We start from the raw sequence: 57,671 nt of genomic DNA, 5'->3' as shown, positions 1-57,671 counted from the left end.
GAGCCTTTGTTAATAAGAACGGGAGACGTACAGGCAGAAGATTTTTTTACCCAGCACTATGGTACCCAGGAGCAGCCCCTTGAGGAGTTGTCCCACTGGTTGCAGAAAACCGGACTCACCGCCGATCAGACCGAAGCGCTACTGGCCTGCGGCAAGTATGTGCCGGTGCTGTCGAGCAATGTTCTGGCAAGCGCCCTGCCAACGCCGCCGGCCAAGCTGCGCCTGCACGACGGTGCCGCGTACGTGAACGGGCCGATCACCGAGGCTGGCGCGACCCAGTCGCCCCTGTCGATCACTACACAGGACAAGGGTGGTGCGCGCCTGCTCAATACCTCATGGGAACGTTATCAGCGCCTGCACCGAATGATCCGCCTGCAACGCTGGACGCAATTGCCCTTCGACGCACTCGACGCCCTGTCAACGAGCGTCGTGCGGCGTGAACACGAGGGCGACCCGGCGCGGCCCGCCAACGACAACACCCTGCGCGCACTGGGCGTCTATCGCTATCTGGAGCGCCGCTACAGCCTGTCATTGCAAGCCTTTGCCGCCGTGCTGGATGAGATACCGGTGTGGGCACCTGGCACTCGTCTGTCGCTGTACGACCAGCTGTTCAATCCCGCCCCGTTGCCAGGCCAGGCATTGACGCTGGACAGGCCGACACTGGCCTTGAGGGAGGAAATCTCGACAACCCTGCGCCACCAGCTCTGCGCCGGCCTGCACCTGAGCGACACCCCGGCCTCGTTGCACTGGCTGATCAAGCAGGCCCGCCTGCATCTACCCGCTGCTTGCCCGACGCTTACGTTTTATAGCGCGCTGTATCGCCAAACCCGGATCGCGCGGTTGTTCGGGCTGTCAGTGCTCGACAGCTACCATGTGGCAGCGCTGCTGGGCGGTAAGGATTACACCGCCCAACTGGTCAACCCGAGCCTGCGTCGCTCCGGCGTCAATGCCCCTGCCGACCTGCTCGATGTGCTGATGCAAATGGACTGGCTGGTCCGCTGGCTCAACGACACGGGTCAAACGGTTGATCAGCTTCGCCGCCAATTGCTATTGGATGCCCAATCTCCACCGCCCCACGTGCAGACGTACATCACCCAACTCGATGAGGTGGTCGAACTGACCCGGCATGGCCTGTTGGCGCAAGAGGACCTCGCTGACCTGTCATTGCCCCAGCCCGAGCCTGACACCAAAGCGGCGCCCATTGCCTGGCATGCCCTCATCGTACAAGGGCTGCTGCACAGCCAACCGCTGCTCAAGCCCGCGCCGCCCAAAGAACTGCCCAATGCGCTGGTGCAGCTTATCGAAGCCCAGACCCTGAGCCTCGACCCAAAAGGCAACACGGCTCTGCACAGCGATGCCAAACAGGCAGTGACCAAGAAGCTGGGCGCGTTCTACCAACAAATGCAGCCGCTGAAAGCAAAAATCGACACGCTGCTCAACGCTCCCTCACACCTTGCCGGTGACCCCGCCGCGTACCTGCAATGGCGCAAACTCGTGGTTCGACAAATTGCCCGAACCGCCACTGCCGAGTCCACCACGGAGCTGCACAAAAATGTACTGCTGAGCCTGCCGGATGCCGAAGTGTCCTTGGGGCTGGCAGTGAGCCGTGAGGCCTTGCAGGCCTTCGTGCTCCATCCGCACTGGCTGAGCCCGGACCACACCGCGGCCTCGCTGCTCAAGCTGACGCTGAGCACGCTGTACCTGCTGCAACGCTTTGCCCATTGCCTGAGCACCTACGGACTGGCCCAGGACAGCGTGCTCGCCTATTTGCAGTGTGCCAATTCATCCTCCGTCGAAGGCTCCGCCATAACTGACAATGAGGCTTGCACTTCGCAACTGGCCGCATTGCTCAAGTGGGATGTCGATGAAGTCAACCTGCTCGTTGAATCCCTGCCTGCCAAACAGGTGAAGACCCTGGCCGACCTGGACTGGCTCCTGCGTTGCCATGAAGCCGTCAGGCTCACCGGCCTCTCCGCCAGCGCCTTGCTCAAGGCTGCCGACCTGCATGCCACCTTGATGAATGAAGACTGGCAACACGTTGGCTCGGCATTGATCGCCACAGCCCCCTAACCCCGTTGTATTTCGCCTGGTTCAAGGAATGACCATGTCTGACACCCTCACCCAACACCTCAACGAACACCTGCGCGACGCAATGCTGGGGTTCTACCTCAACAGCGTGCTGCCTGAAGACACGGCAGTGGCCGATACCGTCAAGACCGTCGACGATGTCTATACCTATTGGCTGCTCGACCCCCAGGTCAGCCATACGGTACCCACCACCCGTGTCGCCAGCGCCATTGCCAGCCTGCAGCAGTACATCACAGGCATTTACCTGGGCCTGGAGCCCGGCTACGACGAACAGGGCATGAGCGCTGACGAGCAGACCGAGTGGCGAGACCAGTTGCTGTCCTATTCACTGTGGCGTGCCCACCAGCAACTTCAGCACTACCCGGCCACCTACCTGAGCCCTGCATTGCGCCATGACAAAAGCGACAACTTCAGGCAACTGGAGAACCAGCTCAACCAATTTCGCATCGAGCCTGCGCCGCTGCAGACAGCCGTCCACAGTTACCTCAGCCGCTTCGAAGCACTTGCCAACATCAAGACCCTCAATGGTTATATCGACGGTGATAAAGACAGCTTTGCCAGCAGCACTTATTACTTCACCGGCAAGTCCAGTCCGGAAAACACCTATTACTGGCGCACGCTGAAAATGGCCTCGGGCAACGCGGCCACTCCGCCAGCCTGGTCCTCCTGGCAAAAGATCCCGCTGTCGATTGACGATAACGTCCCCGAACAGACGATTCGCCCGGTGGTGTTCAACGGGCGCCTCTTCGTGGTGTGGGCCCAATGCATCAACCCGACGTCGTCGTCGAGGGACATCACCCCGATTGGACGAGGTGATGTCGAATCGGAGAAGGAATACCAACAACGGTTGGAAACCCGGATAAAGACCACCTATCTACAGTTGCGCTTGTACTTTTCCTATAAAAAACTGGATGACAGTTGGAGCGTGCCGCAGGCCTGCATTCAGGAATACAGCCTGGCACAGGGCCTTGACGAATTGAGTTCGGAAGACCTGATGAGTGCCACCGCGTCCATCGCCGTACTCGATTCACAAAGCCAACCGCCGTCACTGTTCCTGGGCCTGAGCGCACAGCCGAACCATCAAACGGCTTCCTCGCACAACGGCCTGCATCGGCATTTCTTTCAAGCGGTACGGCTGGATCAACACTTCAACGTCCATTGGCTGGAAACCCTGGGCAGCACTCGGCGGATGTTCTCCTGGCATAAAGAGTCTGAACTGGCCGGGCGGTACCAGGCCCTGTTCGGGCACCACAACAGGTCAAGATTTCAATTCAGGGCGCCCGAAACGGTCCAGGTCAAAGTTCACTCCCTGACCAACAATGCGCCCCATGGCACCACCCATGGCTGGAATTACGAAGACAATCAACAGCATATCGGCAGTCTTTCGGCTGAGAGCGATATCCGGTTCAACCGAACGACGTCAGTACTGGAGGTCACCACCCGCCTGGCGAAACGCTTCGAACCGCACCGCACTGTCAGGTTCAGCAAGGCAGACGCACTGGTCAATTTGACCATGACCCTCAGCAGCAGCGGTCCTGCCCAGAATGAGACGCTGGCGTTAGGCCCCACCGCCGAGATTTTTCTGGAGAGCGTCAAGCTGGCAACCTTCTCCAACGTGCGCATCGACTTCACCCTCAAGTGCAACGAGACCGGCGTCAGCTATGCCCAATTCATAAAAAATGCAGCGAATCAGCCGACGACCTTTACCCTGCCGCAGATTGAAAAAGATCAAGAAAACCCGACAAGCACGACATTCAATCTGCGCGACCAACGCATTAGCCAAGAAGCCTTCGATTATTTTTTCAATACGCCGGACGCCACCTATACCGTCATTCTCTCGTTCTACAACAATCAAGCGGAGTCCAGCAGCCATGCCTACGACTTAGTACTGGACAAGGTCCAGGTCCAGCAGAAACAACGCCTGTACAAACCCGTGTTGATGTATCCCAGACAGGGAGACAGCGCTTTACCGGAAAGCCCTCACCGCAATAACACGGTACTTGTCGGCCTGGCAGACGCCTCTCGGCGCACCCTGCGCGACACGTTCACTGAACTCTCCGAAACGCACACGCTTGAGGCGCAGATCGAACTCTCCCCCTCGACCTTGCACCCCTACGACGAGGACTCCACTGACACGACGGCTTCCACATTGACGCTGATTCACGGCGTGTTGCTGCTGGAAAGCGATGTGCATTACCCCGACCCCATCATCCTGGGCTACGCGCTGAAAACCGCGACTTTCACCCTGCCGCCCGATAACAGCACCCCCATCATTCCACTGGCTCCGTTTATCCGGCGACTCGCTACCCCGCCCTATGGCACGGCAGAGTTCATCGACTTCAACGGGTCCACTATCGAGTCTCTCGATAAGCCTGAAAACAAACGGGCGCCCATACGCACCAACACCTGCGTGGCCGGGCTGCTGGCAAAAACCGCGGGCGCAGGTTTGCATGAGCTGTTTGCGTTGGCGCCGGATGCCTGGCGCGAGCCGCCATTGCCAGGCAAGAAAGACCCGAGCCCACTGGACTTCCACGGCCCCCATGGCACCTACTACTGGGAGTTGTTTCTTTACCTGCCCTGGCTGTTGGCACAACGCCTGAACCAGGAGCAGCAATACGCCGAGGCCGAAACGTGGATACGCTACGTGTTCGATCCCGTACACCCATCCGGGTTCTGGCGCCTGCCTGCGCTGCTTACCAGTGCGCCACAACGCCACGACGTCTCGTCCGTGTCCCACCCATTGGCGACAAGCAGCGCGGTACATTTTCGTCAGGCGCTGTACCTGTTGTACGTCGACATCCTGCTCAATCGCGGGGATGCGGCCTACCGGCAAATGACCCGTGACGGCCTGGCCGACGCCAAGTTGTGGTACATCCGCGTCAAGGGCTTGCTCGGGCCAAGGCCGCCGCTCAACCCGGTCGATCCCTGGGCAGCCACGACCCTGGACAAACTGCAAAACCCTTCCACGCTCGATAGCACGACAGTACCTGCGGGCACCTCGCGGCTGTGTCGGTCCCTGAGCCCTGATCTGCTGCTGCGCTGGGACAAGATCGAATCTCGCCTGCACAACCTGCGCCATCACCTGGATCTGACCGGCAAACCCTTGAGTCTGCCGCTGTACGCCGCGACCCTGACGCCTCAAACGCTGCTTGCCGCGTACCAGCAAGGGGCGGTCGGCGCCAGCCTGCGCCCGTCGCTGCGCACCGCCCAGGCCGCGCACTATCGCTTCCAGGTGCTGCTGGGACACGCCTTGCAAGCGGTCGACAACCTGATCCAGTTGGGGACGACCTTACTGTCGTTGTTCGAACGCAAAGAGCAGGCCCAGTACCTGGAAACCCAGCAGCAGCAAGCCTGGGACTTGGCGAGGCTGGCCGTCGAGCAACAGGCCCAGGCCGTACAGTTCGATGCGAGGAACCAGGAGGCGCTGTTGGCAGGACGCCGCATGGTCGAAGCGCGGGTGGCGTTCTTCGAACAGCAGCTCAAGCGAGGCATCAGCCCGGCCGAGGCCCAGGCCACCCAGGAATACCAGGACAGTGCGCGCTGGGACACCGCTGCCGCCGTGGCACAAGCCGGCGCGGGGCTGGCGATGCTGATACCGAATATTTTTGGCACCTCCAACGGCGGTGTGCGCTACGAGGGCGCTTTTCACGCCCTGCACGCGGCGTCCCAAGGCATTGCCAATGAAAAGCGCGCCAACGCTGCCCACCTGGACCGCACCGACCTGTTTGCCCGACGCGCCGCCGAGTGGGCCCATTCGCTGGAACAGGCACGCCTTGAGCTGGCCCAGGTCGACGCCCAACTGCAGGCTTATACCGAACAGCAAGCCCATACCCGCTTGCAACTGGGCCTGGCCCAGACCAGCCTGACCCAGGCACGAAGCCTGTACGACCAGCTCGGCAAACGCTTTACCAACGCCCAACTGTATCAATGGCTCAATGGCCAACTTTCCACTTTCTACTACCAAGCCTATGACTCGACCCTGTCGCTGTGCCTGGCGGCCGAGGCCTGCTGGCAGGAAGAACGGGCTCAGTGGGACAAGCACTTCATTCAAACCCAGCATTGGACCCATCAATATCGCGGCTTCAGCGCCGGCGAAGCGCTCAAGCAAAATCTACTGAGCATGAGTAACGCCTACGTCACCCACAACGGACGTTTGCTGGAGATCACTAAAACCGTGTCGCTGCGCCATCTGCACAGCCAAGACCCGATGGCCACGCGCGACATGCCCTGGGCCGCGCTTAAAGCCGACCTGGTAAAAACCGGCACCTTGACCTTTGAACTGACCCTCAAGCTGTTTGACGACGACTACCCAGGCCATTACCTGCGGCGTATCAAGCACGTCAGTGTGTCCCTGCCCGCCACGCTGGGCCCCTATGAAGACATCAAGGCCATCCTGACCCAAACCGCCAATACCACGCACGTCACCCCCGCGACCAGACACACCGAAGCCGCGGTAAAAAAAGACCTGCGCGCCAAACAGCAAATCGCCCTGTCCAGCGGGCTCAACGACAGCGGATTATTCACCTTGAACTTCGACAGCGACGAGCGTTACCTGCCGTTCGAATACACAGGAGCGATCTCCACCTGGCAACTGACCTTTCCCAACCATGCCCGGCAAAACGCTCTACTCGAATCCCTCACCGATATCATCGTGCACCTGCGCTACACCGCTAAAAACACCGGAGGTCAACGATGAGCGTGCAGCCGCCCGAACTCTTGGAACCGAAGATTCCGGCGCTGCCCAAGGGCGGTGGCGCCATCCAGGGCCCCGGCGCGCAATGGGGCGCCGTGGGCACACGGGGTGAGGCGTGCCTGGAGGTGCCCTTGCCGATTTCGCCAGGCCGTGGCTTCACGCCGGCGCTGAGCCTGGGTTATCGCAGCGCCCTAGGCAACGGGCCCTTCGGCCTCGGCTGGGCGATGTCGGCAAGCGCCATCAGTCGTGATACCCGCAAAGGCGTACCGGCCTACGGTGATGACGACCGTTTCATCAGCCCCCAAGGCATCGACATGATCCCTGAGCGTGATGCCGACGGCGAAATTCAGGCCACGACCTGGGACCACTATAACGGCCTGGCCCTGGGTGAATCCCACCGAGTGGTGCGCTATTTTCCGGTGATAGAAGCGCGCTTCGACCGTATCGAGCATTGGTCTTGCGACAGCGACAAGCCCGGGTTCTGGCTGGTTCAGGGGGCTGACGGCTGCGTGCACCTGTTCGGCAAGACCCTGATCGCGCGCTGTGCAGACCCGAACGACGACCTACGTGTTGCCCAATGGCTGTTGCAGGAAAGCCTCAACCCGCTGGGTGAACAGATCTATTACCACTACAAACACGACGACCAGCCGCCAAGCGCCGCCAGGGACTATCGCGCCCAGCGTTATCTGGCGCGGGTGTGCTACGGCAACCTCAAGCCCCTTGAGCATCTGGCGCTGTGGCGCGCGGACGCCCTTGCTGACAAGCAATGGCACTTCGAACTGCTGCTGGATTATGGTGAACGCCACACCGGCCTGAGCCAAGTGCCGACCTACGCCGAACAACACGCTTGGCCGGTCCGCAATGACCCGATCAGCAGTTATGCCTATGGCTTTGAACTCGGCACCCTGCGGCGGTGCCAGCAAGTGCTGATGTTTCATTACTTCCCCGACGAGCCGAGCCTGGGCGCCGAGCCGGTGCTGACGCGGCGTCTGTTGCTGGAGTACACCCATCGCCACGCCATCGGCAGTTGCCTGAACGCCGTGCACAACCAGGCCTTTGACGCCCAGGGGAACGCCAGTGCCTGGCCGCCTCTGGAACTGGCCTACAGCGCCTTCGTGCCGACGCTGGACGCCGCGCGCTACCAAGCGTTCGACGCCATGGCGGGCATCAACGACGGGCAGCATTATCAACTGGTCGACCTGTACCGCGACGGTTTGCCGGGCATCCTGCACCGCACCGATAAAAGCTGGTACTACCGCGAGCCGCTCAGGGCCCCCAACCCAGCCAGCAGCAATGCGCTGATCTATGGTCCATGGCAGGCCCTGCCACGCATCCCCCTCGCCGATACCGCCCAAGCCACGCGCCAGGCACTGGCGGATCTTGACGGCGATGGGCATCTGGAATGGGTGGTGGCGCAACCGGGGCTGAGTGGTTTTTTCAGCCTCGACTCGCAGCGGCAATGGTCGGGTTTCGTGCCTTTTGCGGCGATGCCCCAGGAGTTTTTCCATCCCCACGGGCAACTGGCCGACCTGATGGGCAGCGGGAGGCTGGACCTGGCCTTGATCGGCAGCGGTAGCGTGCGCCTGTATGCTCAGCGCCAGGACGGCGGGTTTGATCCTGGCCAGGAGGTGCGCCATGCGCCCGACGATGAGGGGCTACCCACCCTCAGCCATTCGCCGGCCGAATTGATCGCCTTTTGCGACCCCCTGGGCAGCGGCCAACAACACCTGGTGCGTATCCGCCATAACGAAATCAAATGCTGGCCCAACCTCGGCCGTGGACGCTTCGGCAAAGGGTTTGTCTTCGCCACACTGGCGTTCGACCACGCCAGCTTCGATGCCGCCCATATTCGCCTCGCAGACCTGGATGGTTCAGGCGCGGTGGACCTGATTTACCTGGCGCCTGAACACGTACAGATCTATATGAACCGCGCCGGCAGCGGGCTGGCATCGGAGCCACTGACACTGCGTTGGCCCGAGGGCGTGCGCCATGACGCGACGTGCCAGGTCAGCTTTGCCGACCTTCAAGGCCTGGGCTGTTCCAGCCTGATCCTGAGCGTGCCGCACATGACCCCCCAGCACTGGCGGTATGACTTCGTCAGTCTCAAACCGTATTTGTTAACCGCCACGCTCAACAACCGAGGGGCCACCACCCAGCTGAGCTACCGCAGCAGCGCCCAGGAATGGCTCGACGAAAAACAGCACTGGCAAACCCTGGGAGTGCCCCAAGGCAGTAGCCTTGCGTTCCCAGTGCAGGTGGTCAAGCGGCAACAGCAAAAGGACCTGGTCAGCGGCAACCGCTCCACCCAGTATTTTCGTTACCGGCAAGCCTGCTATGACCGTGAGGAGCGCCAGTTCCTCGGCTTTGGCCTGGTGTTGCACACCGAGCAGCCCCCTACGGCCGATGCGCAGCCTGGGGTGTTGACCAAACGCTGGTTCCACACCTTTGAGCCCTCGCAGGAGGCTTTTTACCCGGGCGACCCACAGGCGCCCGCGCTGGGGCCAACCTTGCTGGGCCAGTTGGAGACCGGGCGCACAGGAGACACGCTGATCGCCACGCCCGTCGCAACCACCCGCCGCGCGATGCAGCGTGCATTGGCGGGGAGCCTGCTGCGTGAAGAGGTGTATGCCGCCGCCGATGCGCCACCCCAGGCAGTGCCCTATTCGGTGCAGCAACAGCGCTATCTCATACGGCAATTAAGCCCGTCGGCCAAGGCCGGCGAACCGGCGGTGCTGCTGCCACTGTTGCTGGAGTCGCTGACCTGTCGCTACGAGCGCCAACCGGACGACCCGTGCTGTCGGCACATACTCAATCTGCGCTGGGACCGCTACGCCGGCAATCTGCACAGCGTGGTGGTCGACTATGCCCGTCGCAAGACAGCCAGCGACTCCCCACCGCCCGGGCCAGCCCACCAGCAGCAGTGGTGGCGTGACGCACACGACTCAGCGCAGCAGACGTATTACCTCAACGAAACCCGCGCCCGCTTCATTCACCTGGACGCCGCGCAGCGCTGGCGCTTGCACTTGCCCTACCAGCAACGAAGCAACGTACTGGTACTGAGCAAAGAGGCGTTAGCGATTGAAAAAATAAGCTATGAACACTTCATTGCGCAGGGCCCGTCCGATCCACTGGGAACATCTGCCGAACGCAGGCTGGGCGGCCTGTCGGTGCAGCACTACTGCGTGGCGGAGCACACCGAACCCTTGCCGGCCGGCACCGCGAGTTTTCAGGCGCTGCCTGCCTATATCGAGACAGCCGAACTCGATCAGCAAGCGCTGGAGGTGTATGAGGGCCGCACTGTCACTGCTACGCTGAGTGCGCAGCACTATCGGAGCATGGCCGCGTTCCTGTCACCGGACCCCGGGCAGGACGAGACTATCACCCTGTGGTCCCTCGGCCAGGGTTACACCCGTTACGGCCAGGCCGAAATGTTCTATCGGCCTCGTCGGCATCAGGCGAGCCTGAACCATGGATTCACGCAGTCCGAGTACGACCGCTATGGGCTGTACATCATCAAAGTGCAATTGGCGGACGGCTGCACGACCCAGGCGCAGTACGACTACCGCCTTGGCCTGCCGGTGACGGTGACTGACGCACAGCGTACACAACGCTACGCGCACTACGACGCCCACGGGCAGTTGCTGGCGACCGGCCTCAAGGGTGAGGAGCAAGGAAAACCCGTGGGCCATGATGCCCCAACGCCCTTCATCCGCACGCCCGATACGGGCCCGGCGCAGGCCCTGGCTGATCCGAAGGCGGCGTTGCTCAACGCTCAAAGCGCGTGCTTCTACGACGTGTTCAGTTGGATGGGGCGCATTCCACCCGCCAGCATCCAGGCGCAATGGGTAAGCAGCGGCTACCTGCTGCCCAGCGGGCATATTCGTGCCTCGGCGCTGGCACGCCTGAACAGCCTGAGCGCTGCGCTCCCCCATCATCAAACCCTCAAGCGCCTGATTCAGGCGGCCAGGCAAGTGCCGGTGCACGTCGTGGTACTGCACGCCGACCGTTGGCAAGGCACGTCGCAAACGGCGCAGATCCAGGTAGCCCTCGCCTTCAGCGACGGCTTTGGCCGCGTGCGGCAAACCCAGGAAAAGGCGCAACCGGGCCCGGCCTTTGCAGTCGATGACGCCGGTATGTTGAGCTCGGGTGCCGAGCCAACCGATGCCACTCGCCGTTGGCGGATCAGCGGCCGTGTGGAGTATGACAATCAGGGTTGCCTGGCGCGCACCTGGCGACCTTACTTTGCCGACCGTGCCGGCTATATCGACGATGCGGCCTTCAACACCTTGCGTCCCAGCGAGCAGCACTTTCATGACGCGTTGGGGCGCCCGGTACGCGTGCTCAATGCCAATGGCGACACGCGGCGCCAGACCTACCACGCCTGGTACAGCATCGCTGAAGACGAAAACGACACGCACGCGCCGGCCTGACAACAGAGCCGGGCCGTTACACGGCCCGCGCTCCTTGGCCTGACGTTGCGCGTATTAACGGCGGTGAGGGTCCATCACCCTGACCGCCCGATAGTTAAGCCCACTGATGTGCTGGATCATCACCCGATAGGCGCCACGACCGCGCTGCCCGCGATAACGCGGCAAGTCAAAACTGCGGACATTCTGCCCACCCGCCATGGCATGGCCGGTATGAAAATCCAGTGTGCGGTCTTCCAGCCGATCGATCACCCTTCTGAGAATTTCACCTCCGGGGCCATGTAATTCATTCTGAATAGGTGTGACGTCAATCTGGAGGGGCTCAGGCACCAGCCCGGAGGAAGGTCCCGGGCTTACCGGTTGCGCGGCGGGCACCTCAGAAGCGGAGCCTCTGCGGCCCACGCTCGTGACCCTGGTTTGCGGTTGTACTTCGGTGTGGGTCAGCCCAGCCGCTGGCAGCGGGCTGGCGCCCACTTTGCGTGCCGGGGCGCGCAGTTCTATGCCTACAAACCCCAACCTGGCAAGCGTAAAGCTAGGGTTACGCTCCGTTCGTGAGGCTGTTTCAGCCCGGTCCCGATGCTCGGTGGGCCCAACGTACCCATAGAGACCGCCCCGCGCTGCCGGGGTCAGCCCGTAGGACAGTTTTTTAGTGTCGGCGGTAGCCAGACGATGTTCCAGGAAAAAGTCCGCCAACTCGTTGACTTCATGTTCCGTAGCGCCCTGTCGGCGGCCCAGCTCTTGCGCGCCGGCCATTGCGGACTGCTCATAGAACGCTCTTCGCTGAACGTCAGTGGTGCTTAATCGCTGATGCGCGTAAAGCGCCACGCCCACCACACCTGAAATCAGCCCGAAATAAGCCAGTTCAGCCCTATAGCCTATCTCTACCCCTACTCCGTGCCCGATCAACAACACCAGGAGCAGAACCGTCACCACCTCCAGCATCGAGCGGCGCTGCAAACCGTCTTCGTCTACATAACCCATGGGGTTGTTCCCCACCATCGCATACAGGTTCAGCCCATCCACATCCCCCGCCGGGTCAGCGCTGATCCACCGCAACAACCACGGCGCGTAGTACCTGAAGCCGTAGTAATACAGCCCGCTGGCGTCGCGCTCCTTGCCCGAATAACGTCGGGTTTTATAGTTCGCCTCCAAGGCATTTTTTGCCGCCCACCAGGCAGTTGCGCCGAAGGGGTAATAACTTTCCTGGCTCAACAGGCCGGCTGCCTCGTCCAGCTCCAGAGTGCCGCTGCCCAAATGGTCGTCGAGGCTGAACCGCAGTTGCTCGTCCTGCATCTCCTCGGGGCGCTGCTGCTCCCACTGCAACCCTCTGACCGAATGGCGCCCGCCCGGAGCAAGCACCACGTTCAACCACTCGCCATCCGGCCCGTGGCGATGCAGCTCCAGCCCTGGCAGATAAAGCACTTCATGGGTGTGAGTCTGCGTCTTGCCATGTGCCACGCGACGCTTGATGACTCGCTGGCCGGCGCCGTCGTACAGATACACCTCATCGTCATGTTCGCCATTGTCACGCAGCACCTGCGCGACGCGAACCAACTGGTTGCGCCCGTTCCAGGTCAACGCCTGCCCAGGCGCCAGAGCCTGGAGATTGCCACTTTGGTCGAAGCCGTTGCCCAGGCCCGGCGCCTTTGCGCCCTCGCGGGCAATCACGCTGTGATTGCTGTGTTCGCCCACCTGCATCCGTTGGGTATAACCGCTGCCGGTGCTGGGCACATGGCGCATCTGCGTCAGGTTACTGGCCAAGTCGTAGGCATAGTGGCGGGTGTAGTTGCCCCAGAGGTTGTCGTCTGTGGCGCCGAAGGTGATTCGCCCCGGCAGTGCGGATGCGCCGGTATTGCGCGCGTTTTCACGGCCGGTGGCCTTGATCAATCGCGACAGGCTGTCGTATTCGAATGTGCTTACTGCCTCCACCTGCACGTTGCTGGCCCAGCGGGTCGGCTGCGCCGCATCGCGGATGCGCAACACATTGCCGACCCGGTCGTAGCTGTAGAAGAGGTCTTGCAGTCGCTTGCCTGCCGAATCCTTGTGGTGGGCGCTCAAGCGTGTCAAACGTCCATCGGTGTCCGAATACTCGGCAACGCTGAGCACGCCATTACCCAAGCGTTCGCTCAACACCTGGCCCGAGGCGTTGACGCTGCGTTGATCCACCAGGGTCTTGCGCGCTCCGCTTTTGAACAGGATCTCGCTTTTCGTCAATTGGCCGTCGACACCGTATTGAGATTGCTGGCGATTGCCGCGCGCGTCGACCTGCTCCAGGCGTTGCCCCAGCGCATCGTGCTGCCAGGTGGTGGTGAAGTTCTCGGCTTGCAACTGCGCATCCCGCTCACTCACGGGCAGCGGCCAGTCGGGCGCGGTGTGCGACGTGCACAGGCGCCGGGTTTGCGCGGTGATGTTGCCTTGCACGTCGTAGCGCTCAACGAGCAACGTGCCTGCTGGGTCATCGTGACGAATCATGCGGCCACAGCGATTGCGCGCCGCCTCCGTAGACGTCATGCCCGCGTAAGTCATGCGCTCGACACAGCGTTCAACCGCCGCTTCCTCCGCGCGCTCGAATACCGCGACGGGGCGCAGCAACGGGTCGTATTCGAACCGCTGGCGCGTGCCTCGACTGTCCCACTGTTGCACGACCTGGCCGCCACTGCCGAGCAGGCGCGTCTGACGGCCCGCATCCACGCTGTCGGTGCTCAGCACTTGCCCGCCCAAGCTATAACGATGAGACAGATTGGGCTGCACGTCGGGATCGGCAGCGTGCAACTCGAACAGCCTGGGGTCCCACTGTTGCTGCAAAAGACCGCGAGCGTCGAACACCTGCCGCGTGACCTGCGCGCTGGGTGATTGCTGCGCGGTATTGCGATGGTACGCCACGCTGCGCACGGTCAACCCTCGCGGGTCGACCACCGTCAGCGTGGGCGTGTTGTGATGCAAAGAAGACATAACCTGATGACCTGGAAACCAAAGAAGCCTAGAGCCTAGTCATCAAGTCGGTGCCAGCCTGCGGGCTCCGCCCGCTGCGCAGTGTGCGGCGCTTCCGAGGCTGTCGTGAGGCTTACCGGGCGCGGCGCCTCAGGGCACCGGCAGCCAACCGCTGAAAGCGCCTTGGGCACCCAACGGGCACCAGGCAAAATCCCAGGCGGGCGGCGGCAATGCCGGTCGCGGCGCGGCTATCGAAGGGTGGCCCTTCCAGTCGAACAGGGTCCAATCGCGCCAGCTCAGGACAATGCCCGCCGCCTGGCTGTCGTCCGTGAGCACCCAGCGCGCGGCAGCGGCGGCCATGAAGGCCTCGATCGATTCCTCATCGATCTGTGTGCGGTACGCCGAACTCAGCAACCAGCGGCATACGTTCAGATGGTAGGTCCAGTCCAGCGGCGGCTGGTTGCGATAGGCCCAGGTCATGAAGGCGCGAAACAGGTTCAAGCCCTCCGGTGGGTCGAGCTTGAGCAACGCCGGGCAGATATCGAACAAGGTATGCCAGTGAGGCAGCAGGCGTGCATCCAGGTGCACGAAGCAGCGCGAATTACTCGGGTAATCAGGCAGCGCCGGTTGCGCACGCAGGCGCCGCGACGCCTTGCTGACCAGGCGGCCGGCGCCGGCAGGCAATTGAGGGTTCATAGAGTGTTCTCACAATCGTGACGAGAGAATGCCTCCTGGTGACAGGAAGCCCAAGGCACACGTCAGGATGCGGGAGAAGCGCGGGGGTTGGCCGAGGGCCAGGAATAGCGCGGAGGCGCCTTGTTGCGCCGCTCATGGGCGACACGCGGGGCTTGGGTGAGGCCGAGCAGCCAGGCCAGGCCGATCAGAAACACCAGGGCAACGGTAACTGCGTTGCACACCGGGCAGGCAAAGTAGTTCGAGATGTTGCTGGAGGACGGGTTCGCCAACCCTTTGTCGGAAATTGGCGACTGCCCGCCGTCCACCGAACAGAACAGCCCGCCGATGCCGTTGAGCTGCTGCCCCATCATCTGGCCATGCCCCAAACCGCAGGCGAACAGGTTCATCAGCATGCAGAAGTACAGGGCCCAGGCGATCAGTGAGCGGTCAGAGTGGCGCAATTTCATGGCGGCGACTCTACCACCGAAGCCATAAAAGGACGAAATGCGACGCGCCCCTGTGGCAGAACGTCGCAGATTACGCGCGCCGGCCAGGGTTGCTAGACTCTGCACCCTTCTCGTTACTCCTTTTCAAAGCCTGGCGGAGCAGCTACACGGCCCTACAGGCGTTTCACAGGATGCACAGTTGATGAGTACGTTATTCACCCGCCGCAAAGTGCTGACCGGCATGGGCCTATTGGGCCTGGGCAGCCTGCTGGGCGGCTGTGACTACAGCCCCAAGCTGAACTTCAAGTACGGCAAGGACCTCAGTGACAAGATCATGGGCCGCACCTTCAAGCTCAAGAACACCGACGGCGAAACCGTCACCCTGAGCTCGTACCGCGGCCTGATGCCGGTGGTGTTCTTCGGCTTCACCCAGTGCCCGGCCGTCTGCCCGACTGCCCTGGCCCGCGCCGCCCAGGCCAAGAAGCTGATGGGCCGCGATGGCAAGATCATGCAGGTGGTGTTCATCACCCTGGACCCCGAGCGCGACACCCCCGAAATTCTCGACAACTACGTCAAGGCCTTCGACCCAAGCTTCGAAGCGCTCTACGGTACCCCGGAAGAAATCGCCGTGGCCGCCAAGGAGTTCGGGATCTTTTATGAAAAGATCCCCGCCGGCGACACCTATACCCTCTCCCACACCGCCACCAGTTTCGTGTTCGACACCCGTGGCAACCTGCGCCTTGGCTTGCAGGCATCCCTTACCGCTCAAGAGTGCGCAGAAGACCTGCTCACCGTCATGGAGGTCTGCTAATGACTGCCGTTCAACACCTCAAGCGTCTCACCCTCGGTCTAACCCTGCTGGGCCTCGCTGCCCACGCCAGTGCCCAGGTACAAGTCACTGACGCCTGGGTACGCGCCTCCGTAGTGGGCCAACCGTCCAGTGGCGCCTTCATGACCCTCACCGCCGACAGCGACAGCAAACTGTTGAGCGTGGCATCGCCAGTGGCCAAGGACGTGCAGATTCATGAGATGAGCATGAAGGACGATGTCATGCGCATGGGCCCGGTGGGCTCGGTGGCCCTGCCTGCCGGCAAACCCGTCAAGCTCGACCCCAACGGCTACCACGTCATGTTGATGGGCCTGACCGGCCAGATCAAGGAAGGCGACCAGGTACCACTGACCCTTACGGTAGAAGATGCCAAGGGTGAAAAGCAGGCCGTCGAAGTGAAGGCAACGGCGCGTGGGCTGGATGGCATGGACCACAGCAAGATGGACCATAGCAAGATGCATTGATTGCGCAAACAAGCCTGCAGCTCTTGCTCTGCTCCCCGGTAACGTTGGTTGAGGGTTGCCCCTCATCCATAGAATCTCCCACAGTTTGATTGCCGGGAGTGATCAGATAGGCTGTCAGGCCGCCCTCCCCAGGAATCATCGGTAATGCTGTTTGTCGTCATGCTCGGGGGCAAGCACCCGCGGGCCAGGATCGAAGTACACGATGTGGTGTTCGCCGTGGCGGACACCCTGCAAGCCACCTACCCGCAATTACGCGACGCCTGGTTCGGCAGCCCCAAAGGCGTACACATCGATTCATGGATGGCCGTCGATGGCGTCGACGGCTGGAAGGTTGAACTGAGCCACCTGGCGCCCCACGGCGATGCACACCGCCTGTACTTCATCAACCTGGGCGGTTACGAAGCCAATAGCTTTGGCGAGGCCCATCACTACTTGCTGGTGGTCGCCCGCAACAAACAGGAGGCCATGGGCAAAGGCAAGCAGCAGATGCTCAGCCACTGGTCCCAGGCCCACACCGACGCGGTGCTGGATATCGACGACTGCCTGCCCATCGACCTGGTGGACGGCCACTATATCCACCTGGTGCAAGCGGCGCACCGACCGATCGTGCAGCGCAACGACTACCTTGTGCTGCCTTGAACCCTCACGGCGAAAACAGTGCCAGCTGAAACCCAGTGGAACTTTGCCGAGAAATAACCGCCTGAATCCGGTACGCTCACCGTTTTTTACTCTAGGAGTTACTCACCATGGCCAAAGCCACCGCCCGTCACATCCTCGTTGCCTCTGAAGACAAGTGCAACGAACTCAAGGCCCAAATCGAAGGCGGCGCTGATTTCGCAGAAATCGCTAAAGCCAACTCCAGCTGCCCATCCAGCCGCCAGGGCGGTGACCTCGGTTCGTTCGGCCCAGGCCAGATGGTCAAGGAATTCGACACCGTGGTCTTCAGTGCCCCGGTCAACACCGTGCAAGGCCCGGTGAAGACTCAGTTCGGCTACCACCTGCTGGAAGTCACCAGCCGCCAGGATTGATTCAATCCGCGCTGATGCTATAAACAACGGCCCGCCCTTTGGTGGGCCGTTGTGCATCTGATGACTGGCGATGCCCAGGCCGTTAGCGTACAAATCCTTATGACTCTTACCCGGCGCTCAAGGCTGATAATGCGATTGGCTTTTTCATCTCTGCTCTGTTCCACCCTGGCCTTGCTAATGGCCAGCACTGCGGTGATCGCAGCCCCGCAAACCTACCTGACGGTGTACGGCGAGCCCGCCAAATACGCCGAAGGCTTCAGCCATTTCGACTATGCCAACCCCAACGCTCCCAAGGGCGGCAGCCTGCGGCGTTCCGCGCTGGAGGTGGGGCGGTTTGACCATGTGCTGCCGTATATCGACAAAGGCATCGGCGTTTCCCAGGTCGACGGCTGGGTGTATGCGCCCTTGGCGTTGCGCTCGCTGGATGAGCCTTACACCGTCTACGGCCTGGTGGCGCAAAAGATGGAGCGCGCCGACGATGGCCTGTCACTGCGCTTCTACCTGAACCCCAAGGCGCGCTTTGCCGATGGCAAGCCCATCACCGCGCAAGACGTGCGCTACAGCTTTGACGTGCTGATGACCCAAGGCAGCCTGCGCTTTCGCACGCTATTTGCCGACGTGAAGCACGTCGAGGTCGAAGGTGAGCGCCAGGTGCGCTTTGACTTTTCCAGCAACGAAAACCGTACCCTGCCCCTGGATATCGCCACCTTGCCGGTGTTCCCCGAGCACTGGTGGAAGACCCGCGACTTTGCCAACGGCGGCGGCTACGAAGCGCCACTGGGCAGCGGCCCCTACAAGGTCAGCAAGATCGACTCCGGCAGCACCATCACCTTCACCCGTGACCCCGACTGGTGGGGCAAGGACTTGCCGGTCAGCCGCGGCCTGTACAACTTCGATCACCTGAGCCTGGAGTACTTCGGCGACACCGAAGTAGCACGCCAAGTGCTACGCGGCGGCGCCTATGATTTCAACCGTGAATTCTCCGCCACCGGTTACTCCATCGGCTACAACGGCCCGGCCCTGGACGACGGCCGCCTGCAGCGCGCGCACCTGGCCAAGGAGATGCCGCAGCCGGCCCAGGGCTATGTGTTCAACGTGCAAAAACCGATATTCAAGGATCGCCGCGTGCGCCAGGCCCTGGCGATGCTGTGGGATTTTGAATGGGCCAACCGGCAGATGATGCGCAACTTGTACATCCGCCAGCAGAGCTATTTCTCCAATAGCCCGCTGGCCGCCAGCCAGTTGCCCACCCCGGAAGAACTGGCGACCCTCGAACCCCTGCGCGGGCAGATTCCCGACGAGGTGTTTACCCAGGTGTTCAAGGCCCCGGTCACCGATGGCAGTGGCATGATCCGCGACAAACAACTGCAAGCCTTGGCCCTGCTGGAAGACGCCGGCTGGAAACCTGTGGGCGACAAACTCGTCAATGCCCAGGGCGAGCCACTGGAATTCACCTTCCTCAACGTCCAGAACGGCCTCGAACGCCTGTTGCTGCCCTACAAACGCAACCTGGCACAGATCGGCATCACCCTGAATATCCGCCGCATCGACTCCTCGCAATACGTCAACCGACTGATGGCCCGCGACTACGACATGATCGTCACGGGTTTCCCGGTCACCACCTCGCCCGGCATGGAGCTGTACAACTATTTCGGCTCTGCCGCCGCGTTCGATTCGGGCGCCAACAACTACATCGTGCTCAAGGACCCGGCCGTCGATACGCTGATCCATGGCCTGGTCAAGGCTGACACCCAGGCGAAGATGCTCACCTATGCCCACGCCCTGGACCGCGTACTGCAATGGAATTACCTGTGGATCCCCAACTATTACCCACCGGGCACCTCCGCCGCATGGTGGAACCGTTTCGGGCGCCCGGCCATCGAGGCGAAGAACGACGAAGCCCTGGAAACCTGGTGGGAAGTCAGCCCCACCCCGCTGACGAACGAACAAATGCAGGCTGAATTGAAAAAACGCGGAGAGGCCCACTGATGTTTGCCTATATCGTACGGCGCCTGCTGCTGATCATCCCGACGCTGGTGATCATCCTGCTGGTGAACTTCGTGATCGTGCAGGCCGCGCCCGGCGGGCCGGTGGAACAAGCCATCGCTCACCTGCAAGGCATTGGCGGCGGTGGTGTAGCCGGCGCATCCGGCGAAGGCATCAGCGGCTCGCGAGCCAGCCGCGGCCTGGACCCGAAGCTGATCAAGGACATCGAGAAACAATACGGCTTCGACAAATCCGCGCCGGAACGCCTGTGGTTGATGCTCAAGAACTATGCCCAGTTGGACTTCGGCAACAGTTTCTTCAGAGGCGCGACGGTGACTGACCTGATCCTGGAAAAGCTGCCCGTCACGATTTCCCTCGGCCTGTGGGCCACGTTGATTACCTACCTGGTGTCGATCCCGCTGGGCATACGCAAGGCCGTGCGCCATGGCAGCAGCTTTGATATGTGGAGCAGCACGGCCATCGTCATCGGTTACGCGATGCCGGCGTTCCTGTTCGCGATGTTCCTGATCGTGGTGTTCGCTGGCGGTACCTCGCTGAACTGGTTCCCGGTACGCGGGCTGGTCTCGGAAAACTTCGCCGAACTGAGCACCGTGGGCAAAATCGCGGACTACTTCTGGCACTTGGTACTGCCGGTAACGGCGCTGGTGATCGGCGGCTTTGCCACCTTGACCATCCTGACCAAGAACTCGTTCCTCAATGAAATTACCCGCCAATACGTGGTCACCGCCCGCGCCAAGGGTTTGAGCGAACGCCGAGTGCTGTACGGTCACGTGTTCCGCAATGCGATGTTGCTGGTGATCTCGGGGATTCCCCAGGCGTTTATCAGTGTGTTCTTTGCCGGTTCGCTGCTGATCGAGGTGATCTTCTCCCTCGATGGGCTGGGCCGCATGAGCTACGAGGCAGCCGTGTCCCGCGACTACCCGGTGGTGTTCGGCTCGCTGTTTATCTTCACCCTGTTCGGCCTCTTGATAAAACTCATCGGTGACCTCTGCTACACCCTGGTGGACCCGCGTATCGACTTCGCCGCGAGGAACGCCTGATGCTCAACCTGTCTCCCGTAGCGCGTCGGCGTTTCGAACGTTTCAAGAAAAACCGCCGTGGCTGGTGGTCGCTGTGGCTGTTTATCGGCCTGTTTATCCTGACCTTGGGCGGCGAGTTGATCGCCAATGACAAGCCGCTGGTGCTCAGTTTCAAGAACGAGCTGTATTTTCCGGTGTTCAAGCGCTACACCGAGCAGCAGTTCGGTGGGCAGTTGCCGTTCCAGGCGGACTACCGCAGTGACTACGTGCAAAAGCTCATCAAGCAGGATGGCGGCTGGATGCTGTTCCCGCCGATTCCGTTCAGCGATGACACACCCAACTATGAACTCACCCGCCCTGCCCCGAGCCCGCCGTCGGCGGTAAACTGGCTGGGCACCGATGACCAGTCCCGCGATGTGTTGGCGCGGGTGATCTTCGGTGCACGAGTGTCGATCCTGTTTGCCCTGGCCCTGACCGCCATCAGCGCGGTCATTGGCATTGCCGCCGGGGCGCTGCAGGGGTACTACGGCGGCTGGGTGGACTTGCTCGGCCAGCGCATCCTCGAGGTGTGGTCTGGCCTGCCGGTGCTGTACCTGCTGATTATCCTGTCGGGGTTTGTGGAGCCGAACTTCTGGTGGTTGCTGGGGATCATGGCGCTGTTTTCCTGGTTGGCCCTGGTGGACGTGGTGCGCGCCGAGTTCCTGCGCGGGCGCAACCTGGAATACGTCAAGGCCGCACGCGCCCTGGGTCTGGGCGACGGCAAGATCATTCGTCGGCATATCCTGCCCAACGCCATGACCGCGACCCTGAGCTATTTGCCGTTCATTTTGACCGGGGCGATATCCACCTTGAGCGCCCTGGATTTCCTTGGCTTCGGCATGCCCGCCGGCAGCGCGTCCCTGGGCGAACTGATCGGCCAGGGCAAGCAGAACTTGCAAGCGCCGTGGCTGGGCTTGACGGCGTTTTTCACCTTGGCGCTGATTCTGTCGTTGCTGGTGTTTATCGGCGAGGCACTGCGTGATGCCTTCGACCCCCGCTCATGAGTGACTGCGTATGAACCTGATCGAAATCCGCGACCTGTGCGTCGCCTTCAACGGCCAGACCGTCGTGCGCAACCTGAGCCTGGACGTGCGCCCTGGCGAGTGCCTGGCGCTGGTGGGCGAGTCGGGCTCGGGCAAGTCGGTGACGGCCCACTCTATCCTGCAACTGCTGCCGCAAGCCGGCACCGAAACACTGGGCTCCATCAAGTATCGCGGCCAGGAACTGATCGGCGCCTCACCGAGTACCTTGCAAAAATTGCGCGGTAACCGCATTGCCATGATCTTCCAGGAGCCGATGACCTCCCTGAACCCGCTGCACAGCATCGAAAAGCAGATCGGCGAAACCCTGCTGCTGCACAAGGGCCTGGGCGGCAAGGCGGCGCAGGCGCGCATCCTCGAACTGCTGGAACTGGTGGGCATCCAGAAACCCCAGGAGCGGCTCAAGGCCTACCCCCATCAATTGTCCGGCGGCCAGCGCCAGCGGGTGATGATCGCCATGGCCCTGGCCTGCGAGCCCGAACTGCTGATTGCCGACGAGCCCACCACGGCGCTGGACGTGACGGTGCAGCGCAAGATCCTGCTGCTGCTTAAATCTTTGCAGCAACGTTTGGGCATGTCGCTGCTGCTGATCAGCCATGACCTCAACCTGGTGCGCAGTATCGCCCAGCGGGTCTGCGTGATGCGTGCCGGGGAAATCGTCGAGCAAGCCGACTGCCAGGCCCTGTTCACCGCACCGCAGCATCCCTACAGCCGCCTGCTGCTGGACGCCGAGCCCTCGGGCGATGTGCTGTGCAGCGAGCCCCGTGAGACGGTACTGGAAGTGGATGACCTGAGCGTGCAGTTTCCCCTGGGAGGTGGGCTGTTCCGGGCCAAAACCTACCTGCGCGCGGTAGACGGCATCAGCCTCAGCGTACAGCGCGGCAAAACCCTGGGGATTGTCGGCGAGTCCGGTTCCGGCAAGTCCACCCTGGGCCAGGCGATCCTGCGCTTGCTCGACTCCAGCGGCAGCATTCGCTTTCAGGGTGAGGCCCTCGACCTCCTCAACCATCAGCAGATGCGCCCATGGCGCAAGCAGATGCAGGTGGTGTTCCAAGACCCCTATGGCAGCCTCAGCCCGCGCATGTCGGTGCAGCAGATCATCAGCGAGGGCCTGGAAGTGCACGCGCCGTGCAGCCTGGCCGAGCGTGACGCGCAAGTCATCCAGGTACTCAAGGACGTGGGCCTGGACCCCGCCAGCCGGCATCGCTACCCCCATGAGTTTTCCGGTGGCCAGCGCCAACGCATCGCCATTGCCCGCGCCCTGGTACTCAAGCCAGCGCTGATGTTGCTCGACGAACCCACCTCGGCCCTCGACCGTACAGTGCAGAAACAAGTGGTGGCGCTGCTGCGCGAACTGCAGGACAAATACGGCCTGACCTACCTGTTTATCAGCCATGACCTGGCGGTGGTGCGCGCCATGGCCCATGACATGATCGTGGTCAAGGATGGCAAGGTGGTGGAGCGTGGCGCGAGCCATGATGTGTTCGAATCGCCCCAACACCCCTACACCAAAGAACTGCTGGCAGCAGCGCACATCCCCTTGTGATGATTAACAGGATTTTGCCTCCATGAGCACTAGCCTCAAGGACTACCAACAGGTTCGCGGCCTGGCCATCCAGTCGCTGTTCGAGATCATCGAGCAGTCCAGCGAGGGCACGGTTATCGTCGACCGCGATGCGAATATCGTGTGGATGAACGAGCGTTACGCCAAGCGTTTTGGCCTCCAGAACGCCGACCAAGCCATCGGCCAGCCTTGCGAGCAGGTGATTTCCAACAGCCTGCTGCGCCAGGTGGTGCGCAATGACCGGCCGATCCTGCTGGACATCCAGGACACCCCCAAGGGCCCGCTGGTAGTGATGCGCCTGCCAATCCACGACGAGGCCGGGGCGGTGATCGGCGCGATTGGCTTTGCGCTGTTCGATGAACTGCGCAACCTGTCGCCGTTGATCGAGCGCTACCTGAGCATGCAGCAGGAGCTGGCCTCCACGCGCTCGCTGCTGCGTTCGCGGCAAAGCAAATACAATTTTGCGCACTTTATCGGCACCAGCGCCGCCAGCCTTGAGGTCAAGCGCCGGGCGCGGCGCAGTGCGAGTGCCGAGTCGCCGGTATTGCTGCTCGGGGAAACCGGCACCGGCAAGGAACTGCTGGCCCAGGCCATTCACGGCGCATCGCCCCGGGCGCACAAAGCCTTTGTGAGCATCAACAGCGCGGCGATCCCCCATGACCTGCTTGAAGCCGAATTCTTCGGCACCGCACCCGGCGCCTTTACCGGTGCCGACCGCAAGGGTCGCCCCGGCAAGTTCCAGATTGCCCAGGGCGGCACGTTGTTTCTCGATGAAATCGGCGACATGCCGCTGCCACTGCAAAGCAAATTGCTGCGGGTGTTGCAGGAAAAGGAATTCGAACCGGTGGGCTCCAACGAGATGCTGCACAGCGATGTGCGGGTGATTGCCGCGACGTCCATGGACTTGGAAGCGGCGATCAAGCGTGGCGAGTTTCGCGCCGATCTGTATTACCGCCTCAACGTGCTGCCGATCCAAGTGCCGCCGCTGCGTGAACGGCTGGAGGATATTCCGGCGCTGAGCGAGGCGATTCTTGAGGAGTTGCGCAGCCAGCACGAACTGGACCGCGATGCCCTGGCGCTGTTGGCCCAACATGCCTGGCCGGGCAATATCCGCGAGCTGCGCAATGTGCTGGAGCGGGCGGCGTTGCTCAGCGATGACTTGGTGTTGAATGCCGAGGAGATACGCACAGCGATTGGCACTTTTACGCCGGTTGAACGCCGTGCGCTGGTGTCGATGGAGGAAGAGACATTCAGTGCGGCACGGGAACGGTTTGATCGGCAGGTGATCGCAGCCGCGCTCACGGCGTGTGAAGGGAATGTGGTAGAGGCGGCCAAGCGGTTGGGGCTTGGGCGGTCGACGTTGTATAAAAAAATGCTGGCGCTTGGAATAACCCAGCCTCATTAAAGAGACTACATTCCCACTATGGAGACAATCCTGTGTGGGAGCTGGCTTGCCTGCGATAGTGTTGGTTCAGCTAGGGAATATGGCACTGTTACAGCGCTATCGCAGGCAAGCCAGCTCCCACAAGGGATCTCCACTCGTCTCTCGTTTGAGACTGCCTTCTGGAAAACCGTCGTTAAAAAGTAAATAAATTCATATATATCAACAACTTAAAAATCTGGCACACATCTCGCTTTAGCTCCCTCCCAAAGCCTCACCCCACAACAATAACAATCCGATGGAGACACACCATGAGTGTGATCATTGCCCTGGCCGCGCTCGCGCTGCTGATGCTGGCCGCCTACCGTGGCTATAGCGTTATCCTGTTCGCCCCCATCGCCGCCCTTGGCGCGGTGCTGCTCACCGACCCATCCGCCGTCGCACCCGCCTTTACCGGGGTGTTCATGGAAAAAATGGTCGGTTTTATCAAGCTGTATTTCCCGGTATTCCTGCTCGGTGCGGTGTTCGGCAAGCTCATTGAGCTGTCGGGGTTTTCGCGCTCGATCGTGGCCGCTGCGATCCGATTGCTCGGCACGCGCCAGGCGATGCTGGTGATCGTGCTGGTCTGCGCCCTGCTCACCTACGGTGGCGTGTCGCTGTTCGTGGTGGTGTTTGCGGTGTACCCGTTTGCCGCCGAGATGTTCCGCCAGAGCAATATCCCCAAGCGCCTGATCCCGGCGACCATCGCCCTCGGCGCCTTCTCGTTCACCATGGACGCCCTGCCCGGTACGCCGCAGATCCAGAACATCATCCCCAGCACCTTCTTCAACACCACCGCCTGGGCAGCGCCGTGGCTGGGGCTGATCGGCACGATCTTCGTGTTTTGCGCCGGCATGCTCTACCTCGCACGCCAGCGCAACAAGGCACAGCGCGCGGGTGAAGGTTATGGCACCGAGTTGCGCAATGAGCCCGAAACCGCCGACAACCTGAGCTTGCCCAACCCGTGGCTCGCGTTGTCGCCGCTGATCCTGGTGGGGGTGATGAACCTGTTGTTCACCCACTGGATCCCGCAGTGGTACGGCAAGACCCACAGCCTCAGCTTGCCGGGCATGAGCGCGCCGGTGACCACCGAAATCGCCAAGCTCACCGCGATCTGGGCGGTGCAGGCGGCGTTGCTGGTGGGGATTATCGTGGTGCTGGTGTTCGGCTTCTCGGCGATCAAGAGCAAGCTGGCCGAAGGCAGTAAAAGCGCGGTAAGCGGTGCATTGCTTGCGGCGATGAACACCGCGTCGGAATATGGATTTGGCGCCGTGATCGCCTCGCTGCCAGGCTTTCTGGTACTGGCGGACTGGCTCAAGGGCATCCCCAACCCGCTGGTCAACGAAGCGATCACCGTGACCTTGCTGGCCGGTATCACCGGCTCCGCTTCGGGCGGCATGAGCATCGCCCTCGCCGCGATGTCCGAGAGCTTTATTGCAGCCGCCCACGCGGCCAATATCCCCCTTGAGGTGCTGCACCGAGTCGCGGCCATGGCCAGCGGCGGCATGGACACCCTGCCCCACAACGGCGCGGTGATCACCCTGCTGGCGGTCACCGGGTTGACCCACCGCGAAGCCTACAAGGACATTTTTGGCATCACGATCATCAAGACCCTTGCGGTGTTCGTGGTGATCGGCACTTTCTACGCCACCGGCATTGTGTGAGGTTTTCATGACAACTTTGAATGGCAAGACCGCCCTGGTCACCGGCTCCACCAGCGGCATCGGCTTAGGGATTGCCCTGAGCCTGGCCAAGGCCGGCGCCAACCTGATTCTCAACGGCTTTGGCGACGCCAGCGCGGTGATCGCCCAGGTGCAGGCGTTTGGCGGCAAGGTCGGGCATCACCCGGCCGACGTCAGCGACCCCGCGCAAATCGCCGACATGCTCGCCTACGCCGAGCGCGAGTTCGGTGGCGTGGACATCCTGGTCAACAATGCCGGTATCCAGCATGTGGCAGCGGTAGAAGACTTCCCTGTGGAGCGCTGGGATTCGATCATCGCCATCAACCTGTCCTCGGTGTTCCACAGCACACGCCTGAGCTTGCCGGGCATGAAGGCCAAGGGCTGGGGGCGCATCGTCAATATCGCCTCGGTGCATGGGCAAGTCGGCTCAGTGGGCAAGGCGGCGTATGTGGCGGCCAAACATGGGGTGATCGGCCTCACCAAGGTGGTGGGCCTGGAAACCGCCACCAGCAATGTCACCTGCAACGCCATCTGCCCGGGCTGGGTGCTGACGCCGCTGGTGCAGAAGCAGATTGATGATCGCGTGGCTACTGGGGTAGACCCCCAGCAGGCGCAGCAGGATCTGTTGGCAGAGAAACAGCCGTCGCTGGAGTTTGTGACGCCGTCGCAGCTCGGGGAGCTGGTGCTGTTCTTGTGCAGTGAAGCCGGTGCACAGGTGCGCGGCGCGGCCTGGAACATCGATGGTGGCTGGCTGGCCCAGTAACTCAAACGCAGCCTATCTAATGTGGGAGCTGGCTTGCCTGCGATAGCATTGGGTCAGTTACCCGATCTATCACTGATACACCGCTATCGCAGGCAAGCCAGCTCCCACAATTTTAACAAGAGGCAGCTTATGTCCGACATCCTCTGGCAACCCTCCCCGGAACGCATCGCCAACACGCGCATGGATCAGTTCCGCCGCTTCATCAACCAGCGCCACGGCGTGCAGCTCCACGACTACCCTGCCCTGCACCAATGGAGCATCGACCAGCGCCCGGACTTCTGGCAGGCGATTGTCGCGTTCTTCGACGTGCAGTTTCGCAGCCCGCCCAGCGTCACGCTGATCGAAGACATCGAGATGCCCAGCGCCCAATGGTTTCCCGGCGCCACCCTGAACTTCGCCGAACACCTGTTGCGCCGCCGTGACGATCATCCTGCGGTGGTGGCTGTCAGCGAAGACGGCCAACGTGAACAATTGAGCTATGCGCAACTGGCGGAACAGGTTGCCGGCCTGCAAAAAAGCCTGCGGGCGGCCGGGGTCGGCATAGGTGACCGGGTGGCCGCGTGTATGCCCAACACCTGGCAAACCCTGGTTGGCATGCTCGCCACCACCAGCCTCGGTGCGATCTGGTCGTGCTCCTCGCCAGACTTCGGCACCCAGGGCGTCATCGACCGTTTCGGCCAGATCGAGCCCAAGGTGCTGATCACCTGCGCAGGCTACCGCTATGCCGGCAAGCACATCGACCAGAGCGCCAAGCTCAATGAAATCCTTGAACGCCTGCCCTCCCTGCAACAGCTGATCATCGTGCCTTACGCCAAGCCCGAAGCGCAGGCTGGGGACTACACCACCCACGCCCACGTCGCGCTGTGGGACGACTTCTATCAAGCCGGCGGCGAACCGGAATTTGTCGCGGTGCCGTTCGATCACCCGCTGTATATCCTTTATTCCAGCGGCACCACCGGCATCCCCAAGTGCATCATCCACGGCACTGGCGGCGTATTGCTGACGCACCTCAAGGAGCACGGCCTGCATGCCGACCTGAACCGCGAGGACTGCCTGTTCTACTACACCACCTGCGGCTGGATGATGTGGAACTGGCTGGTGTCGGTGCTGGCGATCGGCGCCACCGCGGTGCTGTACGACGGCTCACCGTTCCACCCCGGCCCCGAACGCTTGATCGACCTGATCGATGCGGAAAAAATCAGCGTGTTCGGCACCAGCCCCAAATTCCTCGCCACCCTGGAAAAGTCCGGGTTGCAGCCGCGCCTGAGCCACGATCTGGGCAGCCTCAAGGGCTTGATTTCGACCGGCTCGCCGCTGTCGCCCCAGAGTTACGACTATGTGTACCGCGAGATCAAGGCTGAGCTGTGCCTGTCGTCGATGTCTGGTGGCACCGACATTGTCTCCTGCTTTGTGATCGGCAACCCGGTCCTGCCGGTGCGGCGCGGTGAGATGCAATGCAAGAGCCTGGCCATGGCCATCGAAGTGTGGGACGACCAGGGCCGGCCCCTGATCGGAGAGAAAGGCGAACTGGTGTGCACCCGGCATTTCCCTGCCATGCCCATCGGGTTGTGGAACGACCCGCAGCAGCAGAAACTGCGCGCTTCGTATTTCAGTCAGTTCCCCGGTGTATGGGCCCAGGGTGACTATGCCGAGCAACGCGCCAACGGCAGCCTGTTGATCCACGGGCGTTCCGATGCGGTGCTCAACCCCGGCGGCGTGCGCATTGGCACCGCCGAGATTTATCGCCAAGTGGAAAAGGTCCCGCAGGTGCTGGAAAGCCTCGCCATCGGTCAGCGTTGGCAGGACGACGTGCGCGTGGTGCTGTTTGTGCGCCTGGATGATGGAATTGAACTGGACGAAGCGCTGCAACAGCAGATCCGCCAGGTGATTCGCGCCAACACCACACCGCGCCATGTGCCGACCAAGATCCTCGCTGTCACGGATATCCCCCGCACCATCAGCGGCAAAATCGTCGAATTGGCGGTGCGCAACGTGGTGCATGGTGAGCCGGTGAAAAACACAGATGCCCTGGCCAACCCCCAGGCACTGGAGCAATTTCGCGACAGAGCTGAGCTGGCTTATTAGATGAAAGGTTTCAGCGCTGATGCAGCGTTTTGAAGAAAAACCCTCAAGGCATGCTATTTTTCCGGGGTAGTCACCCGTTGTCTTTCCTTGGGACAATGGGTGTTGTCATTTTTCAAAGCGTCATGCTCAGGGCTTTTTATGAATGGAACATCCACCGGTAGCGAAGCCGCTGCGTTGATCAAGCGGCTGGACTGGGCGCAAAGCCCCCTCGGTGAGGCCAGTGAGTGGCCGCAAAGCCTGCGCACTGCCGTCGATATCGTCGTGCATTCGCCCATGCCGATGGTACTGCTGTGGGGCCCGCACCTCACGCAACTCTATAACGATGGCTTTGCACACCTGATTGGTAGCAAGCACCCCGGCGCCTTGGGCCAGCCGGCGCACCACACCTGGCCAGAGCTTGAAAGCTTCGCCGCGCCGGTCTACGACGCCGTGCTCGGCGGCCAGGTGCGTACCTTCAGCGAGCAACGCTTTGTGCTGCACCGCCAGGGCTGCGATACCGAAATCTGGCTGGACCTGACCTACAGCCCGGTGCGCGACGAAAGCTGCCGGGTGGCCGGCATCCTGGTCACGGCCATTGAAACCAATGAGCGGCGCAGCAAAACCCTCGAACTGCAACAGCGTTCCGAAGCAAGCCTCAAGGCCCAGCACAACACCGAGCAACGCCTGCAACTCGCGTTGGCGGCCACCGACGCGGTGGGTACCTGGGACTGGGATATCGGTGAAGACCGTTTCATCGCCGACGCCCATTTCGCCTACCTGCATGGCGTCGACCCCAACGATTCAAGCCTGCTGCCCATCAGCGCCTACCTGCACGGCGTGCATCCCGAAGACCGGGGCACGGTGACGCGCAGCATCAAGCATTGCATCACCCATGGCACCGAGTACGCCGAGGAATACCGCCTGCAACAGGCCGATGGCCAGGTGCGCTGGGTGTTCGCCCGTGGCCGCTGCTACAAGGACCAACAGGGCCGGCCGGCGCGGTTCCTCGGCGCCGCGCTGGACCTCACCGAGCGCAAAAACACCGAACAGGCCTTGCGCCAGAGCCAGACCGAGCTGCAACTGATCATCAACGCCATGCCGGTGTTGATCGGCTACGTTGACCACGAACAGCGTTTTCGCCTCAACAACAGCGCTTACCTCGAGTGGTATGGCAAGACGCCCCAGGAGCTGTACGGCAAGACCATCCGCGAAGTGCTCGGCGACGAGGTGTATGCCGGGCGCGCAGACAAGATCGCCGCCGCGCTCAAGGGCAAGGCGTGCAGCTTCATGACGGTGACGCCTCATCGCGATGGCCGCCCCCGCCATGCGCTGATGAAGTACCTGCCGCGCTTTAGCAGTGACGGCTCGGTGAATGGTTTTTACATCTTTGTGATCGACGAGACCGAACGCAAGCTCACCGAAGAAGCCCTGCGCCACCTCAACGAGAACCTTGAAGAACGCGTGGCCCAGCGCACCCAGGCGCTGGCCGAGGCCAACCAGCGCCTGCAGAACGAGATGTTCGAGCGCGAACGTGCAGAAGATGCCCTGCGCCATGCGCAGAAGATGGAAGCGGTCGGCCAGCTCACCGGCGGTATCGCCCATGACTTCAACAATATGCTCACCGGCATCATCGGCAGCCTGGACCTGATGCAGCGCTATATTGCCGACGGGCGCAGCGACGATATCGGCCGTTTTGCCGATGCTGCCGTGTCCTCCGCCCACCGTGCCGCCGCCCTCACCCACCGGCTGCTGGCGTTCTCGCGGCGCCAGTCACTGGACCGTCGCCCCACCGACCCCAACCAACTGGTGGCGTCCCTGGAAGACCTGTTCCGGCGCACCAAGGGCGCGCATATCGAACTCAAGGTACAACTGGGCAAGGACATCTGGCCGGTGAACACCGACGCCAGCCAATTGGAAAACGCCCTGCTCAATCTGGTGATCAACGCCCGCGACGCCATGCCCGACGGCGGCGAGCTGCTGATCGAAACCGCCAACAGTTACCTGGACGGCACCGACATCACCACCCTGGAACCGGTCAAGGCCGGCGACTATGTGATGCTTGGCGTGAGCGACAACGGCAGCGGCATGGCGCCGAAAATCCTCGCCAAGGCGTTCGACCCGTTCTTTACCACCAAGCCCATCGGCCAAGGCACTGGCCTTGGGTTGTCGATGATCTACGGCTTTGCCCAGCAATCCGGCGGCCATGTGACCATCCAGAGCGAACCGGGCCAGGGCACCTGCGTGCGCCTGTACCTGCCGCGTTTGTATGGCACGGCGCTGGAAAGCAGCCTGCCCGCCAGCCTGACCGAAGCGCCCGTGGCCCTGGCCGGTGAAGCGGTGGTGGTGGTCGAGGACGACCCGGCGGTGCGCATGCTGGTGGTCAATGTGCTCGACGAACTGGGCTACACCGCGCACCAGGCGGCGGATGCGCGGGCAGCGCTGCCGTTGCTGGAGTCGGATTTGCGTGTGGACTTGCTGGTGACCGACGTTGGCTTGCCCGGCATGAACGGCCGGCAACTGGCGGAAATCGCCCGCCAGCATCGCCCAGGCCTGCGCGTGCTGTTCATGACCGGTTATGCCGAGAAAGCCGCCGAGCGCCAGGGGTTCCTGGAGGACGGTATGGACATGGTCGCCAAGCCTTTTTCCATTGACCTGTTGGCCAACAAAATCCGTAGCATGATCGGCGTCGAGGCCTGAGTTCAGGCATAATCGCGCGCCGTCGCACAGCTGGTAGAGCCCCATGAAAGCCCAAGCCCGTCATATCCTGGTGAAAACCAGCGAAGAAGCCGAACAACTCAAGCAGCGCATTGCCAAGGGCGAAGCCTTTGATGTGCTGGCCAAGAAGTACTCCACCTGCCCGTCGGGCAAACGCGGTGGTGACCTGGGCGAAGTGCGGCCCGGGCAGATGGTGGGGGCGATTGATGCGGTGATCTTCAAGAAACCGGTGAAGGTGGTGCACGGGCCGATCAAGAGCAAGTTTGGGTATCACTTGGTGCAGGTGTTTTACCGGGATTGAGTGGATGGCTTCAGTCCGCTATCGCAGGCAAGCCAGCTCCCACATTTAGCAGTGCACACCCACTCAAATGTGGGAGCCGGGCTTGCCCGCGATCCGCCGCAGGCGGCCATTCATCTCGGTATTAAAGCCCCCGGCACCTGAATCACCCGGCTCGCCAGCCGATGCCCCGCCAAGGCAGCTTCTTGCGGCGAGCCACCCTTGAGCCGACAGGCCAGATACGCCGCACTGAACGAATCCCCCGCCGCCGTGGTGTCCACCACCTTCTCCACTTTCAACGCCGGCACCGCACAGCGCTCGCCCGCGCAACGAATCAGGCACGCATCCGCTCCCCGCTTGAGCACCACTTCTGCAATCGACGGGTACGCCGCAAACACTTGCTCGCTATCCTCATAGCCAAACAACGCGCGCTCGTCATCCTCGGTGAGCAAGGCAATGTCCACTTCGGCCAACACCCTGCGATACGCCTCACGAGCCGTTTGCACATCAGCCCACAGCCGGGGCCTGTAGTTGTTATCGAACACCACCCTGGCGCCGCGCCGGCGGGCTTCGATCAGCGCCTGCAGTAAGCGCTCACGCCCAATGTTCCCCAGCACCGCCAGGGTAATGCCGCTGAAATACACCACGTCATAGCCCGGCAAGGCCGCCAGGACCGGCTCGGCGGCGGGCGTGGTGAAGCAGTCGCGCACGGCCGCTTCGTTGCGCCAGTAGAGGAATTTACGTTCGCCCTGGGCGTCAGTCTGGATGCAATACAAGCCCGGCAGGCGCCCAGGCAGACGCTGGACCCTGTCCAGGCCAAGGCCTTCGGCGCGCCAATGCGCGCACATGGCATCGCTGAAGCTGTCATCGCCCAGGGCGGTGACGTAGTCAACGCTGCCGGCATCGCCCAGCTCGCGGCGCAGGTACACCGCGGTGTTCAGGGTGTCGCCGCCGAAGCTCTGGTGCAGGCTGCCGTCGGCGCGGTGTTGCAGTTCGATCATGCATTCGCCGATGAGGGCGATGCGGGGGTGGGTGTTCATGGCAAAGTTCTCAGGTGTGCTGGAGGGCCCCATCGCGGGCAAGCCCGACTCCCACATTCGACTGCATTCCTTCAGTTAAAACGCGGTCACTGTGGGAGCTGGCTTGTCGGGTCGCCGCATCGCTGCGATAGCCGCGACTCGGTCTAGAAGCAGGTACGAAGAGACTCGACCACCTGCAACTGCTCATCCACCAGGCACCCCACCTGCCATTTATCAAAGGTCAGGCAAGGATGGGACGTACCAAAGGAAATGATGTCGCCAATACGCAATTCAACCCCCGGCGCCACGGTCATGAACGCATGCTGGTCCATTACCGCCGTGACCTTGCACCCGCTCACATCATCACCTTGCGCCGGCACGATCCCGGCCCTGTAGCGCTTGAGCGGCACTGGCAAACCGGCGTCGTAGGCCACGTCGCGCTTGCCCAGGGCAACCACCGCAAAACCAGGCTCCGGCAGCGACTGCACATGCGCCCAGACTTCCATTGCCGGGCGCAGGCCCTCGTTGAGGTCGCTGCGGCGTTCGAGTACGCAGCACTGCGCCTCTTTATAGATGCCATGGTCGTGGGCCACGTAACTGCCAGGGCGCAACACGCTGAGGAAACGGCCGGCGGCGTTTTGCGTTTCGAACGACTCGGCGATCAGGTCGTACCAGGCCGAGCCCGATGCGGTGATGATCGGCTTGGGCAGGTCGAACAGGCCGCTGTCTTGCAGCTCCACCGCCAGGCTCACCAGGCTGGCGGCGAAGGCGCGGATACCGCTGATGGCTTGCTCGCCGTGGATTACGCCTTCGTAACCCTCGATACCGGTGAGGGCCAATGCCGGCTGGGCCTGGATCGCCTTGGCCAGGTCGCGCACTTGCTGCTCGCTGCGGCAGCCGCACCGGCCACCGACCACGCCGTACTCGATCATCACGTTGAGGCGCTGGCCACGGGCGGCGAAGAACAGGCCCAGGTCGGCGACGTTATCCGGGTGATCGACCATGCAATGGAAGTCAAAATCCTTGTCGGCCAGCAGGTCCGCGATCAAGGCCATGTTCGCCGCGCCCACCAGTTGGTTGGCCATCAGCACGCGACGCACGCCGCTGGCGTAGCCGGCGCGGGTCTGCACGGCGGTAGCGAGGGTGATGCCCCAGGCACCGGCGGCGATCTGGCGCTGGAACAGCGCGGGCATCATGCTGGTCTTGCCGTGGGGCGCCAGCTCGGCGCCGCTGCTGCGGACAAAGTCCTGCATCCAGCGGATGTTATGTTCCAGGGCGTCACGGTGCAGCACCAGGGCCGGCAGGCTGACATCGCGAACCAAATGGGCACCGACGGCGGCGGCACCTTTTTCAACGGCATTGAGGGCAGACATGGAAAACTCCTATTCGTTGATGCGCCGGGCCAGGCTGTTGGCACTGTCGATCAGTACCCGGCGATAGTCGTGGTAGTTTTTGCTCGCATCAGCCCGAGGAGCGACGATGCACAGGGTCGCGATGCTGATGCCCTGGGCATCGCGCACCGGGGCGGCAAAGCAGTGGGTGAAGGTGTCGGCCACACTGTCGAAGGAGAAGAACCCATCCAGACTGGCCTGGCGTATCTGCGCCAGGAAAGTGTCCAGCGGCAGGCGCAGGCCATCCGGCAGGATGAAATCGTCGGGATCGATCAGGTCGACGATCTGCTGATCGCTCAAATGCCCCAGCAACAAGCGTCCCGAGGCAGTCCACGGAATGGGCGCGTTTTCACCGATGTCCGAAGAAATACGGAAATGCCGCTGGCCCTCGCGCATCAGCGCCACCGTGTATTTGCGCCCGTTGAGCAGGCACATCTGCGCGGTTTCGTGGGTCTGGCTGACGATCTCCTGCAAGGCGTGGTCGGCCTCGCGGGTCAGATCGAAGTGACGCAAGTGTGCCTGGCCGAGGAAATACAGCTGACGCCCCAGATACACGTGGCCGTCCTTGCCCACGGTCTCCAGGATGCGCCGCTCCAGCAACGACGCCACCAGTTCGTAGACCGTGGATTTGGGGCTGCCAATGCCGCTGGCAATATCATTCGGGCGCAGGGGTTGGCCGATTTCCTTGAGAAAATCGAGGATATCGAACGCACGGTCCAGGCCTTTGGCGCGGCGTTTGATGGTGTCTTCGGTCATGGCAGTGGCGGGTCCCGTCAAAATTCTAGGGTCTGGCAGAGATCTCCTGTGGGAGGGGGCAAGCCCCCCTCCCACAGCTGACTTGCTGTGGTCTTTAGAGTGGGGGGATTTAGCCCTTTTTCTTGTAGGCCACGCAATCGATCTCGACCTTGCAATCGACCATCATATTGGCCTGCACGCAGGCGCGCGCCGGGGCGTGTTCCGGGGTGAAGTATTCGCCGAATACCTTGTTGAAACTCCAGAAGTCCCGTGGGTCTTCCAACCATACGCCCACCCGCACCACATCCTTGAGTTCGTAGCCGGCTTCTTCGAGGATCGTCACCACGTTGCGCATCGTCTGGCGGGTTTGCTCGATGATGCCGCCACTGATGATTTCACCGTCCACCGCAGGCACCTGGCCCGACACGTACAGCCAGCCATCGGCCTCCACAGCGCGGGCGAACGGACGTGGCTGGCCGCCACCTGCGGTGCTGCCGGTGCCGTAACGAGTAATGCTCATAAAGTTGCTCCTTGTTAAAAACGAATGTTCTTAAGAAATTCTGCCAGGCGCGGCGACTGCGGCCGTTCGAAGATGTCCTTCGCACTGCCCTGCTCTTCAATGCGGCCCTGGTTCATGAAGACGATCTGGTCCGATACCTCGTAGGCAAAGCGCATCTCGTGGGTGACCAACAACATGGTCATGCCCTCCTCCGCCAACCCCTTGATCACGCTGAGCACTTCGCCCACCAACTCCGGGTCGAGGGCCGAGGTGACTTCGTCGAACAGCATCAGGCTGGGGTTCATGGCAATGGCCCGGGCAATGGCCACGCGTTGTTGCTGGCCACCGGACAATTGGCCGGGAAAGTGGTTGCGGCGCTCCAGCAGGCCGACGCGGTCCAGCCATTTTTCGGCCAGCGCCACCGCTTCATCCTTGCCCATTTTCTTGACCTTGAGCAAGCCGAGGGTGACGTTCTGCAGCGCGGTCAGGTGCGGGAACAGGTTGAATTGCTGGAACGCCATGCCGGTCATTGCGCGGTGCTGGGCGATCACCCGCTCCGGGTGGCGTACACGCTTGCCGCCGACATCGCTGTAGCCGATGGACTCGCCATCCAGGGTGATCTGCCCGCCCTGAAACTCTTCCAGCAGGTTCACGCAGCGCAGCAAGGTGGTCTTGCCCGAGCCGCTGGAGCCGATCAACGTCACCACATTGCCGCGCTGCATGGACAGGTCGACGCCCTTGAGCACTTCCACCTGGCCGTATTGTTTACGCAGGCCACGAATGTCCAGCAGCGCTGGGTTGGTTTGAGCTTGGTTCATGGCAAGGCCACCCGCTTTTCAATGTAGCGCCCGAATAATTCGATGGCGTAGTTGATGACAAAGAACAGAAAACCGGCGAACAGGTAGAACTCCAGGGTCATGAAGGTGCGCGCGATCACCTGCTGGGTACTGAGCAGCAATTCGGCCACACCGATCACCGACAGCAAGGTGGAAGCCTTGACGATTTCCGTAGAGGAGTTCACCCAGGTCGGCAAGATCTGCCGCAGCGCCTGGGGCAGCAGCACATAGCCCAGGGACTGATAGAACGTCAGGCCAATCGCCTTGCCCGCTTCCAATTGCCCACGGGGAATGGCCTGCAGCGCGCCGCGCACGATTTCCGATACATGGGAGCCACAGAACAAGGTGAGCCCGACCGCACCGGCCTGGAACGCACTGATTTGCCAGCCAAGGGCCGGCAGCATGTAGAAACATGCCAACACCAGCACAAACACCGGCGTGCCACGGATCAAATCGACATACAGACGGAACGGCGCACGCATCCAGAACTTGCCGTAGGTCAGGATCAACCCGGCAACGATGCCGATCAGGGTGCCAAAGACAATCGCCAGCGCCGAGACCGCCACGCTGGCCTGGAAGCCGGCCCAGAGGGTCTCGCGGGCGATCCACAATTCATGCAGCCAACTGGGGGATTCGTACATGGGACCCTTCCTTAACGACGGATAGCCAAACGCTGTTCCAGGTAACGGAGCAGCATGGCAATCAGGTAACAGGCAGCCACGTAGAGCGCGGTCGTGACCAGCCAGGTTTCAATCACCCGGTAGCTTTCGACGTTGATCTTGCGGGCGTAATAGGTCAGCTCCGGCACCGCAATCGCGGCGGCCAGGGAGGTGTCCTTGAACAGCGAGATGAAGTTGTTCGAGAGTGCCGGCAACACGTTGCGCAGCATCACCGGCACGGTGATGTAAGCGCGGATCCGCCACTCGCCCAGGCCGATGGCCAGGCCGGCTTCCCGCAAGCCCTTGGGAATATTCACCAGGCCTGCGCGGAATACCTCGGTGAGATAGGCGCCGGCATACAGCGACAGGGTGATGATGAACGAGGGAATCTTATCCAGCCGAATGCCCAGGGAGGGCAAGGCGAAGTAGATCAACAGGATCAACACCAGGATCGGGGTGTTGCGCACCACGGTGACATACACCGAGGCAATAATACGCAACGCGCGGTGTCTGGAGAGCATGGCAAACGCCATCAACAGGCCGATCACGCAGCCGATGGCGATCGACAGCAATGCCAACTGCAACCCCAGGCCGAGCCCCGCCAGCAAGGTGTCGAAATCACGCCAGACGGCGGCAAAGTTCAACTGATAGTTCATGGTCAGCAGCACCTGAAGGGGGCGTGCTCAGGCGCGCCCCTGTTGTTGCGGGTCACTTGAATTCCACAGGAAAACCAATCGCCGGTTCTGGCAGGTCCACGCCGAACCACTGCTTGAACGAGGCTTTGTAGGTGGGGAATTCCACACCGGTCATGGCTTCGTGCAGCGCGGTGTTGACGAAATTCAGCCAGTCCTGGTCGCCGCGCTTGACCGCGCAGGCATAGGTTTGCGGGCTCCAGGCGTAGGTGGGGCTGCGGTAGCGGCCAGGGTTCTGCACCATCAGGTATTTGACCGAGGACTGGTCGGTGGCAGCAGCATCGGCGCGGCCTGAGTTCACGGCCTGGTACATCAGGTCAACGCTGTCGTACTGATCGACCTTGGCCTTGGGCAGTGCCTGGTGCACCAACTCTTCGGCATACACGTTCTGCAGCACAGCCACGGTGACGTCGTCGCCCGCCGCCTGCAGGTCTTCGATTTCCTTGTATTTGCTGTTATTGGGCAACAGCAAGCCGACGCCTTCCCGGTAGTACGGCAAGGTAAAGGCCACCTGCTGCGCACGGCTGGCGGTAACGGTGATGAACTGACAGCTCATGTCGACCTTGTCGGTGAGCAGGTTGGGAATACGTGCGTCAGACGACTGCACCACAAACTCCACCTTGCTCGGGTCATTGAACAAGCCTTTGGCCACGATGCGGCCGATGTCGATATCAAATCCCTGCAACTTGCCATCCGCTCCCTGGAAGTGCCACGGCGCATTGGTACTGCCTGTACCTACGATCAAGTGCCCACGCTTGAGCACATCATCGAGCTTGCTGTCCGCCGCCTGCACCACGCTGGCGAGGGAAGCCGATGCAGCGACGAGAAAAACACACGCTTTGAATACGGAAGGTCGGTGATGCATGACAAGCACTCCAGGGATTGTGTATTCCGCTATACCGGAACTTGGTATGTAACAACGGAACAGACAGCAGAAAGTGTGCCACAGGTACTGGAGGAAAAATATGTCGAGGTAAAAGTCTTTAGAGATCAGCGAGATAAAGATCGGATAGGCCCACGGGGTTGCACCGGCCTCGCAATCGGCTTGCTACTCAAAGCCACACACCGCTGTTACTGCGCACCCTTTTAGATCATTTGGGGCAGCAAGGTACACCTGTGAAGGTTGACAGTAGACGGTAGTCATCCACCGGCTTAGCGTTGGTAAAAACGACTGCGGCTTGAAGGGAGATCACCATGGGCGTTGCAACGAGCAGTATTTCCAGTGCCAAGGCGTTCGAACGGTTACTAAACACACCACGCCCGGTATTCATTCTGTTCGTTTCAGAACACTGCCCCGCCTGCGCGCAGGCAGGCCCCTTATTCGAACTGCACGCCTGGAGGCATCCCAGAATCGTGAGCCTGGTAGTCGATTGCGCGCACACGCCGAGGCACCCTGAAGTAACAGGCACCCCGACGCTGCTGATCTACCTGAATGGCGCCCTGGTAGAAAAATTCAAAGGCTTCGGCCCCCTGGAAGAGCAGGCGCCGTTTGTGCAGGACATCTTCAGCCGTTATGACCTGAGCAAGGGCGCAAATGCACTTGCGTCACTCGACGCTCCTCCACTTCAGCCACAGTCAAACGCCAGCCTTCATGCTCCAGGCTATCGCCCACCACCGGCAAGCGGTCAAGCAGGCTCATCACCAAACCTGCCAGGGTTTGATAATCCTCGGTCGTCACCGCCTTGAAGCCCGTGCGTTGACGCACCAGGTTGAGGTTCAAGGCACCATTGGCACGGAAGCCATCGCCTTGCTCGACAATATCGGGCCCTTCGATTTCGCTGGCATCGGGCAATTCACCGGCGATGGATTCCAGAATATCCGTCATGCTCAATACGCCCATGAAGTCGCCGAATTCGTTGATCACGAAAGCGATGTGAGTGGACTCCTGGCGCATCTGCTCCAGGGCATTGAGGATCGAAAAACTGTCCAGCAGGTTGATCGCCCGACGCGCCAGGTGTTCCAGGTTCGGCTCGTTGCCCGCCAGGTACTCCTTGAGTAACTCCTTCTTGTGCACAAAACCCAGGGGCTCATCCACCGCACCGTTACGGATCAACGGCAGACGCGAGTAGGACGAGTGCATCAGTTTCAGACGGATCGTCTCGGGGTCGTCCGCCAGGTCGATGCAATCAACCTTGGCCCTTGGCGTCATCAGGGTGCGAATCGGCCGCTCGGCCAGTTGCAGCACGCCGCTGATCATCACCCGTTCACGTCGGTCAAACAGCGGACCCTGCGCAGCATCCGGCTCGCCCAGCAGGTCAGCCACGTCTTCACCCACCTCTTCCACCGCCAGGCTGCGGCCGCCCAACAAGCGCATCACCGCATGGGCGGTACGCTCACGCACCGGCAACACGCCCTGCGCCGACTTCTTGCGACGGGCTCGGGCGATCTGGTTGAACACCTCGATCAGAATCGAGAAGCCAATGGCCGCGTACAAGTAGCCCTTGGGAATATGGAAGCCCAGGCCTTCGGCGGTCAGGGCGAAACCGATCATCATCAGGAAGCCCAGGCACAGCATGATCACGGTGGGGTGCGCATTGACGAAACGGGTCAGCGGCTTGCTCGCCACGATCATCAGGCCGATGGACACGATCACGGCGATCATCATCACCGCCAGCTCGTCGACCATGCCCACGGCGGTAATCACCGCGTCGAGGGAGAACACCGCATCCAGCACCACGATCTGCGCGACGATCGGCCAGAACATGGCGTAAGCCACACTGCCCTTGTGCTGCGCCACATGGCCTTCAAGGCGCTCATGCAATTCCATGGTGGCCTTGAACAGCAGGAATATACCGCCGAACAGCATGATCAGGTCACGGCCGGAGAAGCTCTTGTCGAACACCTCAAACAGCGGCTGCGTCAGGGTGACCAACCAGGAAATACTCGCCAACAGGCCCAGGCGCATCAACAGCGCCAGGGATAAACCGATCAAACGTGCACGGTCACGCTGCTCCGGCGGCAACTTGTCCGCCAGGATCGCGATAAACACCAGGTTGTCGATACCCAGTACCAGTTCCAGCACAATCAAAGTAGCAAGGCCGAGCCAGGCCGTAGGATCCGCTAACCATTCCATTTATAAATTCTCTGTCTTTAAAGTGTTCAGAACGCCGGGCACGGCAAAGTGCGGTCGTACGACCGGGACAAGGTTAGTTTGACGGAATACGGGGTGCTTCAGCGGGAACAGCGACAGCGGTTGTCTTGGGGAAAGACGACTGGGAGGCTCCGAGAGGGTGTTCATGCAAGTCCTGAAATGACAAAAGGACTTGAATCCTACATTCGAAATACAAATTTCCCACAACGCAAAACTATTACAAAACCTGTAAACCCCCATCAAAAGCACAGCAACTCTTGTGGGAGCTGGCTTGCCTGCGATGCAGGCACCTCGGTGCATCAGGTAGACCGGGTCGATGCAATCGCAGGCAAGCCAGCTCCCACAGAAAGCCTGCCCGCCTGCCAGATAGACGACTCATCAGGTTTTACGAGTGGCATCGTCCAGCGCCAGGATGGTGTGGGCATTGGTGACAGTGGTCGCCAGCGTATTGATCACCCCCGAACGCAACGCCCCCAAGGTCGCCGCCGCCTTGGTGTTCTCGCTGGCAATCGCCACCACATCCGGGATGCGAAACAGCTCCTGCACCGTCAACCCGATCACGCGCCCCTGGATGGCGTTGACCGCCGGCTGGCCGTGAATGTCGATAAAGTCATAACCCATCATGTCGCCCACAGTGCCAGACAACCGCGCCTGGGCGATTTCCTGGGGCGAGAACCAGCCCATGCGCACCATGTTGCTGTTCTCGCTCATGTCGCCGATGCCGATCAAGGCAATATCGGCACGCCGGGCGCGGTCAAGGGTCGAACGCACCGTGTCGTTGTTGATCAGCACCCCGCGCAGTTCCGGGTTGGCCACCAGCGCCGGGGCGTACAGGCTTTCACTTTCGCCACCAAAGCGCAGGGCCAGGCGTCGGCAGATGTGGTCAGGGTTCATGTATTCGCCGGCCTTGAGCGAACCGCCGATGGCACACACGAAAGTGCAGTTGCGGGTCACCGGCAGAAACACGTTATCGGCCACCGCGCCGACGTTACGCCCCATGCCTACGGCAACGATCATCCCATCACTCAGGGTCTTGTTGAGGTAGTTGGCCACCAGGCTGGCAACCGCCGAGCGCTGGGTGTCGGGGTCGCTGTGGTCGACCGCGATCAAGGCGCGGTCGAGCTTGAAGCGCTCCACCAGCGCCCGCTCCAGCTCGTTGTTCATCGCCGGGTGCTGCAACACGCGCACCTCGACGATCCCTTCATCCCGAGCACGCTTGAGCAGGCGGCTGACTTTTGCCCGCGACAGGTCAAAGCGCTTGGCAATGGCCTCCTGAGTGACGTTCTCAAGGTAATAGAGCATCGCCACTTCGGTCATCTGATCGATATCACTGGCCATGCGCTGGGTACTGTCACTCATGGGGACGGGCTTCCGTTTCGGCGTCAAAGGCGCATTCTCCCGACTCTTGCCCCGCGCCGTCCACTACTGATGCCCATCGCGCTCGATCGCATTGATGCGTTCGACCTTGGCCCCGGACCGCGCCGCTTCGAACTCCGAGGCCAAAAACGCACTGACGATGCTTTTGGCCAACTCCGCACCGATGACCCGCGCACCGATGGAGAGGATTTGCGCATCGTTGCTCTTGCGCGCCCGCTCCGCCGAGTAGGTGTCATGGGCCTGGGCCGCACGGATACCCAGCACCTTGTTGGCCGAGATGGCCATGCCTATGCCGGTGCCGCATACCAGCACACCGAGGCGCTGTTGCCCGGCATTGATGGCGGTGGCCACGGCCAGGGCGATGTCCGGGTACAGCACCGGCGCCGTTGAATGCGTACCGAAGTCGGTCACCGGGTATCCCAACGCCTCGATATGGCGCTTCAACAACTCTTTGAGCTCAAAACCCGCTTCATCACATCCGATAGCCACCGGGAAAGGTGTGTTCATGGCGCCAAACTCCACTGACCAAATGATCACTTAGTGAAATATCTCTCACTCATTTCGCAAGCATTCACCCCTTGCTGTCAAGCGAGATTTAACTGACCTGCCAGTCAAAGCCCTATACCAAGGCAATAACCGCGTCAAAGATGAGAATCACACCTTTTAAGTGAAAGAGATTGACTGATCAGAATTTCATTTGATACACATATGATCACAGCGAAACATGACTGTGCGACCTAATAAGAATTCACAGCACGAGGACACGCCGATGGCCACGCCATTACTGCTCCAGGCTGAACACGTCGCCAAGGCTTACGCCGGGGTGCCAGCCCTGCGCGACGGGCGCCTTTCTCTGCGCGCCGGCAGCGTCCACGCCCTGTGCGGCGGCAACGGTGCCGGCAAGTCGACCTTCCTGAGCATCCTGATGGGCATCACCCAGCGTGACGCCGGCAGCATTCTGCTCAACGGCGCACCGGTGCAGTTCAATCGCCCGAGTGAAGCCTTGGCCGCGGGGATCGCAATGATCACTCAGGAGCTCGAACCCATCCCCTACATGACCGTCGCCGAAAACATCTGGCTGGGCCGCGAACCGCGCCGCGCCGGTTGCATCGTCGACAGCAAGGCCCTCAACCGCCGCACCCGCGAACTGCTCGAAAGCCTGGAGTTCGACGTCGACGCCACCAGCCCCATGCACCGCTTGAGCGTGGCGCAGATGCAATTGGTGGAAATCGCCAAGGCGTTCAGCCATGACTGCCAGGTGATGATCATGGACGAGCCCACCTCGGCCATCGGCGAGCGCGAGGCCGAAACCCTGTTCAAGGCGATTCGCCGCCTTACCTCGCGCGGTGCCGGCATCGTGTACGTGTCCCATCGACTGAGCGAACTGGCGCAGATCGCCGATGACTACAGCATCTTCCGTGATGGCGCCTTTGTCGAAAGCGGGCGCATGGCCGATATCGACCGCGACCACCTGGTGCGCGGCATTGTCGGCCAGGAACTGACGCGCATCGACCACAAGGCGGGCCGCGAATGTGCGGCCAGCACCTGCCTGCAAGTCGACAACCTGAGCCGCAACGGTGAGTTCCACGACATCAGCCTGCAGCTGCGCCGTGGCGAGATTCTCGGCATTTATGGGTTGATGGGCTCCGGGCGCAGTGAATTCCTCAATTGCATCTACGGCCTGACCGTGGCGGATTCCGGCAGCGTTACCTTGCAAGGCAAGCCCATGCCCATCGGGCAGCCCAAGGCGACCATCGACGCCGGCATGTCGCTGGTTACCGAAGACCGCAAGGACAGCGGCCTGGTGCTGACCGGCAGCATCCTGTCGAACATTGCACTGTCGGCCTATAAGCGCTTGTCGAGTTGGTCGCTGATCAACGCACGTAAAGAAGCGCAACTAGCCGAGGAGATGGTCAAGCGCTTGCAGATCAAGACCAGCTCCCTGGAGCTGCCGGTGGCATCAATGAGCGGCGGCAACCAGCAAAAGGTGGTGCTCGCCAAATGCCTGTCCACCGAGCCGGTATGCCTGCTCTGCGATGAACCCACCCGCGGCATCGACGAAGGCGCCAAACAGGAGATCTACCACCTGCTCGACCAGTTCGTGCGCGCCGGTGGCGCAGCCATTGTAGTGTCGTCGGAAGCACCGGAACTGCTGCACTTGAGCGACCGCATCGCCGTCTTCAAAGGCGGCCGGCTGGTCACTATCAGCACCGACACCGCCCTTTCCCAGGAAGCCTTGTTGAGTCTCGCCTCATGAATGCCAAAACCATCGTTGCTCCCGTTACTGCCGCGTCGCGCAACCGCCTGCGCCTGTCCCTCGACCGCTTCGGCCTGCCGCTGGTGTTTATCCTGCTGTGCGTGGTGATGGCGTTTTCCAGCGAATACTTCATGACCTGGCGCAACTGGATGGACATCCTGCGCCAGACCTCCATCAACGGCATTCTCGCCGTGGGCATGACTTATGTGATTTTGACCAAGGGCATCGACCTGTCGGTGGGGTCGATCCTGGCATTCGCCGGGTTGTGCAGCGCCATGGTCGCCACCCAGGGTTATGGCCTGTTGGCGGCGGTCAGCGCCGGGATGTTTGCCGGTGCGATGCTCGGGGTGGTCAACGGTTTCATGATCGCCAACCTGTCGATCCCGCCGTTCGTGGCCACCCTCGGCATGCTCAGCATCGCCCGGGGCATGACCTTTATCCTCAACGACGGCAGCCCGATCACCGACCTGCCCGACGCCTACCTGGCCCTGGGTATCGGCAAGGTCGGCCCGGTGGGCGTGCCGATCATCATCTTCGCCGTGGTCGCGCTTATTTTCTGGATGGTACTGCGCTACACCACCTACGGCCGTTATGTGTACGCAGTGGGCGGTAACGAAAAAAGCGCACGAACCTCCGGCATTGGCGTGCGCAAGGTGATGTTCTCGGTGTACGTGGTCTCGGGCCTGCTCGCCGGGTTGGCCGGCGTGGTGCTGTCGGCACGCACCACCTCTGCCCTGCCTCAGGCCGGGGTTTCCTATGAGCTGGATGCGATTGCCGCAGTAGTGATCGGCGGCACCAGTTTGTCCGGCGGTACCGGCAGCATTGTCGGCACGTTGTTCGGGGCACTGCTGATCGGCGTGATCAACAACGGCCTGAACCTGCTCGGCGTGTCCTCCTATTACCAGCAGGTCGCCAAGGGCCTGATCATCGTGTTTGCAGTACTGATCGACGTGTGGCGCAAGAAGAAACGCTGAAGAACGACCCATAACAATAACTGGAGTTCTACTTATGAAACTGGGTACCACCCTGGCCGCTGCGGCGGCCCTCTCCCTGCTCGCCAGCAGTATCGCCCTGGCCGCCGACGGCAAGACCTACAAGATCGGCGCAGCCGTCTATGGCCTCAAGGGTCAGTTCATGCAGAACTGGGTCCGCGAGCTCAAGGAACATCCGGCCGTCAAGGATGGCACCGTGCAGTTGACCGTGTTCGACGGCAACTACGACGCCCTGACCCAGAACAACCAGATCGAAAACATGGTGACCCAACGCTACGACGCGATTCTGTTCGTACCGATTGATACCAAGGCCGGCGTCGGTACCGTCAAGGCCGCCATGAGCAACGACGTGGTGGTCATCGCCTCCAATACGAAAGTAGCCGATGCCAGCGTGCCGTATGTGGGCAACGACGACGTGGAAGGCGGCCGCCTGCAGGCCCAGGCCATGGTCGACAAGCTCAATGGCAAGGGCAACGTGGTGATCATCCAGGGCCCGATTGGCCAGTCGGCGCAGATCGACCGGGAAAAAGGCGAGCTGGAAGTGCTGGGCAAACACCCGGACATCAAGATCATCGAAAAGAAAACCGCCAACTGGGACCGCGCCCAGGCCATGACGCTCACCGAAGACTGGCTCAACGCCCACCCCAAGGGCATCAATGGCGTGATCGCCCAGAATGACGACATGGCCCTGGGCGCCGTGCAGGCGCTGAAGTCCCATGGCCTCACCTCCAAGGATGTGCCCGTGACCTCTATCGACGGCATGCCGGATGCGATCCAGGCGGCGAAAAAGGACGAAGTCACCACTTTCCTCCAGGATGCCCAGGCCCAGTCCCAAGGCGCGCTGGACGTAGCGTTGCGTGCCCTGGCCGGCGACGACTACAAGCCACAATCGGTGATTTGGGAGCGCTATGCCAAGGACCTGAAATGGGCCGACGGCACGGCCAAGAACTACATCCTGCCGTGGGTGCCGGTGACCAATGCCAATGCGGACGCGCTGTACAAGCAAGTCAGCGGCGGTAAGTAGTCAGTGGCTTGAAACACAGTCAACTGTGGGCGCTGGCTTGCCTGCGATGCAGGCACCTCGGTGCATCAGGTAGACCGGGTTGATGCAATCGCAGGCAAGCCAGCTCCCACATTGGACCGCGTTCTACCTTTTGATCTGTAACGGGAGTTACTCATGTCTGGTTTCTGGAACCAAGCCTTCGACCTCAGCGGCCGTTGCGCGGTGATCACCGGTGGCGCCGCCGGCATCGGCCTGGCCTGCGCCACTTTGCTGGCGGAACGCGGCGCAAGGGTGGCGCTGCTGGACCGCGATCCGGCCGTGGTCGAGGTGGCCGCCAGCCTGGGTGCCGGGCACCTGGGCATTGCCGTCGACCTCGGGAGGATCGACCAGATACAACCGACCGTCGACAAGGTGTTCGCGCACTTCCAACGCCTGGATTATCTGATCAACAGCGCAGGCGTGGTGCTGCTGGACAAGGCCATCGAGGTCAGCGAAAGCGCCTGGGACACCACACTGGACATCAACCTCAAGGCCAGCTTTTTCATGGCCCAGGCCTGTGCCAGACATATGCTTGCTCAAGGCAGCGGGCGCATCGTCAACCTGGCGTCCCAGGCCGCCGTGATTGGCCTGGACCGTCACGTCGCCTACTGCGCCAGCAAAGCCGCCATCGTCGGCATGACCAAGGTATTGGCCATGGAGTGGGCGCCGCAGATCAACGTCAACGCCATCTCCCCGACCATCGTCGAAACCGCCCTGGGCAAAAAAGCCTGGGCCGGCGAGGTGGGTGAGCGGGCCAAATTGCAGATTCCGGCAGGTCGCTTTGCCCAGCCGGAAGAAATCGCCGGGCTGGCGCTGTACCTGCTCAGCGACGCCGCACAGATGATCACCGGTGCCAACATGGTGATCGACGGCGGCTACAGCATTCAGTAATCATCGTTATGTCGTGAGGTTTTGTCATGTCCACCGTCACCGAACGCACACCTGAACAACTCGCCCCGAGCATCCCGAAAACCATGCAGGCCGTGGTCTGCCACGGCCCGGAAGATTACCGCCTGGAAACCGTCGACGTGCCCACGCCCGGCCCCGACGAGATCCTGACCAAAGTCGAGCTGTGCGGCATTTGCATGGGCGATATCAAGACCTATCGCGGCGCACCGTCCTTTTGGGGCGATGCCGAGCAACCGCGCTACGTGAAGCCGCCGATGATCCCCGGGCATGAGTTCGTGTGCCGCGTAGTCGCCCTTGGCCCAGGCGCCGAGAAACGCGGCGTGGCCGTGGGCGACCGGGTGATCTCCGAGCAGATCGTGCCATGCTGGGGCTGCCGCTTTTGCAACCACGGCCAGTACTGGATGTGCCAGAAGCACGACCTGTATGGCTTCCAGAACAATGTGCAGGGCGCCATGGCGCAATACATGATCTTCACCAAGGAAGGCATCATCCACAAAGTGCCGGAATCCATCGCCCCCGACGAAGCGATCCTGATCGAACCCTTGGCCTGCTCGCTGCACGCGGCGGAACGCGCCAACGTCGACCATGACGACATCGTGGTGGTCGCCGGCGCCGGCACCCTGGGCCTGGGCATCATCGGCGCAGTGCGGTTGCGCAACCCGAAAAAGCTCATTGTGCTGGACATGAAACCCGAACGCGCCGCCCTCGCCCTGCGCCTGGGCGCCGATGAAGTGTGGAACCCGGCCGAGGTGGACGTATTGGCAAAGATCCGCGAAATCACCGATGGCTACGGCTGCGATATTTATATCGAGGCGACCGGGCATCACAAGGCGGTGAACCAGGGCCTGGCGATGCTGCGCAAGCTGGGACGCTTTGTGGAATTCAGCGTGTTCAATGACGAGGCCACGGTGGATTGGTCGATCATCGGCGACCGCAAGGAACTGGATATCCTCGGCTCGCACCTGGGGCCATATATGTACCCAAGGGCCATAGACTTTATCGGCAACCGCAAGATCGACATGCGCGACGTGGTGACCCACAAGTTTGCGCTGGCGGACTTCAAGGAAGCCTTTGCAGTGATGGAACGCGGCGATAAATCGCTGAAGGTGGTGCTCGAACCCTGACCTCAGTAACAACACAAAACCCTGTGGGAGCAGGCAAGCCAGCTCCCACAGTGAAATAGTGCCACCCTTTAGAACAAGAACACAGGAACCGGCGTTATGAATCGAGTCATCAACGATCCCGACCAAGTGGTCGAAGACATGCTGCGCGGCATCCTGGTCGCGCACCCCGAACTGCGCCAGTACGAAAGCAACCCACGGGTCATCGTCAAGGCCAGACCGTCCGCCCAGGGCCGCGTCGGCATTGTCACCGGCGGCGGCTCCGGGCATGAGCCGGCGTTCCTCGGCTATGTTGGCCCGGGCCTGGTGGATGCGGTGGCCGTCGGCGAGATTTTTTCCTCGCCCACCGCCAAGAGCTTTTTCGATGCCTTCCGCGCCGCCGACCATGGCGCAGGTGTTGCCTGCCTGTATGGCAATTACGCCGGCGACAACATGAACGTGAAGCTGGCAATGAAAATGGCCGCCAGCAAAGACATGCGCATCCGCACCGTGGTCGCCAACGACGACGTGGCCTCCGCGCCCAAGGCCGATATTGCCAAGCGTCGCGGCGTGGCCGGGGAGATCTTCATGTGGAAGATCGGCGGTGCCGCCGCTGCCCAGCATTACGACCTGGACGGCGTGATTCGGGTGGCGCAGAAAACCGTCGACCACTGCCGCTCGATTGGTATCGGCCTTACGCCCTGCACGATCGCCGCGGTGGGCAAGCCGAACTTCCAGATTCCCGACGGCCAGATGGAGCTGGGTATCGGCCATCATGGCGAACCGGGCATCGAAGTCATCCCGATTGAAGCGGCCGCCGCCATGGCCGAGCGCATGCTGGCGCCGATCCTCGCCGACCGCGATTTCAGCCAGGACGACAGCGTGGTGGTGCTGGTCTCGGGCCTGGGCGCCACCCCGGTGATGGAGTTGTATATTTTCTACGCCGAGGTGGAAAAACAGCTCAAGGCCAAAGGTTTGAAGATTCACCGTTGCTACGTGGGCAACTACTTCACGTCCCTGGAGATGATGGGCGTGACCTTGACCCTGCTCGGCCTCGACGCCGAGCTGAAAACCCTGATCGACCAACCCTGCCGCTCCATCGGCATGACCCAGGCGGAGTGAATCATGAGCCAGCATTTTTCCACCCATGACGGTAGCGCCATTGTCGCCGACCTGGTCAGCGTGATCGTGGCCAACCGGGAGTACCTCAGCGAAGTCGACGGCGCTATAGGCGATGGCGACCATGGCATCAACATGGCCAAGGGCTTTGCCCATTGCGGCCGCACGATCGAAGGCCGCCAACTGACCCTGGCCGAAGCCCTGGATGAACTGACCCTGAGCCTGATGGAAGGCATCGGCGGCTCCATGGGGCCCTTGTATGGCAGCCTGTTTATCGGCATGGCCGACGAAGTGCGCGGCAGTGAAGACATCGACGCCGCCAGGTTCGCCCACCTGCTGCGCGGCGGCTTGACCTCGTTGCAGGACATCACCGAAGCGGGCGTGGGCGACAAGTGCTTGATGGACACGTTGATCCCGGCGGTGGAAGCCTTTGAACGGGCGCATGCAGCGGCGCGTTCTTTCAGCGATGCACTCGATGCGATGAAAAGCGCTGCTTCTCAAGGGCGGGATTCGACCAAGGACCTGGTGGCCAAGATTGGCCGAGCGAGTCGTTTGGGTGAGCGTTCCCTCGGTGTTCTGGATGCCGGGGCCGTGTCGTGCTGCCTGATCCTTACGCAGTTGGCGGACTCGATTAAACCCCGCTTGACCTGACATGATCGAAAAACCAATGTGGGAGCGGGCTTGCTCGCGAATGCGGAGTGTCAGCCAGCAAATCTATTGACTGATATACCGCATTCGCGAGCAAGCCCGCTCACAAGGGACTACCTGGTTTTCAGTACTGGGTTACCAGAACCGCTGCTGGGTCAAGCGGCTCCACCAGGTCAACAGCACCCGGTCCACCGAACCGCTGGCCGCCAGGCCCACGCGCTCTTGCAGGCTCTTACGCTCGGCATAGTGCAGGTGGAACACTTCGGCGGTCTTGGCCTTGGTGGCCAGGTATTCATCGCTGGTTTGCAGCTCATCGACCAGTTGTTTGTCGAGAGCGGCAACCCCCAACCACACTTCGCCAGTGGCCACCTCGTCAATCGCCAACTGCGGGCGGTAACGCGAGACGAAGTTCTTGAACAACTGGTGGGTGATGTCCAGGTCCTCCTGGAACTTCTCCCGGCCTTTCTCGGTGTTTTCGCCAAACACAGTGAGCGTGCGCTTGTATTCACCGGCGGTCAGCACTTCAAAGTCGATGTCGTGCTTTTTAAGCAGGCGATTGACGTTGGGCAACTGCGCCACCACACCAATGGAACCGAGGATGGCGAAGGGTGCACTGATGATCTTCTCGCCGATGCACGCCATCATGTAGCCACCGCTGGCCGCGACTTTGTCGATGCACACGGTCAACGGCACGCCGGCCTGGCGGATACGCGCCAGTTGCGAGGAGGCCAGGCCATAGCTGTGCACCATGCCGCCGCCGCTTTCCAGGCGTAACACCACTTCATCCTTGGGCGTGGCCAGGCTCAGCAGTGCGGTGATTTCATGGCGCAGGCTTTCGGTGGCCGAGGCCTTGATGTCACCGTCGAAATCCAGCACGAATACCCGTGGCTTGAGCTCGGGCTTCTTCTTGTCTTTCTTCTTTTCAGCCTTGCTTTCGGACTTGCGCAGGGCCTTGAGCTGGTCCTTGTCGAGCAGGCTGGACTCCAGGCGCTCACGCAAGCCCTTGTAGAAATCATTCAGCTTGCTGACCTGCAATTGGCCGGCGGATTTACGACGACCTTTGCTGCGCAGTGCTGCAAAGCTGATCAGTACCACCAGAATAGCGACCACCAGGGTGACGGTCTTCGCCAGAAAGCTCGCGTATTCGGCCAAAAAATCCATATGTCTCCTTAAAAAATGCACTGCGCCAGGCGCGGATGGCCCCAGCATACCGACGCCACTGCGAAGGAGCCAGTGATCAAACCGCCAGCAGGCGGGCTCCAACGCGCTTTTAAAACAAGCGTATGTTTTTTCATTGACAGCTCGCAGGCATCCTCATAACCTCGCCAGACTTTCAACGTACCGGGAAAACGGACGTGGGCAGCATTTATCTGATTCGACATGGCCAGGCTTCCTTCGGTGCAGACGACTATGACGTCCTCTCGCCCATTGGCGTGGAACAAGCGCAAGTGCTCGGTCGCCACCTGGCAGACCTGGGCATTGCGTTTGACCGCTGCATCGCCGGCGACCTGCGTCGCCAGCAGCACACTGCCAGCGCCACGTTCGACCAGTACAGCGCCCTGGGCTTGCCGGTTCCGGCATTGGAAACAGACAGTGCGTTCAACGAGTTCGACGGCGAGGCGATCATTCGCGGCCTGTTACCCGACCTGCTCAGCAGTGAGCCGGATGCCGTGCACATCCTGCGCAATGGCCCGCAGAACCGCAGCGAGTTCCAACGCATTTTCGCCCTGATCATCGAACGCTGGCTGGCCGGCACCTATGATCCGCCCGGGCTGGAAAGCTGGCTGGGGTTTGTCGAGCGGGTCCAGGGTGGTTTGCAGCGGATCCTTGAAGCCGCGAACCACACCGACAAAATCGCCGTATTCACCTCCGGCGGCACCATCACCGCCCTGCTCCACCTGATTACCCGAATGCCTGCAGCCCAGGCCTTCGAAATGAACTGGCAAATTGTTAACACCTCGCTCAACCAACTGAAGTTCCGTGGTCGCGAGGTGGCACTGGCTTCCTTCAACAGTCACGCCCACTTGCAACTGTTGAAGGCGCCGCAGCTCATCACTTTCCGATGAACTGCGGCCAACCGTGACCCCAAGGTCACTGGACTCTACCCTTAAGGATCGAAACCATGACTGACGTAGCTAAAGCAGTAGAAGCAATGAAAGCCAAATTCAACCCAAGCGCTGCCGAAGGCTTGGACCTGGTGTTCGGTTTCCGTATCGACGACAGCAAGAATTTCTCGCTGGTGGTCAAGGACAAGACCTGCGAACTCAAAGAAGGCGAAAACCCTGACGCTCAGGTCACCCTGGTGATGGACAGCGAGACCCTGGAAGGCATCGTCGACGGCTCCACCGACGGCATGCAAGCGTTCATGGGCGGCAAGCTGCGCACCGAAGGCGACATGATGCTGGCGATGAAGCTGAGCGAGCTGTTCCCTTCCTGATTCACGGGTAACCCTGAATCCTGATCCCGCCTCCCCAGGCGGGATTTTTTTGCCTGCATTCTCGCGGTGAATGAAGATCCCCTGTGGGAGCTGGCTTGCCTGCGATGGCATCTACTCCATTTGCCGGACGCACCGCGGTGCCTGTATCGCAGGCAAGCCAGCTCCCACAGAAAAGCAAATCCGTAGGACTGCTCAGGTTTTTGGCTGTAGCAACAACGCCACCAACGCGCTCCACCCGGTCTGGTGTGAAGCCCCCAGCCCTCGCCCTGTCTCACCATGAAAATACTCATGGAACAACACCAGGTCACGACTGGCCGGGTCTTCCTGCAACTGCGCATACCCCGCCATCGACGGCCGCACACCGTTTTCATCTTTAAGAAACAGCCGCGTCAGCCGCTCGCTGAGGCTGTCAGCCACTTCCTCGAGAGACGCCAGATACCCACTGCCCGTCGGGTACTCCACGGAAAAATGCTCTGCGTAATAGCGATGAAATTCGCGCAACGATTCAATCAGCATGTAATTGACCGGCATCCACAGCGGCCCGCGCCAATTGGAGTTGCCACCGTACAAGCGTGAGTCGGACTCACCGGGCTGGTAACTGGCACACAAGGTGTCGCCATTCATCTTCAACGCCAGGGGCTGCTCGGCGAACGCCTTGGACAGGGCGCGCACGCCAAAGGCCGACAAGAACTCCTGGTCATCCAGCATACGTCGCAGCAAATCCTTGGTGCGTTCACCGCGCAGCAGCGCCAGCAACAGGCGGTTGCCCTGCCCCGGTTCGGTCCAGCGCGAAACCAGCCTGGCCAAGTCCGGCCGATGATGCATAAAGCCCAGCAGGCGCTCGCGCAAGCCTTCCAGGCCCTCGTGCTCGCGCTGTTCCAGCACAAGCACCGCGAACAGCGGCATTAACCCGACGATGGAGCGCAGGCGCACCGGTTCGCTCTGGCCATCAGGACGGTGCAGTACGTCGTAGAAAAACTGGTCCTGCTCATCCCACAAGCCTTCGGCGCTGTCATCGACGCGGTTGATAGCGCCGGCGATGTAGAGGAAATGCTCGAAGAACTTCACCGCAATGTCCACATACACCGCATTGCGCTTGGCCAACTCCAGGCCGATGCGCATCAGGTCCAGGGCATAGGCCGCCACCCAGGCGGTACCATCGGCCTGGTCCAACTGGTAACCCGGCGGCAACGTGGCCGAGCGGTCGAACAAGGCGATATTGTCCAGGCCCAGAAAACCGCCCTGGAACAGGTTGCGGCCCTCGGCGTCCTTGCGGTTGACCCACCAGGAGAAATTCAACAGCAGCTTGTGAAAGATGCGCTCCAGGAAATCCATGTCGCCCACGCCGGTCAACGCCTTGTCCTGCTGATATACCCGCCAACTGGCCCAGGCATGCACGGGCGGGTTGGCGTCGTCAAAGCGCCATTCGTAGGCCGGCAATTGGCCGTTGGGGTGCATGAAGCGGTCCTTTACCAGCAGCAACAGCTGTTGCTTGGCGTAACCGGGGTCGATCAGCGCGATGGCCACCGCCTGGAAGCCTTGATCCCAGGAGGCGTACCACGGATATTCCCAAGTGTCGGGCATGGACAAGATGTCGAAGTTGCTCAGGTGCCGCCAATGGGTATTGCGGATATGCAGACGCTCGGGGGGTGGCGCGGGCTGAGCCGGGTCGCCGTCAAGCCACTGGTTCACGTCGAAATAGTACAGCTGCTTGGACCACAGCAGGCCGGCCAGGGCCTGGCGTTGCACATTGCGCGCATCGTCATCGGCAAGGCCCTGTTGCAAGACCGCGTAGAAGTCATCGGCCTCCTGGCGGCGCTGTTCGAATAGCTTGCGCGCATTGACATCGGGCGCGTCCAGAGGCGCAAAACGCAGGTAAAGGGTTTTGCTTTCCTGGCCCGCCAGTTCAAGAGTGAAATGCGCGGCCACCTTGGTGCCGGCGTCCCGGCGAACGGCCGACTCAACCCCGCCCACCACGTAATCATTAATGCCATCCTTGAATGGCCCCGGCGCCGGTTGCCCGTCCAGTTTGGGCCGATTGGTTTCATTTTCGCAGAACAGCCACTGCAACCCGTCCTGGCCCCAGGCACTGAGGTGGCGATCATCGAGCTCATGATGGCGCGCCAGAACCCGCTCGCCGTCCAACCTCAAGCTGGGCTTGGGTGCATCGAAGGTCCAGCTCCAGTCATTGCGCGCCCAGAGCTGGGGCAGCACCTGCAGGCGTGTGGGTTGGTCCGAACGGTTATGCACGGTGACGCGCATGAAAATATCGTCGGGCTGATGCTTGGCGTATTCGACACTGACGTCGCAGTAGTGGTTGTCTGCAAACACACCGGTATCAAGGATTTCATACTCGGCATCCGCCAACCCACGACGGGCGTTTTCGGCGATCAGGTCAGCGTAGGGAAAGGCCGCATGGGGATATTTGTAGAGCATGCGCATGTAGGCATGGCTCGGCACGCCATCGACGAAAAAGTACAGTTCCTTGACGTCTTCACCGTGGTTGCCTTCGGCATTGTTAAGGCCGAACAGACGCTCCTTGAGGATTGCATCACGCTCGTTCCACAGTGCCAGGCCCAGGCACCAGCGTTGGGCCTTGTCACTGAAACCGGCCAATCCGTCCTCGCCCCATCGATAGGCGCGGCTGCGGGCGTGCTCATGGGGGAAGTAGGCCCAGGCATCGCCGTCGGCGCTGTAGTCTTCGCGCACCGTGCCCCATTGGCGCTCACTCAAGTACGGGCCCCACTCGCGCCACTGCTCGGCGCCTGGCGTTGCCAGGCGCTGGCCTTCGAGGGTGTCCAGCAGGTTGGTTGCGGGTTTGGCCGTCATTGGGTCCTCCTTCACCTACACAGTGGAGCGCAGTGTAGAGCCCAATGACGCCTGCTTGCACATGAAGACTTGGACGCAGGGTCAACTCATTCATTTGCAGAATGAAGTCCAGAAGAATCTTCGTTTGCAAGGCGGCCGGTCGCTCAACAAAATCAGGCAAAGGCCACTTTCATCGCTCCAGTCATCAGGAATTTTTCTATGCACGCCACTGCACATGTCAGCGCCGACGAGATCCGCAAGGGCTTTTCCAAGGCCATGTCCGACATGTATCGAGATGAAGTTCCGTTATATGGTGCGTTGCTTGAGTTGGTGGCCGAGACCAATGCACATGTGCTCGACAGCGAACCGGGCCTGGCGCACCAGCTACAGCGTACCGGCGAAATCCAGCGCCTGGACATGGAACGCCATGGCGCCATCCGCCTGGGCACCGCTGCGGAACTGGCAACTATCAGCCGTTTGTTCGCGGTGATGGGCATGCAACCGGTGGGCTACTACGACCTCACCCCCGCTGGCGTACCCGTTCACTCCACCGCCTTTCGCGCCGTGCATGAACACGCACTGCAAACCAGCCCGTTTCGCGTGTTCACCTCATTGCTGCGCCTGGAACTGATCGAAAACCCCGACCTGCGCGCCTTCGCCGAAAGCGCCCTGGCCAAGCGCTCGATCTTTACCGCCGAGGCCTTGGCATTGATCGACCAGGCAGAGGCCCAAGGCGGCTTGAATGCCAGCGATGCCGAGGCCTTTATCCGCCAGGCCCTGGAGACGTTCCGCTGGCACCACACTGCTACGGTCACCGGCGCCCAATATCAGCAACTGAGCGACCAGCACCGCCTGATCGCCGACGTCGTCGCGTTCAAAGGCCCGCACATCAACCACCTGACGCCACGCACCCTGGACATCGACCAGGTGCAGGCGGCGATGCCCGGTAAAGGCATCACCCCCAAAGCCGTGATCGAAGGCCCACCCCGGCGCCAGTGCCCGATCCTGCTGCGCCAGACCAGCTTCAAGGCCCTGGACGAACCCATCGCCTTCACCGATGCCCACGGCAGCCACAGCGCGCGCTTCGGCGAAATCGAACAACGCGGCGTCGCGCTTACGCCTAAAGGCCGCGCCCTGTACGACCAACTGCTGAACGCCGCCCGCGACGAACTCGGCGCGTTCCCTAACGAGGCCAATGCCGAACGCTATGTGCAATTGATGGAACAGCACTTCCACGCCTTCCCCGATAACTACCCACAAATGCGCGAGCAGGGCTTGGCGTATTTTCGCTACTTCGTCACCGACAAGGGCTTGGCGGCACGCGGCCAGGCCGATCAGCCGCGCACATTGGAGGCGCTGGTCGGTGCCGGTCATGTGGCGGTGGAGCCGTTAGTGTATGAGGACTTTTTGCCGGTCAGTGCGGCGGGGATCTTCCAGTCAAACCTGGGGGATGGGGCGCAGAGTCACTATGCGGGCAACTCCAACCGAGATGCCTTCGAACAGGCGCTGGGGCGCAGGACGATTGATGAGTTGCAGTTGTATGAGCAGACGCAGCAGCGTTCCATGGATATATGTGTTGAAACGCTTTTGAAATGACTGGATGCAAGACCGAACGCCAAGCGTCACGGCGTTGATGGTAACCACGATGCGAAGCGAGCCGCTTTTGATCTTGATCTTGATCTTGCTCTTGATCTGCTTTTGATCTTAGGCGCCCCATCAAACCACGCTGGCCGGAATTCGACAGGGATTTGGGGGGTAAACAGGCAGGGATGCCGGTTTAGCCGCCCCGCGCCATGGATGGCGCGTGGCGGCGGCCCCCCAAATCACTGGCGGATTACGGGCACACCGAGCCTAAGCGAGGTGCCGAGTGGTGGGGCAAGAGCGCTTTG

43 protein-coding genes and 1 pseudogene (1 of these 44 running past the window's edge) are annotated in these 57,671 nt (G+C 61.4%); 28 read left to right on the top strand and 16 right to left on the bottom strand.

Annotated elements, in window-relative coordinates; all coding sequences use genetic code 11:
• The 3 genes in view from GIV35_RS16740 to GIV35_RS16730 are tightly spaced (at most 34 nt apart) and all read left to right on the top strand, a layout consistent with a single transcriptional unit that may run on beyond the window.
• A protein-coding gene (locus tag GIV35_RS16740; RefSeq protein ID WP_236304686.1) for a Tc toxin subunit A crosses the window boundary here: on the top strand, positions 1–2,070 show its 3' portion. It extends 567 nt beyond the left edge of the window; only the last 2,070 of its 2,637 coding nucleotides appear in the window; its start codon lies beyond the left edge, outside the window; it ends in the stop codon at positions 2,068–2,070.
• Between the two features lie 34 nt (positions 2,071–2,104).
• Positions 2,105–6,784 carry a neuraminidase-like domain-containing protein gene (locus tag GIV35_RS16735; RefSeq protein WP_236485893.1) on the top strand — a complete coding sequence of 1,560 codons (4,680 nt, stop codon included), beginning with the start codon at positions 2,105–2,107 and terminating at the stop codon, positions 6,782–6,784.
• A complete protein-coding gene (locus GIV35_RS16730) occupies positions 6,781–11,211 on the top strand; it encodes a SpvB/TcaC N-terminal domain-containing protein (protein ID WP_236265748.1) in 4,431 nt (1,476 codons plus the stop codon). Before GIV35_RS16735 ends, GIV35_RS16730 begins: the two co-directional genes overlap by 4 nt.
• 54 nt (positions 11,212–11,265) lie before the next feature.
• Here the strand turns inward: GIV35_RS16730 and GIV35_RS16725 are convergent, their stop codons facing one another.
• The 3 genes from GIV35_RS16725 to GIV35_RS16715 form a co-directional block, all read right to left on the bottom strand.
• On the bottom strand, positions 11,266–14,160 hold the full coding sequence (locus tag GIV35_RS16725; protein WP_236304249.1) for an RHS repeat-associated core domain-containing protein: 2,895 nt from the start codon (positions 14,158–14,160) through the stop codon (positions 11,266–11,268).
• Positions 14,161–14,289: 129 nt separating this feature from the next.
• Positions 14,290–14,835 (bottom strand): putative natural product biosynthesis protein, encoded by a 546-nt coding sequence (locus GIV35_RS16720; RefSeq protein WP_236265564.1) that lies wholly within the window; start codon positions 14,833–14,835, stop codon positions 14,290–14,292.
• A gap of 62 nt (positions 14,836–14,897) precedes the next feature.
• Positions 14,898–15,281: a DUF2946 domain-containing protein gene (locus GIV35_RS16715; protein ID WP_236265563.1), complete on the bottom strand. Its 384-nt coding sequence runs from the start codon at positions 15,279–15,281 to the stop codon at positions 14,898–14,900.
• Positions 15,282–15,462: 181 nt separating this feature from the next.
• On the opposite strand from GIV35_RS16715, the gene GIV35_RS16710 reads away from it, so the two are divergent.
• The 14 genes from GIV35_RS16710 to GIV35_RS16645 all read left to right on the top strand — a co-directional run bounded on the left by GIV35_RS16710 (position 15,463) and on the right by GIV35_RS16645 (position 32,195).
• Positions 15,463–16,071 (top strand): SCO family protein, encoded by a 609-nt coding sequence (locus tag GIV35_RS16710; RefSeq protein WP_034125726.1) that lies wholly within the window; start codon positions 15,463–15,465, stop codon positions 16,069–16,071.
• Entirely contained in the window at positions 16,071–16,553 is a 483-nt protein-coding gene (locus GIV35_RS16705) for a copper chaperone PCu(A)C (RefSeq protein WP_236265561.1), read from the top strand. Before GIV35_RS16710 ends, GIV35_RS16705 begins: the two co-directional genes overlap by 1 nt.
• A gap of 144 nt (positions 16,554–16,697) precedes the next feature.
• On the top strand, positions 16,698–17,192 hold the full coding sequence (locus GIV35_RS16700; RefSeq protein ID WP_223023686.1) for a DUF1543 domain-containing protein: 495 nt from the start codon (positions 16,698–16,700) through the stop codon (positions 17,190–17,192).
• 107 nt (positions 17,193–17,299) lie between these two features.
• Complete coding sequence (locus GIV35_RS16695; RefSeq protein WP_034125729.1) at positions 17,300–17,581, top strand: peptidylprolyl isomerase; 282 nt, start codon at positions 17,300–17,302, stop codon at positions 17,579–17,581.
• A 129-nt stretch (positions 17,582–17,710) separates the two neighbouring features.
• Complete coding sequence (locus tag GIV35_RS16690; RefSeq protein WP_236265560.1) at positions 17,711–19,570, top strand: extracellular solute-binding protein; 1,860 nt, start codon at positions 17,711–17,713, stop codon at positions 19,568–19,570.
• Positions 19,570–20,628, top strand: a complete 1,059-nt coding sequence (locus GIV35_RS16685) for a microcin C ABC transporter permease YejB (protein WP_198715981.1) — start codon at positions 19,570–19,572, stop codon at positions 20,626–20,628. The genes GIV35_RS16690 and GIV35_RS16685 overlap by 1 nt, the downstream gene beginning before the upstream one ends.
• Positions 20,628–21,650 (top strand): ABC transporter permease, encoded by a 1,023-nt coding sequence (locus GIV35_RS16680; RefSeq protein WP_032896898.1) that lies wholly within the window; start codon positions 20,628–20,630, stop codon positions 21,648–21,650. Before GIV35_RS16685 ends, GIV35_RS16680 begins: the two co-directional genes overlap by 1 nt.
• A 10-nt stretch (positions 21,651–21,660) precedes the next feature.
• The gene (locus GIV35_RS16675; protein WP_213153658.1) at positions 21,661–23,232 is read left to right on the top strand and encodes an ABC transporter ATP-binding protein; all 1,572 of its coding nucleotides are present in this window, start codon (positions 21,661–21,663) and stop codon (positions 23,230–23,232) included.
• A 22-nt stretch (positions 23,233–23,254) separates the two neighbouring features.
• Entirely contained in the window at positions 23,255–24,655 is a 1,401-nt protein-coding gene (locus GIV35_RS16670; protein WP_236265559.1) for a sigma-54 interaction domain-containing protein, read from the top strand.
• 287 nt (positions 24,656–24,942) lie between these two features.
• On the top strand, positions 24,943–26,334 hold the full coding sequence (locus tag GIV35_RS16665) for a GntP family permease (protein ID WP_003191810.1): 1,392 nt from the start codon (positions 24,943–24,945) through the stop codon (positions 26,332–26,334).
• A gap of 7 nt (positions 26,335–26,341) precedes the next feature.
• Complete coding sequence (locus GIV35_RS16660; protein WP_003191811.1) at positions 26,342–27,115, top strand: 3-hydroxybutyrate dehydrogenase; 774 nt, start codon at positions 26,342–26,344, stop codon at positions 27,113–27,115.
• A gap of 129 nt (positions 27,116–27,244) precedes the next feature.
• Positions 27,245–29,200 carry an acetoacetate--CoA ligase gene (locus GIV35_RS16655; RefSeq protein ID WP_236264759.1) on the top strand — a complete coding sequence of 652 codons (1,956 nt, stop codon included), beginning with the start codon at positions 27,245–27,247 and terminating at the stop codon, positions 29,198–29,200.
• Positions 29,201–29,338: 138 nt separating this feature from the next.
• On the top strand, positions 29,339–31,876 hold the full coding sequence (locus GIV35_RS16650; RefSeq protein ID WP_236264758.1) for a PAS domain-containing hybrid sensor histidine kinase/response regulator: 2,538 nt from the start codon (positions 29,339–29,341) through the stop codon (positions 31,874–31,876).
• A 43-nt stretch (positions 31,877–31,919) separates the two neighbouring features.
• Complete coding sequence (locus GIV35_RS16645) at positions 31,920–32,195, top strand: peptidylprolyl isomerase (RefSeq protein ID WP_003174397.1); 276 nt, start codon at positions 31,920–31,922, stop codon at positions 32,193–32,195.
• Positions 32,196–32,305: 110 nt separating this feature from the next.
• Here GIV35_RS16645 and GIV35_RS16640 read toward each other — a convergent pair whose 3' ends face one another.
• From GIV35_RS16640 to GIV35_RS16605, 8 genes are all read right to left on the bottom strand, one after another.
• Positions 32,306–33,211: a sugar kinase gene (locus tag GIV35_RS16640; protein ID WP_236264757.1), complete on the bottom strand. Its 906-nt coding sequence runs from the start codon at positions 33,209–33,211 to the stop codon at positions 32,306–32,308.
• A gap of 143 nt (positions 33,212–33,354) precedes the next feature.
• Positions 33,355–34,563, bottom strand: a complete 1,209-nt coding sequence (locus GIV35_RS16635; protein ID WP_223023680.1) for an amino acid deaminase — start codon at positions 34,561–34,563, stop codon at positions 33,355–33,357.
• A gap of 9 nt (positions 34,564–34,572) precedes the next feature.
• A complete protein-coding gene (locus GIV35_RS16630) occupies positions 34,573–35,337 on the bottom strand; it encodes an IclR family transcriptional regulator (RefSeq protein ID WP_003191821.1) in 765 nt (254 codons plus the stop codon).
• A 109-nt stretch (positions 35,338–35,446) separates the two neighbouring features.
• Entirely contained in the window at positions 35,447–35,836 is a 390-nt protein-coding gene (locus GIV35_RS16625) for a RidA family protein (protein WP_213153664.1), read from the bottom strand.
• Positions 35,837–35,850: 14 nt separating this feature from the next.
• Positions 35,851–36,633: an amino acid ABC transporter ATP-binding protein gene (locus tag GIV35_RS16620; protein WP_020301585.1), complete on the bottom strand. Its 783-nt coding sequence runs from the start codon at positions 36,631–36,633 to the stop codon at positions 35,851–35,853.
• On the bottom strand, positions 36,630–37,292 hold the full coding sequence (locus tag GIV35_RS16615) for an amino acid ABC transporter permease (RefSeq protein ID WP_034135844.1): 663 nt from the start codon (positions 37,290–37,292) through the stop codon (positions 36,630–36,632). The genes GIV35_RS16620 and GIV35_RS16615 overlap by 4 nt, the downstream gene beginning before the upstream one ends.
• A gap of 11 nt (positions 37,293–37,303) precedes the next feature.
• On the bottom strand, positions 37,304–37,966 hold the full coding sequence (locus GIV35_RS16610) for an amino acid ABC transporter permease (RefSeq protein ID WP_034125741.1): 663 nt from the start codon (positions 37,964–37,966) through the stop codon (positions 37,304–37,306).
• A gap of 52 nt (positions 37,967–38,018) precedes the next feature.
• Positions 38,019–38,867 (bottom strand): transporter substrate-binding domain-containing protein, encoded by an 849-nt coding sequence (locus GIV35_RS16605; protein WP_034125742.1) that lies wholly within the window; start codon positions 38,865–38,867, stop codon positions 38,019–38,021.
• A 329-nt stretch (positions 38,868–39,196) separates the two neighbouring features.
• Here GIV35_RS16605 and GIV35_RS16600 point away from each other — a divergent pair.
• Positions 39,197–39,469 (top strand): annotated as a pseudogene (locus tag GIV35_RS16600) (thioredoxin family protein); the annotation flags it as partial.
• Between the two features lie 37 nt (positions 39,470–39,506).
• Here the strand turns inward: GIV35_RS16600 and GIV35_RS16595 are convergent.
• From GIV35_RS16595 to rpiB, 3 genes are all read right to left on the bottom strand, one after another.
• Positions 39,507–41,075 carry a TerC family protein gene (locus tag GIV35_RS16595; protein ID WP_202691607.1) on the bottom strand — a complete coding sequence of 523 codons (1,569 nt, stop codon included), beginning with the start codon at positions 41,073–41,075 and terminating at the stop codon, positions 39,507–39,509.
• A gap of 396 nt (positions 41,076–41,471) precedes the next feature.
• Positions 41,472–42,452 carry a sugar-binding transcriptional regulator gene (locus tag GIV35_RS16590; protein WP_034125745.1) on the bottom strand — a complete coding sequence of 327 codons (981 nt, stop codon included), beginning with the start codon at positions 42,450–42,452 and terminating at the stop codon, positions 41,472–41,474.
• 63 nt (positions 42,453–42,515) lie between these two features.
• Positions 42,516–42,977, bottom strand: a complete 462-nt coding sequence (gene rpiB / locus GIV35_RS16585) for a ribose 5-phosphate isomerase B (RefSeq protein ID WP_019817614.1) — start codon at positions 42,975–42,977, stop codon at positions 42,516–42,518.
• 262 nt (positions 42,978–43,239) lie between these two features.
• Between rpiB and GIV35_RS16580 the strand changes: the two genes are divergently transcribed.
• The 7 genes from GIV35_RS16580 to dhaL all read left to right on the top strand — a co-directional run bounded on the left by GIV35_RS16580 (position 43,240) and on the right by dhaL (position 50,540).
• Positions 43,240–44,727: a sugar ABC transporter ATP-binding protein gene (locus GIV35_RS16580; RefSeq protein ID WP_223023676.1), complete on the top strand. Its 1,488-nt coding sequence runs from the start codon at positions 43,240–43,242 to the stop codon at positions 44,725–44,727.
• Positions 44,724–45,701, top strand: coding sequence for an ABC transporter permease (locus GIV35_RS16575; RefSeq protein WP_105226631.1), 978 nt, complete (start codon positions 44,724–44,726; stop codon positions 45,699–45,701). The genes GIV35_RS16580 and GIV35_RS16575 overlap by 4 nt, the downstream gene beginning before the upstream one ends.
• A 34-nt stretch (positions 45,702–45,735) precedes the next feature.
• Positions 45,736–46,743, top strand: a complete 1,008-nt coding sequence (locus GIV35_RS16570; protein ID WP_105226630.1) for a substrate-binding domain-containing protein — start codon at positions 45,736–45,738, stop codon at positions 46,741–46,743.
• A 153-nt stretch (positions 46,744–46,896) separates the two neighbouring features.
• Positions 46,897–47,652: an SDR family oxidoreductase gene (locus tag GIV35_RS16565; protein WP_198715992.1), complete on the top strand. Its 756-nt coding sequence runs from the start codon at positions 46,897–46,899 to the stop codon at positions 47,650–47,652.
• Positions 47,653–47,678: 26 nt separating this feature from the next.
• The gene (locus GIV35_RS16560; protein WP_019817618.1) at positions 47,679–48,794 is read left to right on the top strand and encodes an erythritol/L-threitol dehydrogenase; all 1,116 of its coding nucleotides are present in this window, start codon (positions 47,679–47,681) and stop codon (positions 48,792–48,794) included.
• Between the two features lie 96 nt (positions 48,795–48,890).
• Complete coding sequence (locus tag GIV35_RS16555; RefSeq protein WP_105226628.1) at positions 48,891–49,892, top strand: dihydroxyacetone kinase subunit DhaK; 1,002 nt, start codon at positions 48,891–48,893, stop codon at positions 49,890–49,892.
• Positions 49,893–49,895: 3 nt separating this feature from the next.
• The gene (gene dhaL / locus GIV35_RS16550) at positions 49,896–50,540 is read left to right on the top strand and encodes a dihydroxyacetone kinase subunit DhaL (protein ID WP_127881293.1); all 645 of its coding nucleotides are present in this window, start codon (positions 49,896–49,898) and stop codon (positions 50,538–50,540) included.
• A 132-nt stretch (positions 50,541–50,672) separates the two neighbouring features.
• On the opposite strand, the gene sohB is transcribed toward dhaL, so the two are convergent.
• The gene (gene sohB / locus GIV35_RS16545) at positions 50,673–51,698 is read right to left on the bottom strand and encodes a protease SohB (RefSeq protein WP_105226626.1); all 1,026 of its coding nucleotides are present in this window, start codon (positions 51,696–51,698) and stop codon (positions 50,673–50,675) included.
• Positions 51,699–51,892: 194 nt separating this feature from the next.
• Here sohB and GIV35_RS16540 point away from each other — a divergent pair, with 194 nt between their 5' ends.
• Both GIV35_RS16540 and GIV35_RS16535 read left to right on the top strand, forming a co-directional pair.
• On the top strand, positions 51,893–52,603 hold the full coding sequence (locus GIV35_RS16540; protein WP_034135852.1) for a histidine phosphatase family protein: 711 nt from the start codon (positions 51,893–51,895) through the stop codon (positions 52,601–52,603).
• Between the two features lie 56 nt (positions 52,604–52,659).
• Positions 52,660–52,974 carry an SCP2 sterol-binding domain-containing protein gene (locus tag GIV35_RS16535; protein ID WP_034125754.1) on the top strand — a complete coding sequence of 105 codons (315 nt, stop codon included), beginning with the start codon at positions 52,660–52,662 and terminating at the stop codon, positions 52,972–52,974.
• A gap of 192 nt (positions 52,975–53,166) precedes the next feature.
• Here GIV35_RS16535 and GIV35_RS16530 read toward each other — a convergent pair whose 3' ends face one another.
• Positions 53,167–55,803 carry an MGH1-like glycoside hydrolase domain-containing protein gene (locus GIV35_RS16530; RefSeq protein WP_236264756.1) on the bottom strand — a complete coding sequence of 879 codons (2,637 nt, stop codon included), beginning with the start codon at positions 55,801–55,803 and terminating at the stop codon, positions 53,167–53,169.
• A gap of 198 nt (positions 55,804–56,001) precedes the next feature.
• Here GIV35_RS16530 and hglS point away from each other — a divergent pair, with 198 nt between their 5' ends.
• Entirely contained in the window at positions 56,002–57,378 is a 1,377-nt protein-coding gene (hglS, locus tag GIV35_RS16525) for a 2-oxoadipate dioxygenase/decarboxylase HglS (protein WP_236304248.1), read from the top strand.
• Positions 57,379–57,671: the final 293 nt, after the last annotated feature.

The organism is Pseudomonas sp. PA-1-6B (genome assembly GCF_021609545.1).
Taxonomy (GTDB): Bacteria; Pseudomonadota; Gammaproteobacteria; order Pseudomonadales; family Pseudomonadaceae; genus Aquipseudomonas; species Aquipseudomonas fluorescens_BV.
This window is presented reverse-complemented; position numbering and strand designations above follow the sequence as displayed.

Coding starts and splice junctions, on each gene's coding strand:
- GIV35_RS16735 (WP_236485893.1), top strand. CDS start 2,105: ATGTCTGACACCCTCACCCAACACCTCAACGAACACCTGCGCGACGCA.
- GIV35_RS16730 (WP_236265748.1), top strand. CDS start 6,781: ATGAGCGTGCAGCCGCCCGAACTCTTGGAACCGAAGATTCCGGCGCTG.
- GIV35_RS16725 (WP_236304249.1), bottom strand. CDS start 14,160: ATGTCTTCTTTGCATCACAACACGCCCACGCTGACGGTGGTCGACCCG.
- GIV35_RS16720 (WP_236265564.1), bottom strand. CDS start 14,835: ATGAACCCTCAATTGCCTGCCGGCGCCGGCCGCCTGGTCAGCAAGGCG.
- GIV35_RS16715 (WP_236265563.1), bottom strand. CDS start 15,281: ATGAAATTGCGCCACTCTGACCGCTCACTGATCGCCTGGGCCCTGTAC.
- GIV35_RS16710 (WP_034125726.1), top strand. CDS start 15,463: ATGAGTACGTTATTCACCCGCCGCAAAGTGCTGACCGGCATGGGCCTA.
- GIV35_RS16705 (WP_236265561.1), top strand. CDS start 16,071: ATGACTGCCGTTCAACACCTCAAGCGTCTCACCCTCGGTCTAACCCTG.
- GIV35_RS16700 (WP_223023686.1), top strand. CDS start 16,698: ATGCTGTTTGTCGTCATGCTCGGGGGCAAGCACCCGCGGGCCAGGATC.
- GIV35_RS16695 (WP_034125729.1), top strand. CDS start 17,300: ATGGCCAAAGCCACCGCCCGTCACATCCTCGTTGCCTCTGAAGACAAG.
- GIV35_RS16690 (WP_236265560.1), top strand. CDS start 17,711: ATGCGATTGGCTTTTTCATCTCTGCTCTGTTCCACCCTGGCCTTGCTA.
- GIV35_RS16685 (WP_198715981.1), top strand. CDS start 19,570: ATGTTTGCCTATATCGTACGGCGCCTGCTGCTGATCATCCCGACGCTG.
- GIV35_RS16680 (WP_032896898.1), top strand. CDS start 20,628: ATGCTCAACCTGTCTCCCGTAGCGCGTCGGCGTTTCGAACGTTTCAAG.
- GIV35_RS16675 (WP_213153658.1), top strand. CDS start 21,661: ATGAACCTGATCGAAATCCGCGACCTGTGCGTCGCCTTCAACGGCCAG.
- GIV35_RS16670 (WP_236265559.1), top strand. CDS start 23,255: ATGAGCACTAGCCTCAAGGACTACCAACAGGTTCGCGGCCTGGCCATC.
- GIV35_RS16665 (WP_003191810.1), top strand. CDS start 24,943: ATGAGTGTGATCATTGCCCTGGCCGCGCTCGCGCTGCTGATGCTGGCC.
- GIV35_RS16660 (WP_003191811.1), top strand. CDS start 26,342: ATGACAACTTTGAATGGCAAGACCGCCCTGGTCACCGGCTCCACCAGC.
- GIV35_RS16655 (WP_236264759.1), top strand. CDS start 27,245: ATGTCCGACATCCTCTGGCAACCCTCCCCGGAACGCATCGCCAACACG.
- GIV35_RS16650 (WP_236264758.1), top strand. CDS start 29,339: ATGAATGGAACATCCACCGGTAGCGAAGCCGCTGCGTTGATCAAGCGG.
- GIV35_RS16645 (WP_003174397.1), top strand. CDS start 31,920: ATGAAAGCCCAAGCCCGTCATATCCTGGTGAAAACCAGCGAAGAAGCC.
- GIV35_RS16640 (WP_236264757.1), bottom strand. CDS start 33,211: ATGAACACCCACCCCCGCATCGCCCTCATCGGCGAATGCATGATCGAA.
- GIV35_RS16635 (WP_223023680.1), bottom strand. CDS start 34,563: ATGTCTGCCCTCAATGCCGTTGAAAAAGGTGCCGCCGCCGTCGGTGCC.
- GIV35_RS16630 (WP_003191821.1), bottom strand. CDS start 35,337: ATGACCGAAGACACCATCAAACGCCGCGCCAAAGGCCTGGACCGTGCG.
- GIV35_RS16625 (WP_213153664.1), bottom strand. CDS start 35,836: ATGAGCATTACTCGTTACGGCACCGGCAGCACCGCAGGTGGCGGCCAG.
- GIV35_RS16620 (WP_020301585.1), bottom strand. CDS start 36,633: ATGAACCAAGCTCAAACCAACCCAGCGCTGCTGGACATTCGTGGCCTG.
- GIV35_RS16615 (WP_034135844.1), bottom strand. CDS start 37,292: ATGTACGAATCCCCCAGTTGGCTGCATGAATTGTGGATCGCCCGCGAG.
- GIV35_RS16610 (WP_034125741.1), bottom strand. CDS start 37,966: ATGAACTATCAGTTGAACTTTGCCGCCGTCTGGCGTGATTTCGACACC.
- GIV35_RS16605 (WP_034125742.1), bottom strand. CDS start 38,867: ATGCATCACCGACCTTCCGTATTCAAAGCGTGTGTTTTTCTCGTCGCT.
- GIV35_RS16595 (WP_202691607.1), bottom strand. CDS start 41,075: ATGGAATGGTTAGCGGATCCTACGGCCTGGCTCGGCCTTGCTACTTTG.
- GIV35_RS16590 (WP_034125745.1), bottom strand. CDS start 42,452: ATGAGTGACAGTACCCAGCGCATGGCCAGTGATATCGATCAGATGACC.
- rpiB (WP_019817614.1), bottom strand. CDS start 42,977: ATGAACACACCTTTCCCGGTGGCTATCGGATGTGATGAAGCGGGTTTT.
- GIV35_RS16580 (WP_223023676.1), top strand. CDS start 43,240: ATGGCCACGCCATTACTGCTCCAGGCTGAACACGTCGCCAAGGCTTAC.
- GIV35_RS16575 (WP_105226631.1), top strand. CDS start 44,724: ATGAATGCCAAAACCATCGTTGCTCCCGTTACTGCCGCGTCGCGCAAC.
- GIV35_RS16570 (WP_105226630.1), top strand. CDS start 45,736: ATGAAACTGGGTACCACCCTGGCCGCTGCGGCGGCCCTCTCCCTGCTC.
- GIV35_RS16565 (WP_198715992.1), top strand. CDS start 46,897: ATGTCTGGTTTCTGGAACCAAGCCTTCGACCTCAGCGGCCGTTGCGCG.
- GIV35_RS16560 (WP_019817618.1), top strand. CDS start 47,679: ATGTCCACCGTCACCGAACGCACACCTGAACAACTCGCCCCGAGCATC.
- GIV35_RS16555 (WP_105226628.1), top strand. CDS start 48,891: ATGAATCGAGTCATCAACGATCCCGACCAAGTGGTCGAAGACATGCTG.
- dhaL (WP_127881293.1), top strand. CDS start 49,896: ATGAGCCAGCATTTTTCCACCCATGACGGTAGCGCCATTGTCGCCGAC.
- sohB (WP_105226626.1), bottom strand. CDS start 51,698: ATGGATTTTTTGGCCGAATACGCGAGCTTTCTGGCGAAGACCGTCACC.
- GIV35_RS16535 (WP_034125754.1), top strand. CDS start 52,660: ATGACTGACGTAGCTAAAGCAGTAGAAGCAATGAAAGCCAAATTCAAC.
- GIV35_RS16530 (WP_236264756.1), bottom strand. CDS start 55,803: ATGACGGCCAAACCCGCAACCAACCTGCTGGACACCCTCGAAGGCCAG.
- hglS (WP_236304248.1), top strand. CDS start 56,002: ATGCACGCCACTGCACATGTCAGCGCCGACGAGATCCGCAAGGGCTTT.